The sequence below is a fragment of the Niallia sp. Sow4_A1 genome (genome assembly GCF_052116745.1).
Classification (GTDB): Bacteria; Bacillota; Bacilli; order Bacillales; family Cytobacillaceae; genus Niallia; species Niallia hominis.
The window spans coordinates 57,672-115,342 of the sequence record NZ_JBQKKM010000012.1 but is presented as its reverse complement, the minus strand read 5'-3'; the positions used below and the strand labels follow the sequence as shown (position 1 = coordinate 115,342).

Here is a 57,671-nt window from a genome sequence, read left to right as displayed (position 1 = left end):
TCCCATTACTTTTTTCATATGGAATAAAGTTATTATTACTCCTTACAGGAAGCAAGCCTTGGTTTAAATTAAACCGTTTTCAACAGAATAGTAAACAAGCATTATTGTTTGTTAGATTGGCTAAATAAACATATATCTATTATCACAGTAGTAGTTGGTACTAAAGAACAACAGGATTAGAAATATTCCAAAAATCAACTTCACAAAAAATACCGCCCTACATGTAGGACAGTATAAACTAACATTTTTGTGGCTAAAGATTGATTTTCCTTTTCTTCTTTTATCTTTCAACTGCAGTTTTACCTGAGTTTTATTTCAACTTTTCTCTTTATAAAAAAATGCTATGAGGATGTTTCTCCCCATAGCATTTTTCTTATCCTATTTTTATTTTGTTGCCTTCCACTACGATTTTTTCATTCTCGCCTAGGTTTGTAAATACCATTGGAGTAATAATAGACGGAACCTTTGACTTAATTGCATCAAAATCGATTTCCATTAATTTTTGTCCTTGCTTTACTTTATCTCCATCTTTAACAAATGCTGTGAATCCTTCCCCTTTAAGAGCAACGGTATCTAATCCAACATGAATTAAGATTTCTTTTCCACTATTGTCCGTCATGCTCAATGCATGCTTTGTAGGAAATACATTCATAATTTGTCCATCTGCCGGAGCAACTAAAACACCATTAATTGGATCTACTGCTATACCATCCCCCATCATTTTTTGTGAAAAAACAGGATCAGGAACTTCACTAATATTTAGTAATTTTCCTTCTAATGGCTGAATGTAATTATTAGTTGAACTCGTATTTTCTTCCTTATTTCTTTTAAATAGATTTTTAAACAAACTAGTACCTCCAATAAAAGATTCTTTCATTCTATTTTAACGCAATAACAAAAATTTTCCCATAAATCTGATTAAAAATATTTCCTGCGAAATTTCTCCGCAGGAAACGAAGTCTTATTTTAAATGATAAACAATGGACTCATATGGTCTTAGCGTAATACTTTCTCCAAATGAAGGAGAATTTGAATAGTTAGAAAGAAGAGTTGTACTTGTTAATCCTGTAGTATCAACATGCTTCGGCACAGTAAATACCGCTTCTTCCTCGTAAAAATTATTTATTACGAGTAGCTTTTCTTTATCTGTACTACGTAGGTAAGCAAATATTTTATCATCATCAGGAGCAAGTAACTCATAATCTCCATCTGTCACAATATCGTATTCTTTACGAAGGTTAATTAACTTTTGATAGTGATAGAAAACAGAGTCCTTATCCTTTAATGCATTTTCTGCATTCAGCTCTTTATAATTTCTCGCTGTTTCTATCCATGGTGTTCCCTCCGTAAATCCAGCATTTTTCTCTCCATTCCATTGAACAGGTGTACGAGAATTATCACGGGATTTTCTACGTAGGACTTCTAAGATTTCTGCTTCTGGCTTACCACTTGCTTTCAATATATTATACATATTTAAAGATTCCACATCACGGTATTGGTCAATAGATGTAAATTTAGGATCGGTCATCCCAAATTCTTCTCCTTGATATATATATGGAGTGCCCTGCATCATATGAATCGTGGTCGCAAGCATCTTCGCAGATTCCTTATGATATTTCCCATCATTTCCATAACGAGATACAATCCGCGGCTGATCATGGTTACACCAAAATAGGGCATTCCAGCCTCCACCTTCATGCATCCCTACTTGCCAGTTAGATAGAATTTGTTTTAAAGCATGAAAATCCATTTCCCCAATTTCCCACTTTTCTCCGTTTGGATAATCTACCTTTAAATGGTGAAAATTAAAGGTCATGCTTAATTCATTACGTTCTGGCATTGTATATTTAATACAATGCTCTAATGTTGTGGAAGACATCTCCCCAACTGTCATACTGTCATATTTTGAAAAAACAGCTTGATTCATTTCATGGATAAATTCATGCACACGTGGACCATCTGTATAAAACTTTCTTCCATCACCAGGTGCTACTGAACCATCATCATCTGGAAAATCCTGATTTTTTGAAATTAAGTTAATAACATCTAGACGGAAGCCATCTACTCCCTTTTCAAACCAGAATTTCATCATTTTGTAAACTTCATAGCGTAGCTGTTCATTCTCCCAATTTAAATCAGCTTGGCTTACATCAAAGAGATGTAAGTAATATTGATCTGTCTTTTCATCATATTGCCACGCATTCCCACCAAATTTTGACTGCCAATTTGTTGGCTCCTTTCCATCTTCTTTTCCATCTTTCCAAATATAAAAATCACGATAAGGATTATCCTTAGAAGAGGCGGCTTGTTTAAACCACTCATGCTCTGTGGAGGTATGGTTAACGACAATATCCATAATTATTTTTATCCCTTTTTGACGAGCTTCATTTAATAGCTGATCAAAGTCATCCATATTTCCATATTCATGATGAATGGCATAGTAATCACTAATATCATAGCCATTATCTTTTTGTGGGGAAGCATAAATAGGTGTTAGCCACAGGACATCTACCCCTAATTCCTTTAAATAATCTAGTCTTTTTATTATTCCTTGAATATCTCCTACTCCATTTCCAGTTGTATCTTGAAAACTCTTCGGATAAATTTGATATACTACTGCCTTTTGCCACCATGCTTGTTCCATCTATTACACCACCGATGTGAGAATTATGTCCTTTTCCTTTATCTCAAAAAACGTAATGATTTTAGGAGGCCACTGAAAAAGTGAATTACCTGGTGAATCGGTAGTTACCAAACCTTTCTAACTTAGTGTAGGTTTTTGTTTTCCGAGGCTTGCCGCTCGCTTTCCACGGGGCGAGCGCCGAGCCGCTTCGTCGCTACGCTCCTGCAGGGTCTCGGACTTTCTCGCATCTCCCGTAGGAGTCGAGCGGACGCCTCTCCAAACCAACTTATTATTCGCTTTCAAATAAATAAAACCTCATTTTATTTGGAGAACTAGACTTTTTCAGTGCCCTCGATTTTAGTATCTGTGTTTTTTTCCATTAAATTTATTAGAATAAGTTCAAATACCTTATGCTCATCTGCACACAAACCGGTCGACATCATAATGAATATCAACTTTCTTTGATTTAGTACTCTACGCAACACCATAAGAACGAATTTTTTATGTTTTCCTTCCCTTCCATCATAACATGTATATACAAGTTGTCAACTAATTTAGTAATACGTTTTCAAAACATCCTTTTATGAAAAAGATATTGTATATAAACTTGTACGTATAATAAATAAGAAGGATTATACTTGCCACATCATTTTTCACTATTTCCTTGCTAAACTCTATGTTTTCTTTTTCTTGTGCCTCTCACCCGACTTTCCCCCCCTTTATCAAAGAAAACATTGGTCTTTTAAGCCTATTTTTGATACGATATCTCTATGATTTTTATTGTACGTATAAGTTAACATCGTTAACTACAATGGAAAGCGGTGAAACAGTGGCACAAACAACAAAATACAATATGGTGAAAGAAAAAATTACGGACTGGATCACTAGCGGTAAAGTGCAGCCCGGAGAAAAAATATACTCAGAAAATGAGTTGGGGAAAATGTTTGGGGTAAGTCGACATACGATTCGTCAAGCATTAGGCGATTTAGTACATGAGGGCTGGCTGTACAGAGAACAGGGTGCTGGTACTTTTGTTTCCCATCAGCAGATTCCTTCTACACAAATGGCATTATCCCAATCTCAGCTTCCATTAAAGAAAACGAAAAATATTGGTGTCATTACAACATATATATCAGACTATATTTTCCCATCCATTATTAAAGGAATTGAATCTTATTTAACAGATCATGGATATTCACTCACTTTCGCTTGTACGGACAATGATATAAAAAAAGAAAAACAATGTCTTCAGACAATGTTAAACAGAAACATTGACGGTTTAATTATTGAACCGACTAAAACAAATGTCTTCAATCCAAACATGAAGTTTTATTTAGAGTTAGAGCAAAATAAAATCCCTTATTTAATGATTAACCAATTTTATCCACAGCTCTCTCCCCCTCATTTAGTGGTGGATGACGAATATGGTGGATTTATTTCGACAGAGCATTTAATAAAGCTTGGGCATAAAAAAATCATTGGATTATTTAAATCCGATGATTTGCAAGGAATTAATAGAATGAAAGGATTCATACAAGCATATAAAGCTTATTCGATTCCGTTCTTCCCAGAAATGCTGATTAATTATTCTACCGAAAATCAAGTTAAATTTCCCATGGAGCGATTGGCAGAGACTTTCAAAACAGATAATAGACCGACCGCTATTATTTGCTATAATGATCAACTTGCCATCCAAGTAATCCAGTATCTTCGCTCCTTACATTTATCCATTCCAGATGATATCTCCATCATTGGCTATGATGATTCATTCTTAGCCGAAGCCTCTGAGGTTAAATTAACTTCTGTATCCCACCCAAAAATGGATATGGGCTTAGATGCAGCAAAATGGATTGTCAATGCAGTGGAAGAGAAAGGAACTTTACCATTGTCCTATGTGTATAAGCCTAACTTGGTATTAAGAAATTCCACAGGACCTTATCCAAAGACATTATAGAAGTTCATTTGCTCCACATATTAGGAAAGAACATGTATACTATAAATAGATTTATACTTAGGAGTGAGCCGTTTTGAAGGATGAATTAGCTTATATAGGTAACAAAATCATAAAAAACAAGAACATCCTTGCTGAAAATACAAATACATTGCTATCTCAATTTTTACAGCAAACCTCTGATTTATCCTTACCTTATCTAAAAGAAGATATGCATAAATGGAATGCGAAACTCTTTTTCATTTTAGCTGAATCATTAAAGGATAATAAAGATACAGATGAAATACAGCAATGGTCGGAAAAAACTGCAGAAGCATTTGTAAGGAATCATATTCCTTTACAATCCGCCCTTCGCTCCCTATCCATTTATCGAAATGTTATTTGGGACGTATTTACAGAAGAATTGGAGCAGAAGTCTTTTGCACCAATTACTATGTTGGATGTAGGAAAGATTATTGATCCGATTCTCGATGAAATAAGTGCTTATATTGGGCATATTTATGAAGAACATAATACAAAGATAATGAAGCTTGCCTATAATGCATTAGAAGAACTGTCTGTACCAGTTGTTCCAATCGCGAAAGAAACAGCGATTATCCCACTTATCGGCGAAATAGATACACAACGTTCGCAATTAATTTTAGAGGTAGCATTACAAGAATCTGCCAATTTAAAAATCGAATATCTCATTTTAGATATCTCTGGCGTACCAATTGTCGATACAATGGTTGCAGATAATTTATTTAAAGTAGTTCACGCTTTGGATTTGATTGGAGTTAAATCCATTGTCTCTGGAATTAGACCTGAAATTGCTCAAACGATTATTTCTTTAGGAATCGACTTTAGCAAGATTACCACGTGTGCAAATTTACATACTGCTTTAGCTAGTATTGGGTTGAAGAGAGTAATAGAATAAGAAAAAGAGGATGTCTTAAAGTGTTATTGTAATAAATAACTCTGCTAAGACATCCTTTTTTTATGCTGTATAACGCTCTTTTTCAATTTCTTTTAATGATTTTCCTTACTTGGAAGCCAAATGTTATTATTATAAAATCTCTTTAAACATAGAAATGACTTCTTCCTTTGTAGGTTGGAATGGATTTCCTGGAGCGCATGCATCTACTAATGCAAAATTCGCTAATTTATCCAAATCAACCTCATCTACACCTAATTCTGATAATTTTGCTGGAATTCCTACTGTTTGGCAAAGCTTTATTATGGCAGCAATTACTTCCTCAGCACACTGGCTATCCGTTTTTCCTTCAATAGAAATACCAATCGCTTTAGCTATTGCAGGAAATTTATGAGGATCCCGTCTAGCATTTTCTCTTTCCACGATAGGTAAGAGCATAGCATTGCATACACCATGTGGTAAATCATATACGCCCCCTAATTGATGTGCCATTGCATGAACAAATCCTAAACCTGCATTATTAAATGCCACACCAGCTAAGAACATAACATATACCATCTGTTCACGGGCTTCTATATCATGTCCATCCTTAACTGCACGCGGTAAATAAGTGAATATCTTCTCTACTGCAGCTAAAGCGGTAGCATCGGTTACTGCATATGCTCCCGGAGTAACAATTGCTTCTATCGCATGTGTTAAAGCATCTATTCCTGTTGCAGCTGTTAATGCAGCAGGCTTATCCTCCATTAGCACAGGATCGTTCACAGATATTGTTACAAGGCAATTTTTATCCACCATCACCATTTTGACTTGTCGTTCCTCATCTGTAATGACATAGTTAATGGTGAATTCACTGGATGTTCCAGCAGTTGTGTTTATCGCTACAATTGGTACTGATTTTTTTGAAGTTTTTCCTACACCTTCGTAATCCCTAATATCTCCACCATTCGTTACATAAAGTCCAATTGCTTTTGCTGTGTCTTGAGGAGATCCTCCACCAACAGATACAATAAAATCACATTCATTTTCTTTGTATGCTTCTACTCCTTTATATACATTTGCTGTTGTCGGATTAGGTTTTACTTCTGCATAAACAACATACTCTATCTCTGTTTCGTCGAGTACTTTTTTTACTTTTGCCACAATCCCGCTTTCATTTAGGAAAGCATCGGTTACCAATAGTGCTCTTTTTACGCCTAATTCTTCTATTTGTGGTCCTACTTCCTGTAGACAGCCTCTTCCCATTAAATTCGTACTTGGAACATAGTTTTTACACTTGACTATATTTAAAGACATAGATAACCATCATGAGAAAGTAGCTTTATTTAAGGGGCTAACTTAGAGATTGTTCTTCTTTACATATTTTTCCATTTAGTTTTATCCCGCCTTCTATCGACCTTGTTTCCCCAGCATATCAAGTGTTTCTTCTACTCCTACAGCATAATCTTCAAATATACCATTTTTAATTTTTATCATGGTTGGGGTGCCAGTAATTTCAATTTCCTTCGCGGTTTCTGGCGCTTCATTGCCGTAGGCTGTATTATGTGTGGCAATAATTTGATTATCCTCATTTGCAACAACCCCCCAGGCAATATTTTTATCATTTTGGAAGTCCTCTATATTTATTCCATCATTCCAAACTTCTTTTCCGTCCACTATTTTACCTATTATTTTGTCATGCTCTTTATGGTGGGCTTCCCAGCCATACCAGCTAGATTCATTCTTTTCTTCCTGCATATCGACAATATAAATTGGAACGTCTCCACTGTTGCTAAACTCAATAACATCCTCTTCAATTTGCTTACAATATGTACAGGTTGCTTGCCAAAAATAAACGATATATTCCTCATCTTGCTGATTGAATGTAGAGGATGCTTCTATTTTCGTTAAATCCTCAATAGCATTAATACGATTACTGTTTAACAACCAGATAGCTGCAAAACAAACAATCAAGATTACCGCAATCACTATGAAAATAATCATTGGTCTATTTTTTTTCTTCATTTATAAATCTCCTTCACTACAATAAGTAATACCTATATTCTATCTAAAAAGCCACCCCAATAAATCATCAAACCAGCCACAATTTCAACATAATTGTGAACAAGTCTTCTCCATTGATGGCTTTATTTTAATTGCAACGAAAATGTGAGCAGCAAATTCACTATATTCGTATTATTCATTCCTTCTATGATAAAATCAGAATATCTTGAATAGGAGTTGAATACCGTGAAAGAAAATATAATAAATCGCTTTATATCATATGCTGTTGTTGATACACAATCGAATGAGAACAACGCAGAATGTCCTTCTACTCCAGGACAGTTAACACTAGCTAATTTATTAGTAGAAGAACTTAAAGAAATTGGGTTAGATGAAGTAACTATTGATGAAAATGGCTATGTGATGGCAACTTTGCCAGCAAATACGAATAAAAAAGTTCCAACCATTGGTTTTCTTGCTCACTTAGATACTGCTACTGATTTCACAGGAAAAAATGTACGTCCACAAAGAGTAGAAAATTATGATGGGCAAGATATTATATTAAATGAAGCTTTACATATCGCTTTATCTCCAAACGATTTCCCTGAACTAAAGAATTATGTGGGGCATACTTTACTTACGACAGATGGAACTACCTTACTTGGTGCAGACAATAAGGCTGGTATTGCTGAAATTGTCACTGCCCTTATTTACCTAAAGGAAAATCCCGACATTAAACACGGAAAAATCAGAGTTGCTTTTACCCCGGATGAAGAAATTGGCAGAGGTCCTCATAAATTTAATGTAGAAGCCTTTGATGCTGATTTTGCTTACACAGTTGACGGTGGCCCCTTAGGCGAATTGCAGTACGAAAGCTTTAATGCTGCTGGAGCCAAGATTACGATAAGTGGAACAAATGTGCATCCAGGTACAGCAAAAGGGAAAATGGTTAATAGTATAAAAATTGCAATGGAATTACAAAGTCGCTTGCCAGCAAGTGAGGCACCTGAATTTACAGAAGGATACGAGGGATTTTATCATCTACTGTCCTTTGAAGGAGATGTCGAAAAGACAAATCTCCATTATATTATCCGTGATTTTGATCGTAATTCTTTTGAAGAAAGAAAAAATGTTCTACAAGAAATTGTGGTCGAATTAAATCAAAAATATGGCGATAATACGATAAAGTTTAACTTAAAGGACCAATACTACAATATGCGCGAAAAAATAGAACCAGTAAAAGAAATTGTTGATGTTGCCTACAAAGCAATGGACAATCTCGGTATTAGCCCTATTGTCCAACCAATTCGTGGTGGAACTGACGGCTCCCAGCTCTCTTATATGGGACTACCGACCCCAAATATATTTACAGGTGGAGAAAATTTTCATGGCAAATATGAATATGTATCTGTTGACAACATGATAAAAGCGACAAATGTCATTGTAGAAATTGCTCGCTTATTTGAAGAACGAGGAGAGTAATAGAGAGAAGGCTATATGCCTTCTCTTTATAGTTTGCTAGATAATTTTTTAATAGTCACCCATTTCGCACCAGATGTTTATTTCGGATTCCGAATTAAATTTTGTACTTTTAATAGTTTAGTATATAATGATTCAGTGCCAAAATCCCTATATTCCATGGATTTAGGGTTGAAAGAAAAGATTAGAGGAGTTTTGCAATGAATACAATCAGTAAAATGCAAGAAGAAGTTACACAAAATACAGAGTTACATCACTTTATTTTAGAATCCTTTGGACTTCAATCCAAGAAAAAGAGAGTGCGCAAAAAACTGTTTAAACAAGTAATCTCTCAAGAAAAAATCCTAAAAAAAGTAGTGAAAGAATTTAAACTAGCAGGTCAAGAGCAGTCAATTCCAACTGCCAAACAGGAAGAAAGCAATATATCCTTTAATAGCCTGCCAATAACTACTTTATTAAAAATCGGAAAAGAATTTTTTAAAGAGGAAGAAAGTGTTCGTTTTTACTATAATAAAAACAAAGAACCTTTCTATAAAAATAAAGAAATGTTAGTTACTTGTATTTCCACAAATTTTGCAGATGCACCTGCTGAAATTCAAAAAGAAATCATCAATAAATTATAATTCTTTACATTTCATGATTCATTTTTTAATAGCCACTTCCTCTCATCCTCCTAAATTATGAAGTGGCTACTATTTTTTATTCCCTCTTTCCCCATGCAATAGTGCTACCGCTTTTAATTTTCTTGTTCCATATCTCACACTCTGCTATAATTTTCATGTGTATATTATTGCACTTATATTAGACTAGAAAGAGGAGGAATACATATGATTAAAGTTGCACCCTCCATTCTCTCCGCTAATTTTGCGAAGCTAGGAGAAGAAGTAAAAGACGTTGAGCTAGGTGGAGCAGATTATATCCATGTAGATGTCATGGATGGACATTTTGTACCTAATATTACGATTGGCCCACTTATTGTAGAAGCAATCCGTCCAGTTACAACTTTACCTTTAGATGTTCATTTAATGATTGAAAATCCTGATTCTTATATACCACAATTTGCAAAAGCTGGTGCGGATATCATCACAGTACATGTTGAGGCATGTCGCCACCTGCACCGTACTATTCAATTGATAAAAGAAAATGGGGTTAAATCAGGCGTAGTATTAAATCCAAGTACTCCTGTAGATACAATCAAACATATCATCGAAGATATTGACATGGTTCTATTAATGACCGTTAATCCTGGTTTCGGTGGACAAGCATTCATCCATAATGTACTTCCAAAAATTAGAGAAGTTCGTCAATTGGCTGAGCAACTAAATCCGGCACTTGATATTGAAGTGGACGGTGGTATTAATGCCGAAACGGCAGTATTAGTGAAAGAAGCAGGGGCAAATGTTCTTGTTGCTGGATCATTTATTTATAATAATCCAAATCGTGAAGAAGCAATTAAGGCTGTACGTGGATAAATAACATGAATTTATCATCGTGGGCGTTTTCCATTCCCTCGCTGATGATAAGTTGTTAATTGAATTTTTTAGTCAGTAAGACAGTTCATTAGTGGAGACTTCCGAATTAATTGATAACAATAGGCTGGGACAAAAGTAAATAGCCACTATCACAGCTTTTATAAACCAATAAAAAAACCTGAACAAGCATATGGAACTATGATTGTTCAGGTTTTTCTATAGCAGGAATCTTCTTTCCTTTTTATCTTTAGCCTTTCTCCTCAAAGTTAATCTATCACTTAATCTTGCGAACACTACCTCGCACTTGATAATTGCAATCATCAATTTTTAGATTATTCGACTATTTCTCCTTTCCATTCACTCACAAATCGTATCAAATACTAGTGTAATCCTTCCTCAATTATTATATTAGAAATACTTATTCTATTCTAAAAATAGAAATTATTAAGACTTTAATAGTATATTCTCCTTATATTTACCTATATTAAAGCTGAAATAAAAATTTTTTTGACAAATCTAGCACCTTTTCAGTATTATATTAAAATAATAGAGGAGGTTTCATGATGTCAGAACTAAATAAACAGAAAATTGTGGACAGTGTTCCCCAAAAGGGATTTTTTGGGCACCCTAAAGGATTATTCACTCTTTTCTTCACAGAATTTTGGGAGAGGTTTTCTTACTATGGAATGAGAGCCATCCTAGTTTATTATATGTATTACGAAGTTTCTAAAGGCGGATTAGGTATCTCTGAAGGAACAGCAATAGCTATTGTTTCCATTTATGGTTCCCTTGTATATATGTCGGGTATAATCGGCGGATGGTTTGCTGATAGAATTTTTGGTACGTCTATGGCCGTTTTCTATGGTGGTATTTTCATCATGCTTGGTCATATTGTTTTAGCCGTTCCAGGAAGTATTACCATGTTCTTTATTTCGATGGTCTTAATTGTTATCGGAACAGGTTTATTAAAACCCAATGTATCAAGTATTGTTGGGGAAATGTATAGTCCAGAGGATGCTCGACGTGACGCCGGATTTAGTATTTTCTACATGGGAATAAATCTTGGTGGATTCCTAGCACCGATTATTGTCGGAGAGATTGGAATGAATTATAGCTTCCATCTTGGTTTCGGACTTGCTGCAGTAGGGATGTTATTAGGTTTAATTGTATTTATGATGACTAAAAAGAAAAACCTAGGTCTTGCTGGTACAGTAGTGCCAAATCCATTATCAAAAGAGGAAAAGAAAAAAGTTTTTTCTTCCATGGGAATTGGTGCAGTTGTCCTTGCCATTATTCTTGCTATTACTATTTCTTTAGGAATATTAACATTTGATTCATTCATCACAATTATTGGAATTCTTGGTTTCTTGATTCCCGCTATCTATTTCACTGTTATGTATCGCAGTCCCAAGACAGATCGTGATGAGCGTTCCAGATTAATTGCATATATTCCGTTATTCTTAGCTGCAGTTATGTTTTGGGCTATCCAAGAACAAGGCTCCACTATTCTAGCTACCTATGCAGATAAACGAACACAATTAGAGTTTGCTGGATTAAGTCTTTCACCGACAATTTTCCAATCCATCAATCCGTTGTTCATCATCATTTTTGCTCCAATATTTGCATGGATTTGGATGAAGCTTGGTAATCGACAGCCTTCTGTTTCTAAGAAATTTTCGATTGCATTATTATTTGCAGGTTTATCCTTTATCATTATGATGTTACCTGCCTATATTGGTGGAGAAAATACACTAGTAAGTCCATTATGGTTAGTATTAAGCTATTTCCTTGTAGTTGTTGGAGAGCTATGTATATCTCCAGTAGGACTATCCGCAACTACAAAGCTTGCGCCTAAAGCCTTCTCTGCACAAACAATGAGCTTATGGTTTTTATCTAGTGCAGCTGCTCAAGCACTTAATGCACAAATCGCACCATTATTTACAAAAATATCGGAAGTTGCCTATTTCGGTATTTTAGGCGGAATAGCAATCCTCTTAAGTATTATCCTTTTCTTGTTATCACCAATGATTCAGAGCAAGATGAAGGGAATAAAATAACATATAAAGACAAGTGGGGGTTTATCCTCCACTTTTTTTTACCTCTGCTTTCCATATACAATAAACGTGGAGTGGTAATGCTATGTTAACTCTCTATTTCTACTTTATGTCCTCCTATTGAAATTCCATCTACATTTTTTGAACTTACTAGACTTCTTTGAAGTAATTTTAAGGCACGATGCTGTGTTGTCTTCACCTTGCTTTCAGACCATCCTAAATTTAATGCTGTTTCTACAATACTCATGTCTTTTAAATATCTACAATAGATTACCTTTTTTTGATCTACCGTACAGCATTTTAGTAAATGATTCAGCCAATCCAGTTGTTCTTTATGTAGTGCAATTTCCTCAGGAAGTGCCTGTTCATCTTTTATATGAATGGGAATTTCACAATCAAAGGAATAAGAATTTTTTTGCTTTCGAAAATGATCGATAGCGATATTTTTTGCAATTGTATATAACCAAGTTCTTTCACTACTTTCTCCTTTAAAGGAGCATTTTGTTTTAAGAACTCTGATAAAAACTTCCTGAACTAAATCCTCCGCCTCCTCTTTTTTTACTCCTAAATATATTAAAAAATGAATTAACTCTTGATTATATTGTCTATAGAGCTCATCAATCGAACCCATTTCTCCCACTCCCAACAAAACCAGTGAATCCATGGAAAGATAGCAAATTAAAAAATCTTCATTTAAATTAATGAGAGCAAAAATAATTTAATGCATACAAATTTGTTTCTTCATATAACTTCCTCATTAAGTTGTTACTATCTCGATAGTGTTTATCCATTAGATTTGTTACAAAATAGTTTCCAAATCAATTTTTGTAACATTAATGAAATATATTATACATCTTATCGTAATAAAAGTCCCATTTTTTTCATTAAATTTCTGCTATTTTTCTATTTCTTTTTAGCTCTCTTCCATCAAACCGTTGCGTCTACTATTATTTTGTTAGGAAAACTCAAAAGATTCATAGTCTTTTATAGGAGAAGCAAAGCATTAATGCTTTGCTTCCGACTGTTTGAAATTTTGAATGCTTATATTAGACTGAAGGAGCGTCTTTCTGATTGTTTTTACGATAGATAAGCCCTCATTTGAATCTCCGTGAATACAAATTGTATCTGCTTGAATTGGTACCTCTTCTTCTTGAACCGAGACAATCTTTTTCTCCTTGACCATATGAAGTATTTGCTTTGCTGCATAATTCGGATCATGGATAAGTGCTTGTTCCTGTGTACGTGGAGTTAAGCTACCATCTGACTGATAGGTGCGATCTGCAAATACCTCATTAGCAACATTTAAGCCATATCGTTTACCTGCCCTGATTATTTCACTATTCGCTAATCCAAAAAGGATATATTCAGGATTCACCTTATAAACAGCTTTAGCAACAGCCTCTGCTAAGTGGATATCCTTTGCTGCCATATTGTATAATGCACCATGGGGTTTTACGTGCTGCATAGCTCCCCCTTCTGATTTCACAATTGCCTCTAATGCCCCTATTTGATAAACAACAAGATCATAAATTTCACTAGGTGATATATTTATTTCTCTTCTTCCAAAGCCTAGTACATCATTAAAGCCTGGATGTGCTCCAATCGCTACTTTATTCTCAAGCGCAAGTTTTACCGTTTTTCTCATGGTCGTTGGATCTCCAGCATGAAAGCCACAGGCAATATTAACACTTGTCACAAATGGTATAATCCCTTCATCATTCCCAATACGATAAGCACCATAGCTTTCTCCTAAATCACAATTAATATCAATAGACGACATAATGGCTCGCTCCTTCCACTTTTATATTCAACATTTAATGTATTTTCCTATCTATGGTGATTCTAGATAACCGACAGTTAAACCTGCTAATTTCTCAGTTTTCTTAAGTCTACAAAAAATGCGGTAGTCCTAAAAAAGAGGGACCACCGCATTTGAATTTCCATTAGAAGATTCTTCTTTAGACTATTATTTTCAACTAGGGCTGTTTCACCTTCTAATGTTTATTACTCTCTAATCTTTTCAATCTCATCTGCAACAAATTGAACTTGTGTTCCTACAATTACTTGAATGCTTGTTTTTCCCACAATATTGATTCCTGGTACACCGGTTGCTTTAATTTTCTGTTGATCAACAGCATCCATGTCCTTTACTTCAACCCGTAAACGTGTTACACAATTATCAACAGAAGTGACATTATTGTCGCCACCAAGACCTTTATAAATTTCAGAAGCCATCACAGCAAATTTATTATCTGTAGTCACTGCAACCTGATCTAATGATTCATTCACTAACTCATCATCTTCTCTACCAGGTGTTTTAAAATTAAATTTAGTAATAAGAAAACGGAATAATGTATAGTAGATAACGGCAAATACTAGTCCTTGAACCATTAGCATATATGGATTATTTGCTAGCGGCAAACGTGAACTTAAGAAGAAATCAATAAATCCACCACTAAATCCGAAGCCTGCTGTCCAATGAAAACTTGCGGCAATAAAAAGAGAGAGACCTGTTAATGCTGCATGAACTACATAAAGGGCAGGTGCTGCAAACATAAATGCAAATTCAATTGGTTCTGTAACTCCTGTTATAAACGCTGCTACCCCTGCTGCAAGCATCAAGGAAGCCACTTGTTTTTTTCTTTTTGTTTTTGCAGTATGATACATAGCAAGCGCTGCTGCTGGAAGTCCAAACATCATCACTGGGAAGAAGCCCGCTTGATACATACCAGTTACACCTTTTACCCCATTATTAGACCAGAAATTATTAATATCGTTAATTCCTGCAATATCAAACCAGAATACAGCATTTAAGGCATGATGCAACCCTGTTGGAATAAGTAGTCGGTTAAAGAAACCATATATACCAGCACCAACTGCTCCAAGCTTACTAATTGCTTCACCAAAAGAAACAAGTCCTGAAAAAATTGCTGGCCAAACAAATAATAAAATGACGGAAATGATTAGCATCGAAACAGCACTAAGTATAGGAACAAGCCTTTTTCCGCTAAAGAAGGCAAATGCTGTTGGGAGCTGTGTCTTACTAAAACGATTATACAAAGCTGCAGCAACAGCACCTGCTAATATACCGATAAATGCATTTTCAATTTTAGAGAAAGCCAAGTTCACCTCTTCTACAGGAATCCCTTGTAACATTGCTACAGAAGCAGGAGATAGCAAAGTTTTCACAACCAAATAGGAAACTAAACCACTCATAGCGGATGCGCCATCTTTATCTTTTGATAACCCTAGCGCAACTCCTATTGCAAATAAGATTGCTATATTATCTAATATGGACGAACCAGCTTTAATAAAAAAGGATGCAATTGGGCTTTCGGCTCCCCATCCACTTGGATCAATTGCATAACCAATACCCATTAATAACGCTGCTGCTGGTAAAACAGCCACTGGCAGCATTAATGCACGCCCGAGCTTTTGTAAGTATGATTTCATTTAACTTCCCCCTAAAAATAATTAAATAAGTTAAAATAATGCCACCAACTACTGCTGTTTTATAAGATAAAATCTCTCTATTACTGTCTCTTTTTAGGCATCCCTCCTTTAAATAGTCATTCTCTAATTTTTTTGATAATACAATTGAATAGCATGCTTAATATGCCCGTCAGCTTCACCAAGATAATGAAGCGAATCCTCCTTTGTTCCACCTGTTAAAACACGAAAAATAGATACTTTCAAATTATGATCATTCTCTTTTAGTATTCTTGCAGCATCTGCCTCACTAAGATCTGTCGCATTCATCAATGTTTGTACAGCCCGATATACAAGCTTATTATTAATGAGCTTCATATCTACCATTTCATTGCGGTATACCTTCCCTACTCTCACCATTGATGCGGTTGATAGCATATTCAACACCATTTTTTGAGCTGTTCCCGCTTTTAAACGTGTCGATCCTCTAATAACTTCTGGACCTGTTATTGCTTCAATTCCATAATCACAAATAGAGGAGAGCATTGTACTTTCATTATTGCTTATCCCGATTGTCAATCCATTTCTTTCATTTCCATAATGAATGGCTGCAAGGACAAACGGGGTGGACCCACTAGCGGTCACACCAATTAATACATCTCTCGCTGAAAAATTATAATCTTCTAAGGTTGATTGTATAAGCTGTTCGTCATCTTCTGTCTCTTCTAAAGAGGTCCACATCGCCTCATAACCACCTGCTAAGATTCCTATCCAGCGATCCTCTTCAATCGAAAAAGTAGGAACAAGCTCAACAGCGTCTACTACTCCTAACCTTCCGCTAGTACCTGCACCAATCACAAAAATTCTCCCGCCAAGCTTCCATCGGTCTACAATTCCATCAACAGCTAAGGCAATCATTGGCAATGCTTCTTTTACCGCATTTGTAATTCCGCCATCTTCTTGGTTCATAAACTGAACAATTTCAAAAGAACTCCATTCATCTAATAACAGGCTTTTTTCATTACTGGTTTCTGTCGTTCTATGCTTCTTCATGATTGGGACCTCTTCATATCAATCACAAATTTATAACGATCGCCACGATAAATAGATTTAACATATTCAAAAGGCGTACCATTTTCCAAATAACTATATCGTTCCATCAATAATGCAGGTGCTCCTTCTTTAATCCCAAGAGGTATACTTTCATTTTTTTGAGACAAGGTTGACTCTATTGTCTGGGTGGCATGACTAATCTTTAATTGTAAAGTCTTTTCCACATACTCATAAATAGAACCATGCAAAGTTTCTTCCTGAAGCTCTTTAATCAAAGCTGTCGGAATATACGAGGTTTCAAGTGCCATAGGAATTTCATCTGCTATTCGCAAGCGACTAAACTCATAGACCATCTCTTCCTCTTCTATCCTTAATTTAGAAGCAACCCCTCTTGGACAAGGTATCGTCTTAAAATCTAAAATTTTTGTTTTCGGAGTTAGTCCTCTTGAACGCATATCTTCTGAAAAACTTGTCAGCCCAGAAAGCTCCTGTTCTACTTTAGGAGTAGCAACAAAAGTTCCTTTTCCTCTTTGACGAACAAGAACACCTTCTGCTACTAAATTATTTATTGCTTGACGTACCGTCATCCTGCTGATCCCGTACTTTTCCGAAAATTCCCGTTCTGAACTAATCGGATCCCCTGGTGTTAATTCTTTAATGATTTCTTTTATTTCCATCTCTAATTGATAATAAATGGGGATATGCGAATCTTTTATAATCAACTAAACACACTCCCTTTTTTTTCTTTTAAAATCGAAAGTGCTTCCTGATCAGCAATTACCGTAACATCCGGATGTTTTTTCAAAATAGATGCAGGTAGATTCTCGTTCACATCTGTTTGGAATAACTGATTTAAAATTGGAGCTTTTTTCACTCCGGAAACAAGTAACACGATTTGTCGACTTTTCATGATGGTGGATATCCCCATAGAGATGGCATGTGTTGGCACGTCTTCCATTTTAGTAAAATAGCGTGCATTTGCTTCTCTTGTAGAGTCAGCTAGTTTTACAATACCTGTAGTAGAAGAAAAAGAAGTCCCCGGCTCATTAAAACCGATATGCCCATTTTCTCCAATTCCTAAAATTTGCATATCTATTCCACCTACTGTTTCAATAAGCTTTTCATAATTTCTACCTGCCTCTTCATCGTGAACACTTTTGGCAGATGGCAAGTATGTTTGATTTTCTGGAATATTAATATGGTTAAATAATTGCTCTTTCATAAAATAGCTATAGCTTTGTGGATTGTCCTTTTCCAACCCAATATATTCATCTAAATTGAGTGTAATTACTTGCTCATAGGAAGTTTTATTTTGGGTGAAATCCTTCATTAAATATTGATACATACCTACCGGAGTACCACCAGTTGCAAGTCCTAAAACACTATTTGTCTTCGTTTGGACTTGCTCAATAATTATTTCCGCAGCTAATTTGCTCATTTCATCATAATTTTGTACTTCAATTAGTTTCATGCTGTTACTCCTCCATTTGAATAAACGATTTGTCCATTGCAAATTGTTAATGCAACTTGATTATTTTCATCTAATACGACTAAATCTGCATCCTTGCCTTTTGCAATACTTCCTTTTCTATCTAAAATTCCTATTTGCTTAGCTGGATTATAAGAAGCCATCTTTACTACATCCTGCAATGTACATCCTGTGAAATTCATCATATTATTGATAGCATCATTCATTTTTAGGGTACTTCCAGCAAGGGCACCATTTTCCAATAAAGCCTTCCCATCCTTCACAATTACCTTTTGTCCGCCTAATGAGGAAATACCATCGTCAAGCCATTTGGCACGCATACTATCTGTAATTAGAATGATATGATCAACACCCTTTTGGAAAAAAGCAAGCTTAACGATTTCTGGATGAATATGTACACCATCAACAATCATTTCTGCCACTAACTCTGAATGAAGCAAAGCTGCACCTGCAACTCCAGGATCACGATGATGGAGGCCTCTCATGCCATTAAAAAGATGTGTAACATGATTAACTCCCGCTTGAATGCTTGATAGTACTTGATCGTAAACAGCATCTGAATGCCCCATTGATGGGACAATATTTTCACCCTTTAAATAGCGAACAAGTTCGAAGTTTTCATCTTCCTCAGGTGCCATTGTAACAAGCTTGATGTGATTTTGGGCTAGTCTTTGCCATTTTTTAAAAAGGGCTACATCAGGCTTTTTAACAGACTGGATTGGCTGCGCCCCTACTCTTTTTTCTGAGATAAACGGACCTTCCAAATGAATTCCGATTATTTCTGCTTTTCCAGTTTGATTAGCAGATCCGAGATACTGAGCAATAGTAGACAGCGCCTTTTCGATACTTTCTGCATCTTGCGTCATTGTCGTTGCTAAAAAGCTTGTTGTCCCTTCCTTTGGTAAAGTATCGGCCATTCTTTCTAAGGCATTCCATGACCCATCCATCGCATCTGCATCATTTGCTCCATGGATATGGATATCAATGAATCCTGGAATTAAATTCATCCCCATAGGGAAATCTATTATTCGCATATTACTCCAGTCTTCTTCATGAAAGGATTCCATTAAACCTATCGTATCGATTTTTCCACCCTTTATTACCATATACCCTTTTGGAAAAATGCCTGATTCTGTGTAAATGCATAAGTTTTTTAAAACTAATTCCTGTTGTTCATCTGTTATCATGATTTCATTAATCCCTTCTAAAATTGATTCATCAACTATATATCTAGATGTCTAGACCAGTTATTCCGTTCCTTTATCATTATCACATATACTACTAAAAGTATGCCTAGAAATCGCTAAACTTGTCAGGAAATTTAACAAACTTTTTTTATTTTTAATAAACACACTGATCAGTAATCGCTTTCATAATGAATTATAATTTATTTCTTTTTCCCGAGTCAACCTTCATTTGTTCTTAAAAGGATAACCGCCGAAGCATAATGTTGCAAACTTCAGCTGTTATCACCTATTTTATCCTTATTATATTCATACAGCTTACCTGAACGATAGGCATTCCTAAACCTGCCTTACACTTTCCCTATAAATGATTTCAAAACCAGATACTGTTTTCAATGGGGTATCCTCTCCTCTTATTAGACTAAGCATCTTCCTAGCGGCAAGGTTTCCAGCATCTTCATAAAAAAACTTAGCAGTGGTTAAGCCAGGATGAATCATTTCTGTCATTTCGTATCCTCCAAAACCAGTAATGGATAGATCATTCGGAATAGAAATCCCCATCGAATAAACCGCTTTCATTGCACCGATTGCAAGATTATCTGTAGCACAAATAATGATACTAGGACAGAATGTATTCATTATGTCATAAACAACGGAAGACGCTTCTACATTATTTCTATTTATTTCAAAAAATCTTACATCTATATCTGCTATATCCTCCAAACTTTTTTTAAAACCTTTTTTTCGATCAATTCCTACCGCAACATTTTTTTCATTGACTCCAAGAAATGCAATTCTTTTATGTCCCTGAGATAGAATATATTTCCCCACTTCATAGGCTGCTTCATAATCATTATGAATTAAACTATGAATCTCCTTATGCTGTTGACCGACTATTAGCACAGGAATATCTACTTCCTTTATTATCGATAAGTGACGGTCCGTTATTTCCGTCGCTAATAAAATAATCCCTGCAACCTTTTGCCTTACTAATGAGTGAATATTTTCAATTTCTCGTTCTAAATCTAGATTGGAATGAGAAATAAGCATTTGATAATTCATGGTCTTTAATTCTTCATCTATTCCAATTAAGGTGCGCGAAGAAGCATATGAATCTAATCTAGGAACAATAGTCCCAATAATATTTGGTTTCTTTGCCTTTAAGCTTTGAGCAAATGCATTAGGCGAATAGCCCGTTTCTTTAATAATATGCTGTATTTTCCGTTTTGTTGCTTCACTTACAGAACCATCATTTAAATAACGAGATACCGTACTTTTCGCTACACCTGCAAGTCTTGCAATATCCCCAATTGTTGTCACCAATAAACCTCCTTATCTCTTACAAACCTTATTAATTAATCCCCTTACTTTTCCAATTAATACTATAGAGAGCCCTTTCATTTTATTACACTTATGTACTTGATTACATCTAGCTAGTTTCACTTTGGTCCCTTTTCTTTTCTACCTTTATTATACAGGATAATAATACAAACGTATTAACTACTTTTTCTATTTAGACGTATACTCTCCTGCTTGTTGATTCATAATGATTGCTAGTAGGAGTTTCTTTTAGGTTAATATGAAGGTAGGGAAACCAATGAAAAAGATATCATCTCTTCACAAAAATAAATATAACTTTGATTTATATCAAAGTGAAAACTATTTAAATCAGCCCCTTATCTCTGTCATTACACCCGTATATAATAATGAAAAAACAATCAAGCATACAATTGAATCTGTTTTAAATCAATCTATTATGCCGCAGATTGAATATATAATTGTTGACGATGGCTCTAAAGATCAGACTCGTTCTATCTTAAAAACGTTCGTTAAAGAACATCCCAATATTAAACTCGCCTTTCTTGCAAAAAACAGCGGTACCCCTGCTTATCCTAGAAATTTGGGAATCGAACTTTCAACTGCCCCCTATCTAACTTTTTTAGATGCGGATGATTGGTTTGAAAAAACTGGCTTAGAAAAGCTTTATAGTGTATTAAATGAAACAGATGATGACTATGTAGTGGGAAAAACAATTAGAGTTACTTCCAATAAAAGTGCCATTGTAGCAGAACATGAATCTTGGAAAGAAAGGAGAAGTATTCCCCCAACGAGTATCCCACATATTTTTCATCATTTAGGACCGAGAGCAAGATTAATGAAAGCCAGTATTGTTAAAGATAATCAAATTAAATTCCCTGAGATGAAATATGCGGAGGACAAGCAATTTTTCATGGAATTACTAACGAATTGCAAGAAAATCTCGACCACGAAAGCGATTATTTATTATTTAAATCGTTTAGATGAAAATAATGAGTCTTTGACTAAGCAAACAAATGTTTTAAATAAAATGCATTGTAATAGAAAAGTCATTCACTATTTTAAAAAGAAGGAGATGGATGCAGAATTAAAGAAAATGATTTTTAATCGACTTTATGAATTTGATTGCTTTAATGGTTTTATGAATCGATATCATACGCTAGGAAACGAGAACACTCAAACATTTAAGGGAAAAATAGATGAATTTTTAAAAAGAAAAGCATATATAGCAACCATGAAAAAAATATTACGTACGACTTCTTCCTTTGATTATGAAATCAGCGATCATTTTCATCATCCTTATAATGTTGTTTGTTATCAATTATTTCAGCAAAAGCGCTATAAAGATATTGAAACATTATTTAAATGGATGAACCAAGAAAAAAACAAAAAACATATTGTAAAAAAAGGTACAGCTTATTGGGCAACCCCTTTAAGTCAGCCCTATAACTATATTAAAGTTCCCATGTATGCAGAATTAGTAAATTGTGAATATACGAATGGTTTCTTCCGGTTCGATATTGGTATAGCCGGCGATTACCCGGAAGACATGGAACAGATACTTTTCCGTGACCGAAATAATATGCATAGACAGTATTTCTTTCAGATTGAACCATATGAAGGAGCTTTAAAAAGAATTATGATACCTGAAGCATTCTTTGCTTCTTTTAGGAAATCAGTCTATACCATTTATTTATCGTATCGAGATTATCATAAAGTACAGTTGCATATTCCCAATCCAAAACTTAGGCTAAAAAAACGCCAAACAGATAAGCATCATTTTTACAAAACGATTCATAATCATTTGGCGTTAAAGGTTCTTGGATAGACAAAATTAGTTTGATCCTAGTCGTCCACTCGCTTTCCATCAGGCGAGCGGGCGACTATCCAAAATTCTAATTTCCTTCTTTAAAAACGGGAAGGAAATAGTCCATTATTTTCACTTTGTTTTTTGCAATGTTGCTACAAATCGTTGAAATGCTTTCTTTCCTTTGTCATCTCTTTTAAATACACCTGCATGATGCAAAATGGTCTCAAACACTATCCCTATTTCTTTTTGTAAGATGGAGTGTACATTTTTTCTTGTCATTTGCGGATTTTTTTCTTTAACAACCTTTGCCCAATTTAGATGTTTTATAATAGCAGGCTCGTCTTTGATGTTCACTTCGAAATCTGCTTGTAAAATTTTGTCTGCAAGCATGCTCATCTCTTCTTTTAAGCGACCTGGCAAGACTGCTAAGCCCATCACTTCAATGAGACCGATATTTTCCTGTTTAATTGCATGGACTTCCTCATGTGGATGAAAGATGCCATGTGGATGCTCTTCACATGTGCGGTTATTGCGGAGCACTAAGTCTATTTCAAAGAATCCATTTCGCATTCTAGCAATCGGTGTAATCGTGTTATGGCGAGTATCTGCTGTGTATGCAATAATATCTACCGTTTCATCACTATAACCCATCCATTGTTTTAATATATAATCAGATGCCTCTACTAATTCTTGTCTATCTGTTCCTTGTAATCGAAGAACAGACATCGGCCATTTGACAATACCTGCTTGAATAGAAGGAAACCGGTCCATTGTAAACGCTGTTTCTACTTCCGCCTTTGCCATCGGAAATTCATGAAATCCTCCTTGAAAATGCTCATGGGTCAAAATCGATCCTCCAACAATTGGTAGGTCTGCATTGGAACCTATAAAATAATGAGGGTATTGTTTGACAAAGCCTAGTAATCTAGCAAATGTATGTTTAGAAATTGTCATTGGTTCATGCTTCTCGGAAAAACATATAGCATGTTCCTTGTAATACACATATGGCGAAAACTGCAGAAACCACTGTTCCTCTTCTAACGTTACAGGTATAATGCGATGATTTTGTCTTGCAGGATGATTTACTCTTCCCGCATAACCAGCATTTTCTTTACATAGCAAACATTTTGGATAGGAGCCTTGCTTTACTTTTTTGGCAGCTGCAATTTCTTTCGGATCTTTCTCTGGTTTTGATAAATTAATCGTAATCTCTAAATCCCCATAACCCGTTTGTGCCAGCCATTCTTCATTTTTGGCAATTCGATCGGTTCGGATATAATCCACCTTTTTCGAAAAATCATAAAACCAGCTCGTTGCTTGCTCTGCTCCCTTTTCTTTATAAAGCCTTTCAAATCTATTATTTATTTCAGATGGCAATGGAACAAAGCAACCCATTAATTTTGTATCCAATAAATCGCGGTAGGTAATCGTCGACTCTAGTAAGCGATTATTTTCTGCTGCCCAATCTAAAATTTCATCTAAAATAATTCGCAAATCTGTATCTGCTACTTCATTTTTTTCAGATGGAACAAAATCATCCAATTCTAGTATTTCGAGTAATTTATTTCGTACTACATCTATATCCCATTTATTTAATAACCCTGATTTTAGTCCATAATGAAGCAATTGTTCTACATGATGATAAATAGTTGTTGTCATCTACTATTGCTCCTTTCTTCTTAGTCATTCCCCATTATCTATCTTGATAGCCTTCTGGATTTTCCTGGAACCATCTCCATGCACTACCAATCATTTTTTCTAAAGAAGTATACTGTGGATTCCAGCCTAATTCTTCTTTTGCCTTTTCTGAAGAAGCAACTAATCGGGCAGGATCTCCTGCTCTTCTAGGTGCAAGCACAGTTGGGATAGGATGGCCGGTTACCTTTCTTGCTGCTTCCATTACCTCTTTCACAGTAAATCCAGTTCCGCTACCTAAATTGTATATCCCACTTGTCCCCTCTTTTTCCAATTTATCCAAAGCAAGTATATGAGCATTCGCTAAATCAGTGACATGAATATAATCTCTTATACATGTTCCGTCATGCGTATCATAATCATCGCCAAAGATGCTAATTGCTTCTCTACTTCCTAATGCCACTTGTAAAATAATCGGAATCAGATGTGTTTCAGGAAAATGATCTTCTCCTAATTTACCATCCATATGTGCTCCTGCAACATTAAAGTATCTTAGAGCAACAAAATGAATCCCATACGCCTCTTCCGTCCACTTTAACATTTTCTCAATCGCAAGCTTTGTCTCACCATATGGATTCGTCGGAGTAGTAGGATCACTTTCTTGTATCGGAAAATTCTTCGCTTCCCCATACGTTGCAGCAGTTGACGAGAATACCATTTTCTTCACACCATTTGACTGCATTGCCTTTAAAAGCGACATCGCACCATATACATTATTGTCATAGTACTTCAATGGATTGTTTACACTTTCTCCTACTAAGGAGTCGGCAGCAAAATGGACAACCGCATCAATCGAATGTTTCTTAAACACAGCATCTAGGAATTGTGCATCTCGCAAATCACCAATATAAAGTGCTGCATTTTCTAATACGGCTGCTTTATGTCCTGTTTGGAGATTATCGACAACAACTACTTCTTCCCCTCTGTCTAATAGTTCAGACACCATATGACTTCCAATATACCCAGCACCACCACATACTAGAATTGCCATTTCTTACTCCTCCTCTTATTATTAGCTTCTATTCTTCCACCATTTCTTTTGCACCATCACCAACTTGAACAACATAAAAGTCTGCCTTTAATCCTGTCTGCTCCTCGTATTTCGCCCCTACCGTTTCGATGAAGGCATCAATATATTTGTTGTTCACAATGCTGATTGTACAACCACCAAAGCCTGCACCTGTCATACGAGAACCTATGACACCTTCTTGTTCCCATGCTGCCTCCACTAAAGCATCCAATTCTTTCCCAGTAACTTCATAATCATCCCTTAAGGAGACATGGGATGCGTTCATCAATTGTCCAAATCCCGCAATATCGCCTTCTTGTAGTTTCTTTACCGCCATAATTGTTCTGGCATTTTCATATACAGCATGCTTTGCTCTTAATCGATCAATATCTTGCTTAATGAAATGAGCATTTGCATCAAATTCCTCCTTAGTTAACTCTCCAAGCGAACGAATATCTAGCTCTTCTTGCAAGTCTTTTAGTGCTCTCTCACATTCCCCTCGTCTCTCATTATATTTAGAATCAGCAAGCCCCCTGCGCTTATTGGTATTTGCAATAATTAGCGACGCATCCTCTAAATCGAGTGGACTGTAGGTATAATCAAGCGTATCGCAATCTAGTAAAATGGCATGTTTTTCTTTTCCCATTCCAATTGCGAATTGATCCATGATGCCACAGCTTACACCAATAAACTCATTCTCTGCCTGCTGACACATTTTCACTAGCGAAATTCGATCAATCGCAAAAGAGTAGAGCTCATTTATCATGATAGCTGTTACTACTTCAATAGAAGCAGAGGACGATAGGCCCGCACCATTTGGTATTGCTCCTTCATATAAAACATCAAATCCAGAATCTAGTTTATATCCATGTTGTGCAAGTATTGCAATAACTCCTTTTGGGTAATTCGCCCAATCATCTCCTTGATCGTAGACTAGATTATCTAAGGATATCTTTATCACACCTAAATTGGAAAAATTGGTAGAATAGAAGTGAATCATTCTATCATATCTTTTTCGAACAATTGCTGTTGTTCCAATGGATAAGGCACAAGGAAAGACATGCCCTCCATTATAATCTGTATGTTCTCCTATTAAATTCACACGTCCTGGTGCAAAAAAAGTACGTATTCTTGTTTCCCCTTCGTTAAAAATATCAGTAAAAGTTGTATATAGGTTATTTGCCATTTGTGTCTCTCCTTTATATATGAACGATTATTTTCCCTCTCGTTATCAATAATTTATTGAACCGTTTACATTTTTATTTTATGCTTCAAACCGTTCTCTCTCAATGGTAAAATAAGAAAGGGAAAAGGGTAATATTTTGCTATTCAGCAGAAAAATTTCTGATAAAATTAATATTAGCTCAAATTACCATTCATCTATACAGGCAAGTATCTACCTATGTTATCTCGACTTAGAAAGGGGCTTTCTCATTGCCTAAAAAAGATAATAATGTATTTGCATACAGATTTACGGAAAAAATTACAAAAGAGGTTGCCCAAATTTGGTCGATTGGATGGGAAAATCAAACATCTTATCTTTATAATTGGAAAGGAAAAAAGCGTAAAGAGGATAGCATGTATATTTTCCAATATACTATTTCTGGAATGGGAGCAATTGAAGTTGGAGGAAAAGATCATCGATTAACCGCTGGAAAAGCATTTCTGATTGATATTTCAGAGGAATACAGATATTATCTACCACAAAATAGCGAGCAATGGGAATTCATTTTTATTACTTTATATGGGGAATCGGTAAAAAAATGCTGGCATTCCTTCACAGAGAATAATCAATTCATTATCCAATTAGCTTCTGATTCTAGACCCATACAGCAGCTTCTTCACATTTATCAATTAGCAAATGAGAAGAATATAACGAATGCGTACCAAGCATCTAGTCTTGCTTATTCCTTTATAATGGAAGTGTATCAATACAAGAAGAATATGGGAGACATTCCATTGCCTGAAAGTATATTAAATGCAACATTATTTGCGCAAAATCACTATGATAAACCAATTGGTCCTGATGATATGGCTGAGGCAGCCAAACTTTCCCGCTTCCATTTTACCCGTTTATTTAAAAAAGTGCTTGGGATTACACCTATCCAATACTTAACAAATATCCGGATAATAAAAGGGGCAGAGCTATTATATCAAACCAAATATTCCATTGAGGATATTTCCGTTCAGGTAGGCTTTGCAAATGCAAACTATTTTACGAAGGTGTTTCGAAAATCAACGGGCATGACACCTGGAGAATTTCGAAAGAAGAATATTCGTCCAAGCGAAGATATTCTTCTTTAATACTTATTTTTCATCAAACATTTCCAGGCTGAACATTCCTTTTTCATAAATGAAGTTCAGTTTCTTCCCTGGTGTTAGCATATTTTCCAGAATATCTTTTGAAGCTTGGAGAGCAATAGACATTCGATTAAACTGTTCTTGCTCCTCTTCTTGCAATGTATCCGAATTTTGACATAAAATTGCTTCCAGTTGGTTTTGATAATGGAGTATTTGATTATAAATAGTCTCATACATCGTTTCCATTTCGTTATTCATTCAAACAGCTCCTTACACTTAGGATGGTTTCATCTTAGCATATTTTTGCTTTGTTTTTACACTATTTAGAGCAAAAATGTATAGCTAACCCTTATATATAGACAATCAAATTCAACCAGCCTCTAAAGGAAAGCAAATTAATTTAAAATAATACATGAAAACAGTTTCAAAATTAATATATATCCTTTAAAATATAGATAAAGAAATTTTTTTCTATATAAAATGTTTTCTATGAAATATTTTTTACACTTTTCCATATAAAGGAGTTTTTATAATGAGTTCAACATCCCTATATTTAGGTGTAGACATTGGCACAACAAGTACAAAATCTGTTCTATTTGCTGAAGCTGGCAAAGTCTTAAGCATGCATCATGTAGAATATCCACTACACAGCCCTGCACCTGCAATTGCCGAACAGGATCCTGAACAAATTTTTCAGGCTGTATTAGAAACAATGAGTACAGCTATTCAAAAAGCCAAAGTGGATGCAAAGAACCTAAAATTAGTTTCCTTCAGCTCTGCCATGCATAGCGTTATTGCATTAGGCGAAAATGGAAAACCATTAACACGCTGTATTACGTGGGCAGATAGCCGTGCTTCTACTTGGGCGAAAAAAATCAAAGAGGAGCATAATGGCTTAGACATATATCGCAGAACGGGAACACCAATTCACCCTATGTCTCCTTTAGCCAAATTAACATGGCTAAGAAATGATCAACCAGACATTTTTACAAAAGCAACTAAATTTATTGGCATAAAGGAATATATATTCTATCGCTTATTTGATGAGTTTGTTATCGATTATTCTATTGCTTCTGCGACTGGAATGTTTAATCTTGAACAGTTAAATTGGGATCAGGAAGCTTTAGAAGTTGCTGGTGTAACTCCTGAGCAGTTGGCGAAGCCAGTTCCTACTACTCATTATTTAACAGGGCTTAAGGATAAATATGCTAAAGAGATTGGAATTCCTGCAGAAACTCCATTTGTTGTTGGGGCAAGTGATGGTGTTCTTTCTAATCTGGGAGTAAATGCTATTGACCCTGGTGTAGTTGCAGTGACAATTGGTACAAGCGGAGCGATTCGGACTGTAACCGATAAACCAGTCACAGATCCTAAAGGAAGAATCTTTTGCTATTGCTTAACAGAAGATCACTGGGTAGTTGGCGGACCTGTTAATAATGGTGGAATGACTTTCCGTTGGGTTCGTGATGAATTGGCCTCTTCGGAAGTTGAAACGGCAAAAAGACTTGGAATTGATCCATATGAAGTTTTAACAAAGATTGCTTCCCGGGTCACACCTGGTGCGGATGGTTTATTATTCCATCCATATCTAGCTGGAGAAAGAGCGCCTTTGTGGAATTCCAATGCAAGAGGATCTTTCTTTGGACTCGGATTACATCATAAAAAAGAACATATGGTAAGAGCTGTATTAGAGGGAGTTATCTTAAATCTTTATACGGTTATGCTTGCCCTTCAAGAAGTTATTGGAGCACCAAAGCAAATTCAAGCAACAGGTGGATTTGCCCGTTCTGAACTATGGAGACAAATGATGGCAGATATTTTTGATCAAGAAGTAGTCGTTCCAGAAAGCTTTGAAAGCTCTTGTCTTGGTGCTATCGTTTTAGGCATGTATGCATTAGGGGAAATTGACGACTTTTCCATTATGAAACAATTAGTCGGTAGTACACATTCCCATCAGCCAATTCAAGAAAATGTTGACATTTATCAAGATTTAACAGCTATTTATATCCGTATATCTCGAGCATTAGAGCAAGAATATGATGCAATCGCATCGTTTCAAAATAAATGGGTGAAATAACCTTTGAAAAAGATGTCTACAGTTAGTAAGTAGCTAAAGGAACTGGGAGAAAAGATTACATTGTAGTCTTTTCTCTTACAATATTATTTGTACACCAAATGACATGGCAAAACGCTCGGACCTCCAATCATTTTGCCGTTTTTTTACATGCTACTCACCTAAAAAAAGGCACAATATCCTTATGAGGTTCCATGTGCTAGTTCGTTTATGTGTCTTTCTCTTCTACTCCCATATTTTATTCATTAATAATACGGGTATAATTCAATCTATTGTTGAAAATTAAAGATCTTCAATTAATAGTTTCATTGCTAATCCACTAAACTCCGATAGTTATGAGTCCCTTCTTTTTAATTGAACTACCCGTCAACTTCTAGATTAATCCTTCTTAAACTTAATTACGATATAAATAAAAAAGCCTTATCCCTTATATATCAAGGTTTTAGACATTAACTAGCATACATCATTTAAACGAATTACTTTTCTCGATTAAACCAGTCATTTTATTGCTGGCAATATCTTTCCCATTCACCCAATTATTAAAATTAAAATCCAAAGCTTCCTTCCCTTGAGCTATAGAAGTAATAATTCTCGATTTATTAAAGGAATAGGAAAAGGTATGAAGTGTTCCAAATAGGTTTTCATAATCTGTAAAAAATACAGGGGAGCGTTTATTTGCGAAAATTTTAAACATCTCGTCTTGTGTTAGTTTATCTCCATAAAATGATTGTAAATAATTATTTCTTTTGATCGAACCATCAATAGATAATCTATTTTTTTCTTGGAGTTCCTGCGTTTGAAAATGATTAACACATGATAAAAGGGAATCATCATTTCTGATACAAATTTTTTCCGGGGTTGCTTCAATAACCGCAATGTTGCCTTTTTTATCACCCAAGGAAAAATTATAACACGCTGAATGCGGTAATTCTTTTAGCAGAGCAAATGCATCATCGACTGTGGAGCAAGTATCCAATGCCATCCTGATTGCTGTCCAAGGTGAAATACCTTTTGTATATCCATTATAACTTACAAAGTTTAGTCCCATTACTAATCCTTCCTGATTAGCTCCATCGTGTCTCCCTAAAATTTGGAGATTATATCCTGCTGTGGCAAGTGCTGTCTTTGATTGGACTAAACTAAAAATACCATCATAAAAATCGGGGGAAAAATCATAGTTCCTAACATAATATTGATCTGTAAGTATAGCCGTGCACCCCATCGCATCTATCTTTGGAACATCATAACCACTAAACATGGATGCAGCTCTAATAGATGAAATTCCCAATCCTTGTGCTAGTCCTTCCAACTCTTCTAGTAGATGGGGAGTATAGGATGAAAATATGGAGCGCATATTTTTATAGTCAATGTCATGCTCGAAAATCTTATTCCACATCGGAACAAGAGAACTATCCAGTATGTGCTGTCCTGTTTTCATCCCAATATTAAAAGAACTATCTTCTCTAATTTGAACTATCTTCACCTCAAATTTCTTCATAACTAGTACCTCCAACTTTTAGTTCTGGTTTATTTTCATATGAATCTCACCTCCATGATACTTGCAATTAAAGATAATTTCCTGTCAATGGCTGCTCTTTTTAGTCTGTTCTAGTTGTCCATTTTTTCAAAAAAGTCCTTCAGCAAAACATACTTGCTAAAGGACTTTTCGTTTTATTTAGATTCTACACTATGGCCGCCAAATTCATTTCGTAAAGACGCAACAACTTTACCTGAAAATGTATCTTCATCTAATGAACGATAGCGCATCATTAAAGATAATGCTGTAACTGGCATAGCCGTTTGTAAATCTAATGCTGTTTCCAGTGTCCATTTTCCTTCACCAGAAGAATGCATTACACCTTTAATACCTTCAAGCTTTGGATCTTTAGAAAAAGCATTTTGCGTTAATTCCATTAACCAAGAACGAATGACAGAACCGTTATTCCAAACCTTTGCCACACCTTCGTTATCAAAATCATACTCACTTTTTTCCAGTAGCTCAAAACCTTCTGCAATGGATTGCATCATGCCATACTCAATTCCATTATGAACCATTTTCAGAAAATGGCCGCTTCCAGATACACCAGCATACGTATAGCCATTTTCCACACATAAATCCTTAAACAATTCTTCAACCTTATCAAATATTTCTTTATTGCCGCCAATCATCATACAAGCGCCATTTCGAGCCCCGTCTACACCGCCACTTGTACCAACATCTAAATAGAAAACGCCAAGTTCTTCTAAATCAAGCCCTCTTCTTTTCGAGTCTTTATAATGAGAATTACCACCATCAATAATAATATCCCCTGTTTCCACATACTTCTTTACTTCGCACAACACATTTTCTGTCACTTCTCCGGCAGGAACCATTAGCCAAATTACTCTTGGTGTAGGCAGATTTTTCACTAAATCCTCAATTGTATTTACTCCTGTTACATTTTTATGAGAAATTTCTTTTACAGCGCTTTCATTTATATCAAAAGCTGTTACACTATACTTATGATCCACCATATTTAAAGCTAAGTTATATCCCATTTTTCCTAAACCAATAAGACCGATGTTCATTCGTTATTCTCTCCTTTTGAAAAAATATTTCTCTATATAAATAATTATACGAAATTTTTTTCGAAAATAATACCCCTTTACGAATATTTTTCGAAAAAAAATGTTATAATAAGAAAAATTTTTTCAAGAGACTAATTGTGTTATACTACAACTATATTAATTTGGAAAGGATAGAAGTCTATGGCGCAAAATTGTCTTGGGAAAATTCGTTCCTATTACGCTAGACTAAGTGAAAAAGAAAAAAAAATCGCTGATTACATTCTTGAGAATCCTGAAAAAATCATTCATTCCACCATCAATGAATTAGCAGAAGATTTAGGCGTTGCGGACGCAACGGTTTTTCGGTTCTGTAAGCGGATTGGTTTTAAAGGCTATCAAGCAATGAAAATAGCTTTAGCTTCTGAAGTAATTGAACCAATTCAGCAAATTCATGAGGAAATTAGCGAAAATGATAGTGTCAAAACCGTTACTGAAAAAGTATTTAAATCCAATGTACGAACACTTGAAAATACATTGGAAATACTAAACGGCCATTCTATTCAAAAAGCAGTTGAATTATTATTACATGCAAAACGAGTAGAGTTTTATGGTACAGGTGGTTCAGCTGTTATTGCAATGGATGCTTTCCATAAATTTGTACGAACTGGAATTAAAGCGTTTTCATTCGTAGACTCTCATTTTCAGCTAATGTCTTCTTCTCAACTATCAGAACAGGACGTCGCTGTCATTATTTCACACTCTGGTACTAACAAAGATACTATTAGCATAATGAAAACAGCTAAAAGTAATGGTGCTAAAACCATTGGAATTACTGGGTATCCCAGATCACCAATCGGTCAGAATTCAGATGTAGCTCTATTCACAAGCTCTGAGGAAACGGAATACCGTTCGGAAGCTTTATCTTCAAGAATTGGTCAGCTTAGTTTAATTGATGCATTATATGTAAATGTGATGATTTTAAATAAAAATATTGCAAATCAATCATTAGAAAGAATCAGAAATGCTATATCGGATACAAGAATATAAGGGAACGAACGATTCTTACTACTTCCGTGTTTTAACAAAGCCAAAAAGGGAGTTAGTTATGGTTAATCCATAATTAGCTCCCTTCATCTATTCAAACTATTATAATATCTCCATATTAATAAAAGGAGTATCAAATTCAAGCTTTCCTTTAATTCTTTTTAAATTCAGTTTTTCTCCCTTCAAAAAGGAATCCAAATCAATGATTAAAGGCATTCGATCACTACCAATCGCAAACCATGCTTTTTTTTCATGAGGGAGATATGCTGCGGTGTGAAGCGTTCCAGACCAAGCATTATACTTATTTGAAAACACTTCTTTATCCCTATCATTCAATATGCGAAAAGCTTCATATACATTGGAGTAACTGCCTTGTTGTCCTTCTATTTTCTGCTTTCTTCTTATGGAGTCATCCATTTGATGTTGGTTTTCTTCCTTTAAGATTTCGAAATGATTGGTACTTATATTTGATTTTCTTGCAATAACTGACCTTGGAGTTGCTTCTACCACGTATGCTTCTCCACAATTGTCTAATAATACATAGCTAAAAGAAGTTCGATGAGGAATTTCCTTTAATAAAGCAATTGCTTCTTCCACATTTGCACATGTTTCTAAGATTATTCGACCAATCATATTACATATAAAACCATCCCCAGAACCAACTCGATTAATAAAATTATAGCCCATCACTAGACCTTTTTCATTCATGCCATCGATTCTTCCAGTTATTTGCATAGATGGACCAATAATAGCATAACCCGTATCAGTTGGCTGATATATCATGTAACGCCCTTCGTATGAACCAGGATGACTATCATAGTTTCTAATTAAGTAATTCGATCCTGCTAAGATCGAACAGCCACTTCTTGCATATTCGACGTAATGGCCACCAAATTCCCTTAATGCATCTTTGAGTTTCCAGTGGAGAGCGTCTGCTAGGCCATTGATTTCTGCTAGCATTCCCGGAATAAACTTATTAAGAAGCTGGATGGATTCTTTTTCATTTATGGTAAAATAACGTTTCCGCTTTGATGTCCAATGCTTTATTCGATTAGGCAAAATAGGAGATTCCTTCAATAATTGTCCTTGCACATATCCAAAATCATAATGATTTCCACGAAATTGAATGAAATCACTATATACTTGTTTCATCAACATTTCCCCTTTAATTGCTTCCATATGGAGAATATAACTATACTATATTTTTAGAGAATAACAAGTAAATTGCTTTTGGTAAATGTTTTTTCAAAATTGAGATATCTATTTGCTTAAAATAAAAGAATATTCTAAATTTAAACTAAAAACATTTCCTGTTAATTAACATAAAGAGGGTACTCATCGCTCGCCCAATAGAAAGCATAGTGTTTTCATGTTGCGGATTAACACATACTTTTATTGAAACCTTCTTTAAAATAAAAACACGAAAAATTATACATGTTTTGTATAACTGTTCGTGTTTATCACTAGCGGGAATACTTATATCCCAGCTTCTTCCACTATAGGGATTCTATTAAACAATTAAATCTAATATTAACACTCCTGCAAATGCGACGAATGATAATACCGTTTCTAGAACTGTCCAAGTTTTAAATGTTTCTTCTACTGTTAACCCAAGGTATTCTTTTACCATCCAGAATCCAGCGTCATTTACATGAGAGAACATTAGAGAACCTGCACCTGTTGCGATAACTAACAGCTCCACATTTACTCCTGACATTCCAGCAATAATTGGGGAAACAATTCCTGCAGCTGTCGTTAAAGCAACTGTTGCTGAACCTGTAGCTATTCGAATTAATCCAGCAATTATGAAAGCTAATACTAGTGGTGATAAAGATAAGCTTTCCGACATTGTTCCAATCGTACTCCCTACTCCACTATCAATCAACACCTGTTTGAACGCTCCACCTGCTCCAATGATTAATAAAATGGAACCAACTGGTAAAAAACAGTCTTCTGTAAATTTTTTAATACTATCTTTATTCATTCCTTGACGTATACCAAGGAAATAGAAGGCAAAGAATACAGCAATTAATAGTGCTAATAATGGACTACCTAGAAAGGCAAGTACATTTCTTACTCCTTCTGAAAAGATCGTCAAATAAGGTGCAGCTGTTCCAATTATCATTAAAATAACAGGTAATAAAATAGATAAAAATGATACGCCAGTACTTGGCAATTTATCTTCTGCTATTGGTTCTGCAGTGATAAGAGAAGATTCTCCCTTTGGAAAAACACGCTTATTAATCCACTTCGCAAATAATGGTCCACCAATGATTCCAGCAGGTAACGCAATAATCAGTGAATATAATAATACAGTTCCTAAATTAGCATCAAAAATTCCGATTGCCGCAATCGCACCAGGGTGTGGCGGAACAAGGCCATGGACGATTGACAATCCAGCAATACCAGGCAATGCTATCAATAGAATATTCTTCTTTGTTGCTTTTTGAATAGATATAACTAATGGCAATAATATTAAAATACCAACCTCAAAAAATACGGGAATTCCGATAATAAAGCCAGAGAAAAACATTGCCCATGGTAATTTCTTTTCCCCAAAAACGTTTACAAAAAAGTTAGCAATTTTTAATCCTGCTCCAGATTCTGAAAGCATTTTCCCCAAAATAGTCCCTAATGCTAATATTCCTACTAAGTGACCTAACACGCCGCCTACACCAGTTTCATAAGCGCTTACAATCTTATCAAAAGATAATCCTGAAAAAATGGCTAGAAATAAACTTGCTACTGTTAAACTGATAAAAGCATGCCACTTTAATAGTGAAACTCCTAAAATAACAATAACTATGGAAAGTAATGCAATAATTAATAAATAGGCATCCATCTTTGTACCCCTTTTCCCTTACGTTTGAAAGTGTTTTCATTTGATGTTTTTATTATACGAAAAATTTTTTCTTTTATCAACCCATTATTAAAGAAAATTTTTTATTCTTAATATTTCTGAAAAATTGAGTTTAATCCTTGTCATTATTCCCAGCTTTGCATTAGGAAAAATTCCCCCAAAAAATTTCTTTAAATGTAAAACCAATCTGCCTTCTATTACGTCTATATAATGGAGATCAACTTATAGATTACAAGCAAGGAGCTAAATCATCATGAAAAGCCTTAGATGGAGAAAATATTTAATATCCTTTTTTTGCCTCAGCCTTTTATTTTTTGGATTTAAAATTTTTGAAAGTGAAAAAAAGAAAGCTGCTGAACCGCCAGCCAAAAAACCAGAGGTAAAAATACAATATGATAAAAACTATAAAACTATTGAAATAAATTCATATGTAAAGGACAAAAAGCACGGTGGGTACTGGACTAGTTATCCTATCCTTCCAGATAAAACGATAACTTCCTCATTACAGCAATATATTGCAAATAAGATTATCGAATATGATCAGCATATTCAAAAAGCCAATGTCCCAAAAACACAAGAAACTTCCTTACATATTTCTTACTCAATCACCCATTACAGCAAGCAGACCATCTCTATTCTTTTTGAAACCTATGAATATATAACAGGGACTAACGGAATTTCGAAAACAGAAAGCTTAACATTTGATTTACAAACACATAAACAGCTAACACTAAAAGATCTTTTCCAAGAAAACAGCCATTATTTATTTAGCCTTTCAAAAATTAGTTATTGTGAACTAATGAAGGATAACGTTCTTGCAGCTGACGAAGGATTATTAAAACTAGGAACAGCTCCTAAAGAAGAAAACTTTCAAAATTTTGCGGTTCTAAATGATTTCATTCTTTTCTATTTCCCTGAAAATCAGGTCGCTACAATAGAGCAAGGAGTTCAAGAACTAGCTATCAAAAAAGAAATCTTACAAGATAAATTGTTGCCAATCTATCAAGATAATGAAAAAAATAATAATCAACTTACCGAAACAACTCCTAATAAAATGGCTACAGAATTACCAGATGTAGCGAAAATTGATCCGTCAAAAAAAGTCATCGCCTTAACTTTTGATGATGGACCAAGTAATAAACCAACAAAAAAAATCTTGAACGCATTAAAGAAAAATAACGGTCACGCAACGTTTTTTGTTCTTGGCGAGCGGGTTCAATATTACCCTGCTATCATTCAGCAGACTATCAAAGAAGGACATGAAATCGGAAACCATTCTTGGGATCACCCTCTTCTAACTAAAATGACAATGAAAAAGGCTTTAAAAGAGTTCCAAGATACAGATACCTTACTAAAAGAAATAACAGGATTGGAAACAACAATTATTCGTCCTCCATATGGAGCAATGCAAAAGGAAATTAAAAAAGAACTTGACAAAGAAATCGTTCTTTGGACCATTGATCCAGAAGACTGGAAACAGCCAACAAAAAAGAAAATTGTGGAAAAGGTCATGAAAGAAGCAAAGGATGAAAGTATTATTCTCCTCCATGATATTTACGATATAAGTGCTGATGCTGCCGTAGAAATTATTGAGAAGCTAACAAAGGAAGGATATCAACTAGTGACTATTTCTCAATTACGTGAAATTCAAGAGGAGCGAGAAAACAATTGAGATGAGGAGATTATTTGTTTATGGGACAATGAAAATTACTTCCCTTATTAATATTTAAGTAACCGTTATTTTAATAACGCAAAAACCTATTTAATGATGGACAACCAACTAACTAAGATGATTTACATATTATAAAAGCAAAAAATGAAGGAGGTTCACTTATGCAACCAACAGTCATTACTGGGCTTAACGGAGTGATTTATCAAAACTTTCCTCAGCCAACATATGGAGCTTGGAATCAACAGATGTTAGGAAATGGAGATAGTTATTACTACATGATAGGTGGCCAAATGTTCAAGATCGCTCCCAGACCACAAGGAACCCAAGCATATTATCCTTATCTAGGTCCAAATGTTCCTTTAAATACTTTAAATAGAAGACGGTGGTTTTGATTTTTTGTTATAACTTCCTCCCTATTATCTAGGCTAGAAGTTACTTTTACTCTCTGCTTGCCCTGTTTCTTAATACTTTGATAGTCAATCTAGTTTAACTTAAATTGGATTGACCACCAATTGTATTACTATTAAATATAGCAATGTGCATTTATACTAGGAGAGATTACATTTAAACAATTTTATCCAAATAACAATTATATTAGAGAGGTTGTTTCCCATGAACATAATCAATCTATACGTCGATGATTTAAGAGACTGTCCAATCGGCTATACAATTGCAAGAAATATGGAAGAAGCTATAGATTATCTTAAAAATTATAAAATTCATATCCTCTCTCTTGATCATGACTTAGGAGAAGATTCAGATGGCCATCTATTGCCTACTGGGTATGATTTGTGAAATACATGTGTGAAAACGGGTTGCGTGCTGATAAAATCTACCTGCATACTGATAATGGAGTGGGAAGAGAAAATATGTTTCATACTCTTAAAGCAGCTCAAAAAAGAGGTTTTATAGATGAAGATATTGGGATTTATCATTACTCTATTACTCCAAATAAATATTCTGGATAATGCTAAAAAACTATTCAGTTAACACAATCCGCCTCCAGTTTTAAACCAAGGAGGTCTTTTTATTTTTATGACCAAGAAAACGAACTTGTTCCATCTGAATAGAAAATAGAAAAAGCTCAAATCCCGTAATAAAAAAGGATTTGAGCCTCCTGTAATGAATGACCTGTACTGGGTTCGAACCAGTGACCCCTTGCCTGTCAAAGGCGAGTCTTGTATTCTTGTTCATTATTTAGAGTTACCGATAGTTACTGCAAATCCTTATGTATCAAGGGGTTTGCGGTTTTTTGTTTTCTTCAGTAATTATAAATTATTTCTGTTTATTTTAAGTTTGTTGCCATATGGATGCCACGGTGGAGGCCATTAGAAAACATTTTATCAGAGTATATTTTTTACATAAAATGGAATCTACAAGCCCCCATTTCTGCTGAAAAGATTCAAAAAAACCCTTTAACAAATAGAAACACCATTAGATAAGAAACGGAAAAAAGGAGTATTTAGAGAGCAAAATAGTTTCTTGGGAACAGACAAAAATGTGCAGCTTATGGAGCTATAAAAAACGATCATAAAAAATGGTCAATTAAAACCAAACTATCATCACAAATAGGAACACAAAATCAATTTATTACTGGCTCATTATTAAAAGCTGATAACCTAGGCTGTTGAATTTTCAATTGAAGTCCTACCATTATTCAAAAACAAGACTCTTCTTTGCCAATTTTGAACATGGCAGCGAAGAAAGATTATACCTATTTCCAAATTGGATCAAAATTAAATTTCTTTTCCTATTCAAAAATGCTTAATTGAACCAGCCTACATAATTTTATCATATAGCATATTGTACACAGTAATAAATCTCTAATTTAAATGCTTGAAAAAGGGCTATACCCAAGAAAAAACTTTTAGAACAACATCTTATTGTTTATCGTTAGCAGCGCTTCGATTTCAACACTAGCTTTTTTGCACATTCTTGAAATTCCTCTTCTGAAATTTCTCCAAGTAAACTTTTACGAACAAGTTCTTCATATTCTTTCTTAACTATATAACCTTCTATTTCTAAACTTGCTTTTGCATTATTCATTGCCTTTTTTATTTGTTCCTCTGTATATTTAGAGTTTGTCATATTGATTACTCCAATCTAAAATAATCTGACAGCTGACTGGTGGCTTTATTTTTTATTTATTTTTCCTACTTCCTTTAACCTATTCTACGAATTCCATTATATTCATCTGCTTCTATGCTGATTTATCTATTTAGACAAAAATAAAACAAAACACTAGAAGAGGAATATTTATTCAGAAAAAAAAGATCATAAAAAATTAAAAATAAACTATTATTTTTTCCGCTCCCAAAGTATCTTCCCTTAGTGATTCATACCGCTCTCGTTCCCTATTAATATTTTTAAGCATATTGATTAATTGGTCTCCATTAATTAGCTCGATTTCTTTATTGGCTGCATAATCAATTGCATATTTGGAATACTCACTTGTCGTAACAAAATATCCCTTCTTTGCATTCATATCTATAATCGCACTATGCAGTTTCTGTATCTCCGTTCTAGATACCTTTTTGGAGGTGTATCTTTTACATTCTACTAAAAGAATATCTTTGCCATCCTTTAAAATAATATCTTTTCCGCCATCATTTGTTTTTGGAGTTAGCTTTCCTTTGTAACCGATTAGTTCAAACATTTCTTTAATAAATCGTTCAAATTCAAATGCATCCATGTTTTTTATTTCATCTAGCTTTGCTTTATCTTGCATTTGTTGTATTTGTCGTTTTTTATATTCTTCTAATTCTCTTTTACGTTCTTGCATTCTCCATTCTTGATATTTCTTTTCCTTTACTTTTGCAAGGTGATATAAAAAATAAAGAAACGCAGCAAATAGTAGAATACATGCCCATTCTTTTATACCTAAAGAACTTATCATTGTTTTCATATCATTTATAACTTGAACAGTGAATTGAATGATAAACATGAATAATAAATAAATGCCAAAAATCACAATTACAATATTCGGTAAAATCCCCTTTTTCCTTCTTTTATATTTCCTGCGCTTAGCCAATTCATTCACTCCTTCTTGCTTCTATTTATAAGATAACCAAGAAGGAGAAATATCATATATAAATTTAAAATCATACCAGTAAAATATTTTTAACTCCTATTGAAGAATCAACTGAAGGTATTATTTTTCCCCCTCAAACATTGATAGAAAAATTAAACTGTCTGAAAATAAAAGAAAAGCCCAAATCCCTCTGTACAAAAAGATTTGAGCCTTATTTATTTCATACTATTCCTTAGTAAAAATTCTTAGAGAGTAAGGTTTAATCATTAAAGTTCTCATAATTCAGTAAGAAATTGAAAAAAATCTTAACCAATTTTTGATCAAAAAATACTCTTTTTTACATAAAGAACGGATCAACGTACCATTATTACTCAAAACAATAATTTACCTCATCTATAATTTATTTAGATAAAGGCTCTAACATTCCAAACTTACAATCTGAACAAAAATGTTCTTTTGCTGCACAAGTAAAACAAATTCTTCTTCCACACTTAGTACATACATACCAACCATAATCAGAGGTGTCTCGGTATCCACAACCTGCGTGACAACTCATCCAATTGCTCATATTGCCACCGCTCTTCTCAGCTTAATAAATCCTTCACTCTACTGAATAATATATTTTCATCTTAATCAGGTAAGTAAAAAACAAAATATCCCGACTGAAGTTTGGAACAAGAAACACGCCCTTCCGTTTCCCCAATTTCTAATCTTGCATGCTTTCTTCCAGCTGTCTCCATGCTGCTAATTCTTCTAGTTGTTCCTTTGAGAATCTTGGTTTGATTCTCTTCAAAGTGAGGTCAAAGTGGTGAATCATGATGTATAACCATGTTAATTCATGTTGTTTAATGATGCTAGGTGCACCTAAATCTGCTAATCTTCTTGATCGTCTATAGCGTATTTCCATATCTAGCCACGATTTTTTCTCTTTGGGATCATCTTCATTGAAAATTATTCTTGTTAAGTATATGTCCTTCTGAATTTGATTCATTAGTTCATTTTGCTCACTAGTAGGTGCCTGATGTTCAATGAGTTTTATTAATGTCTTTGTGTTTCTCTTCAAATTCGAAATATAGTGGTCTTTTTCATTTTTTATAGATGCTGTATTACAACCTCTAGTGAAAAAAAGTAAATGGCTTAACTCTATGAGCTCTGCTTTATTTTTTAGTTTCCCTTCATACTCTTGAGGCAGATTGCTCCATCCTACTTCTATTCCTTTTAATCCTCCAGCTATTGCAGCGATGGTATCACTGTCCCCGCCAAGATTCGTTGCTTCTACAACAACATCTCTATAGGTTTTACAAGTTAACAGCCAATATAGAACCCATTTCATCGTATGGACAACATATCCATCAGCTGGACAATTAGGTTTTTCATACAATTCCTTTTCATAAATGGTATTTCTTGCTTCCTGTTCTATAACTTCCTTTAAGTCTTCTCCATGTAAAAGTCTGTATGCAATTCGATTGTAAATAATACAAGTATGAGCCGCTTCATCATCAAAATGAGTCATCTTTGATTGAAGGTATGTGATTTCTTCCATTTTTTTCAGATCTGTATATGCTAATGCAATAGGGAGACATCTCATAAGACTGCCATTACCGGCACTTTTTTCATCAAGCGCAAAATGAGCCTCTTTTGCCGCTTCTGCCCAGTCTTCTTTATATTTGTAAAAAGCAATTTGAATAGTTATCCCAACATCCTTAGGGTTTGTGTTAAACCAGTCTAAAAAATATCGGCCAATAGCTTCAATGGGATTTTTAGAGTTTTCAATTATTCCTTTTGCTACGGCAATGGTCATCGCCGTGTCATCTGTGGTTTCTCCTGGTTCAAGGTCCCAAACTCCACCACCAATTATATCTGTCACTCTTCCGTGAACTCTTATAATTTCATCTGGCGACATAAATTCAGTAGTTCCACCTAATGCATCGCCAACAGCGAGTCCAATTAATCCACCTTTTATTCTATTTAACAAATTGCTTCCCCCTTACATATTGGTTTCATGAACATATTTTACCCATCATATCAACACCAAATGTTGCTGTACTAACCGCCTTTATCCATTAATTGCAGACTTGTTTTCTTTAGAACTTCCATAAACGTATTAATACTCAGATCCGTACTATCACTGACCACAACACGAGGAGGCTGCCCCCCACAAGCTCCCTCGCTTTTTTCATAAAATTTTTGCAGTACACTGAAATTATTTGTGCGTTTTTTGATGTAAATAATTTTAAAATTTCTTCGTAAATCTTGTTCAAAACCCATTTATCCTTTAAGTTGTTCTTTCACTTTATAGCAAATATTCGATATATCTCCCAACACCTCAAGACCAAAATATCCTCCATTTCCGTTTTTGTACCATTAATTAGGACAAATTTAGCCTCATTTTCTAGGTAGTTCGGTAATTGATTAAAAGGAGATACTTGTAAAGAAGTTCCTACAGCTAATACTAAATCTGCATCACTCACTGCTTTTTGAGCCATCTCAAAATCATGAACTTGATCACCAAAAAATACGACATTTGGTCTTAATACAGTCTCGCAGCTACATGTCGGGATTCGTTTTTCCTTTAGAAGCTGGCTCAACTCATAGGATTTATCACAACTTGGACATGAACATGTAAATATATTTCCATGCATTTCAATAACATGTATGTTTCCAGCTTTTTGAGATAACCCGTCTACATTTTGCGTAATAATTGTTATATCTTTACCCATGTCTTTTTCAAGCCACGAGAAAAATCGATGTCCCTGATTAGGCTCTATTGCTTGTATTGTCGCAACTAATGCTTCATGGTTTAGAAATGGGGTGACATGCTGTAAGGAGGATTGAAGTAATGTATAAAAGCTTCCCCAAAATGCGTAAGGATCATTTAAAAATGTTTCTTCATTTAAATCTTGCAGAATCGCAGGATTTTTCTTCCAAAGTCCAAGAGAAGGGGATCGATAGTCAGGAATTCCACTATTGGTGCTTAAACCTGCACCAGCTAAAACAGTTATCTTTTTTGCATCCCTTATCATGGTTGCAAGTTTCTCTATTTGTTTCAAATTAGTCGGTGGAGAATATGTTTTTCGGATACTATCATTGATTAATGACCTTGCTGCATATCGCATTCCCCTTCTTAACTCTATTTCAGCTTTTTTAGAAAGCGGTGCATATGGTTTTCCATTTTCATCATAAGCATTCTTTTTCCAATAGAAAGAATCTAATGAGGGAAGCCCTTCAACAGAATCTATCAATTTACTAAAAAAGATTCCTGATTGACTGGAAGAAGCCATAGCATTTGTAGCTCCATATCGGTAAACAATGTCCCATGTTTCCTGAAAAGAATAGCCTTTTGTAACCTTGGAGTTTCGGTGATATACATAGAACCCTATTCCAGCTAAGAGGTTTCGATAGCCAGGTACATGAATGGTACCAACAATTTCAAAAGTATGATTAGAGTGTGCGAGATGACCGAGGTTGACGATTTTATCTTTTGGATCTTCCTCATTAGATTCCTGATCGATATACTCACAGAGAATGAAATTTCCAAATTCATTTTTGAAATTCAAATCTAAAATTTTTATCTTGCCTTCCATTAAATGAATTTCATCACCTTCAGCCATAGTTTTTTGATAAAAATCATCCAGAACCTTTAATATCTTTTTACCCAAAGTATCCTCTCCTTTTCATGAACTTTCTATAATTTAACTACTATTAATGATAAAACTGAGATCAACGTACATTATTGATCTCCAATTGATTTTATCTTTAAAAAAACGGATACTACTTGTTTTTGAGATCGCTCAATAATTTATCAAATATACGCTTACTGATTGCCTGATAACTGATACCCTGTGTAGAAGGGTTAAAGGAGGAAATGTGTCTTTTAATATCACTAGTTGCCAAACCAATCTCTTTATCCAATAAAAGCCTCACTGGTAATTCAACGTTAAATCTTGGATCTCCTGAATAACGATAATCTCCAGTTACTTCATACACCCCCTGCAATTGTTGAACACTCCCTAATACATAAACAAGCATTTTTGAATGTATTGGAATGAAATATTTACTAAATACACGGTTATTAGCATTAAATGTGATTCGTTCATCTCTTAATCTGTCATTTCTCCATTGATCCCACACAAATTTAATACCATATTCACTTGATATCATCGTTTTTCCCCTCTCTTTATTTTCAATTTTTATAATAGTATTATAAATTTTAGATAAACATACCGTGTTGATGAAGGAGTCAGTGGTGCCCTGATCTTTATAAAACATTTTTAAATTAATTCAACTAATTCATATACATCATCCAAGCGATTATATTTAATTCCTTTTCCTTCCTCAGCCAAGAACTTTCGTAGCTCCCTTAAATCTCGAGTAAATTGCATATCACTCATACTAAACTTTTCAAGAATCCTTTTCTTTTTTATTTTTGTTTTATTGTAGAATAAACGAAGAATATACAGAATCCGCTGCTGGGGAGAAAATGAGCTATAATTGATTTGGTAGAAAGTATCATAGAATAATTGATAAAATTCCGGATTCATATATTCTTTTTCTAAGTATATGACTTTATATCGCTCTAACAATTTCTTACATTCACTCCATTCAATCACAACCTCTGATTTTTCAATAAGGCTGCCATTTTCATCCTCTGTTTCTAACCAAAAATGATCTAAAGCCTTTACGTAATCAATTTTTAAAACCATTCTCTTACTTTCTTTTTTAAATATCGCGATGACAACAGCATTTTCAAACATTCTGTTCACCTCATTTTTATTTTTAGGGGGAATAAGTTTTATATCCCTGCTCTAAAAAGAACAGGGATTATTTAATTGTTAAATGAAAGTTAAATTCTTATAGGAAAGAATCATATTTTCATAAAAATTTTCAGGAAAATCATCTTTATGAATCGTTTTTGTATAAACGGTATTATTATAATTTGATTGAACTTTTACTAAGTAAAAATTTGGATGTGAATTTGAAATAACTTCACATTTTAAATAAACTATTTTTTCACGATACACCCTTTTAATGACAAACTTAAACCCAACATAAATCTCCCTTTTTTCCACATTAAAATAATTTTTTAAACAATTAAACATACTCTTCCCCCTTTAAAATTTAACTTTTAAATTTTTAAAAAAATTACGACAAAAAAACCCGCAGGCACACTTAGGGTGTGTCTACGGGTTTCGTCTACTATTAAATTAATTTACTCTTACATTTTACCTTAATTTGGATAAATTATCAAGGATTAATTTGTTATTATATCCATTTTTTTCTTATTTATCTAATAAATTAAATGTTTGCCTCGTGAAACCCAAAATGAAGTGTCCCTTGATCAAATTAAAAACGCACTTTAAGTGGCATAGAATTCTTATTACCTCTATTTAAATGGAAATTTCCCCATTTAACAGTACTCATTTAAAGCAATTAATATAAAGATCCATTTTTATTCTTTTTTATAATAAACACCAAAAGCCTCATTAATATTTTTCTTAACAAATTTCCATGTTATTTCATTGTTATGCTTTGCAAGGTTCTCCAAATAAACAAAGGCTTCATTAGGATAATTATAAAGGTTTGCTAGATTTCTTCTTGGTTGAAGTCCAAGTTTTCGATCAAATTCTATTTGCTTTACGATGCCTTTATGATCCCCCTCTGATTTTTTCCCAAAACGCAGGAGAAGAAAAGGGTGTTTGTGATTAAATAATTTGGCAAAGCTGTTCATTTTACCATCAGGGCTCTCGTGGTATCCCACACCACCCGTAATATTTTTCATTCGATAAGCAGAATGAGTCATTTCGTTTACAATAAATTGATCAATTTTCCCGGCTAATTCTGCATATTGACCAAAACTTTCATATCCATTTTCTATAGCTTGCATGAAACCCTCTTCTTCAATCTCTATAGAAGCTTCCTCTTCCTCTATCTCTATTTCCAATTCCTCATTCCAAATTCCATCCGTTTCCCACATATCCCTAACCTGACTAGTATGGGATAGATCAAATGCTTTTAGAACATTATGTAGCATGATTTCAATATCATAATAACTGTTCAACTTCCCTCCTCTTATCCCCAAAAATTGGTGCAAAAGAAGAACTTTTCGATAAACACCATTATGCTCCCATTCATAGCAAGTATAACCCTCATCCCTTTTATCGAGAATCTTAGAAAAGTGGCCATTAAGGAAATGATTTTCAATGAATATTTCTAATGCAGCACTAGAAGCTTTTCCATTTGTGATGAGCCATCCATTTGGACATAGTTTGTTAGAAATAATAGTAAAAAGCTCTGTTAAATAAGGCTCATATTCCTTCACTTTTTGACTCAGCATTTGAACTGTTCTTTTATCATATGCTTTAATCTTGGAAGAATGAAGCGGAATAAATTCTCCTACAAAAATAGGATCCCTCTCAACAGCTGTTAAATATCTTACTAGTTTCTCCTCAGCATTTTTACAACCTTGATTAAATTCGGACCAAGTTACCAATCTCTTATTCTTTAAAGATTCCATTAAAATTGTTAGTTTCCGATAAAAATTGCCGATATTCGGTTCATTCCGTTGATTGGTGGTATAGGAAGTAGCATATTGCTCCCAAGTATTGCCGGCATTACGCTTTTCATTAATGGTTGTTTCGTTATGTAAAAACAATTTAGGGTTTAAGCCCAAAAAAGCAAAAGCTAACGGTTCGTCTTGCTTGTTTGTACTAGCAAACGGAACCGGTGGAATTAAGCAATTTTTGCCTTCATACATCATTTCTGTATGAAATCTCTCTTCCACTCTAGTAATTTGTAACGTCTCATTAAATCGCTTACTTAAGTTGTGAAGTTTCTCCTGATTATCTGACACTAAATGTCCAGGTTCCTGCCCAATTAAAATAGAAATTAACTTTAAAAAATCCTGTTTCAAACAAATTCCTCCCATTGATTAAATTCAAGCAGTCGTTTTCTGACGCGTTCTATAAAGATTTCTTCGGATTAACCAGTAATTTACAGGGTTGATTGTTTTACACTTAACACTCTAGAACTTAGTTTATAATCAAGGATTCACCACATTGGGTGCGCCACTTTGGTGACTAACACACCGTATGGTTCGGCCCCTTTTTCTAAACATATCTTGAATATGGGATCAGACCCTTCCCATGGACATTTGTCCATACGGAGGGTCTGATTTCATAGCTTTTAGTAATTATAAATTATTTCTTCTTATTTTAAGTTTGTTGCCATATGGATGCCACGGTGGAGGCCATAATTTTTATTAAGAAACTTCATAAATCATCTTTATTTTAAACATAAATTCACTATTTCCCAGTTAGATTTCAAAGATAAGATACTAAAAAATCCATCTATAAAAATGTCATAAAATCTATTGTAATCTTTATAAAATCATCAACTCTAATTACCATATCTCTTCTTTCAATTTTTCCACAAGATTTAACATGTACTGCAGCTTAATCTGTTCATTCTCCTTGACCTTAAAATATCTGTCCAGCTAAGTGTAGACTATCCATCTAACTAGAGCTTGCCTTAATAATTGTCCGTCCATAATTAGCTCCATTAAAACATAATCTGCAGGAATTTATAAATTTATGTATCTTTGAAATTAACACAGACATAGGTAAAATAGATTAGGAGTCCTTTTTATGTATCCCTCATAAAAAGAGTTATAATTGTTTACGAATTCAAATTATTATTTGGATCTCCATCTGGATTAGTTCTAATCCAACCTCCACCCTCTTCTGTAGTTAATTGAGTGTTAGGGTTACCATCTCCATCAACATATATCTCTCTTCCGTCAGAGAGAGTTCTCCAATGTGGTTCCACATGATTTATTCCAGGATTTTCATTTGATTGATTTATATCAGCTTGTGCCTCCAAATTGGAATCTGATCCATTAGAATCTATTTCTGGACTTCCTGCATCTGCTAAACTATGATTATCTCCTGTAGGATCACCAATATCTACTCCATCAACTATATCAACCACTCCAACTGCTAATGCACCAACAGCTACAGTCTTTGCAATATTTACTGTACCATTTTTAATTTTTTCATCATCATTATATTTAAATCCATCATAGATGTCTTTTCCATTTTTGTATGTATTCTTGGCAGTGCAATAAACACCTTTAGCAGTACGTGAAACAGAATTTCCTATATCTCCTAATCCATTTTCAATTTTATCATCGTCCTTCTGAATAATACCAGCAGCTGTATTCCATGCTCCATCAGCAACTTGTCCTAATGTATCACCAGCAAATTCAGAAGCCTGCTTAACTCCCTCACCTACTTCTTTAATGAATTTGCTTCCCGTTACTTCACCTACCACATTTACAGCTCCCCCTACTACAAATCCAGTAGCTTTTCCTGTAAATTTCCCTAACTCTCTTAAAAAACCCACTTTAAACACCCCAGTCTACTATTCTATAATTTTCCATCCATATACTCCATTATAATGGAAAATGAAAGAACATACTACTTTATACCTAAAACATACACCAAGTAAATAAAATCAATTTTTATTAAATGATCGGTCTGACAAAAAAATCGTGACGCGTTAGTCTACCTACTATATCCCTATTCTATAAAAGCAGGAATTAAAAATATGGAAATCCGACCTCATATTCTCAATATATAGAAAAGGATTCCTTAGCGCTGTGGCCGCTTGAAAGGGATGAAACACTTTTCGCTTGATAAATTGGGACACTCTTTTCCAGTTAGATACGTGGATTTTACATGAAGGAGCGTACAGGATAGCCTTAGTCAATTAGGAAAAATCCTTGTGTGGCTTCGTTTTATAAGAGAATCATGTTCGTAGAGGCCCCATGTCAAATGATATTGGTTTTAATCTAACTTCCAGTAAGGTGTGTCACTTAAATGAGCAGAAACTGTGTCATTTTCTGGTTCTTACGCACTTTTGGTGAAAACGTATATGTCTGGATAGGAAGGAATTTTAATGTTTTTTCAGAAAAACATTTTCCCTATAAAGTTAATAATACTCTTTGTGTTAATAGCTTGCTGCTCGTACGTCCATACATCATTCTTTTAATGGTTTTGAGTCGTTTAACATGCCCTTCCGTTATTCCATTACTAAACGAGAGGGAACATGCAGCTGTAATTGCTTTTATGTCTTTCTCTACGTAGCTCATAAATGTTTGGATAGCTGAAAAGGTATTTTATATTTTATAAGCCAATTTATTAAGCCTTCAGCCTTCGTTGACATAATTTCCCTCCTCATAAGCAATAGGTCCTATGTCAATATATTAGCATATTTTGGATATTATAAGAAATTACATTAGTAGTATCCATAGTTGTTCTAATGGTTTAATAAATGAATTTATTGATGAAAGTCGGATAGAAAAGACAATAATATTAACAAAATGTTCTATATATTACTATATAGAAGCTTTTCAACCATCTTTCCAAGATACAAAAACACCAACAAACATTGTATATCAACGTTTGTTGATGTTTTACTGTTTTTTAAATTAACTTGTTTTCACCAAGAATATCGGTGTTGGGATAGAAATTACATAAAAATTCGATTAATGTAAAACATTTTCGAAAAATAACATCCTATCTTATTAACTTTTTGGACCTATAATATCTCCCTTAAGTCCTCAGCAGTCCGTTCACAACTGTCAATCAACCGCCCGCATTTCTATTATTTTATTTGTGTCGAAAACTTCCCAGATTGGAAGTTCTTGTTCAACTTCTTGTTTTGGGTAGAGTATAATGCATTGGTTGATAGAACGATAGGGACGGTTCTCGCGCCTCCAAGAAAGTGTGAGAACCTTCGTGCTTCTTTTACCTTAACTTCTGCAGCATCTCATCCTGCATCCTTACTATATGTGTTCGCAAGCTGTTTTTTGATTCAATCGTGTCAACGAGCGTGGATGAAAGTATTTCCATCGTTTCATATAGCTTTTTGTACTCTTCCTTCGACATTGCCTGAAGATTATGGTGAAGATCTGTTAGTGGAATCAACAAGTCTCTAAAATCATCCACCTGAGCTTTAAGCTTTTCTTGTTGACCACTCGCTAGCTGTAGTTGCTTTTGATGCTCTGAGATCAATTCTTTATGGAAACTTGAAAACTGGTTGATCACATCAGAAGTTCTTTGAACAATAACTTTATTTTCTTCGATTTGATGTTTCACAACTTTTGCTAATGAGCCTTCAAGCTCGCGCAATACATTCCGATGATGCTGATCCATTGAGCCTCGAGTTTTGACAGCTTCCTCTTTTGATTCCTTTAAGAAGCGTTGCATATGGTCATGCTGATTTTTTCCTTGGGTCTTCAATTCCTGTAATGATTTTGCTGTTTCAGTTTTCGTCAATTCTACAACTTCATTCAGTTTTACAACCTGTTGTTTTGTATAGTCATCTAGCTTCGCTTGTGAGCCTTCTACCGTTTCATTCAGTTTTTCAACAATCGTTGTAACCGCTGTGTATTGGTTTTCCATTCTCTTAGCGACACCCGCTTGCATTTCTTCAAAGCGGTCTTTTAACGCTGACGAAAGATCCTCAAGTTTTTGGCTTTGTTCAATGGTGCTGTTTGTCATCTGCTGTTGTGCATGAATCGTTGAATCATGTGCGCTTGTCATATAGTTGTCCATTTTTTCATGGAAAGAAGATGTATTGTTCTTAAGCACTTCAATCACTTCTTCAATCTTTTTCACCTGCTCACCCGACTGGTTCATGATTTCTTCTTGGACTGTAACAGCCGATTCCTTCATCATCGTGATCACATCCTGCAATCCTTCCTTATATGAAGAAAGGTTTTCGAAGAATGATCCTTGCAACTCTTGTCCATCATCCTTTATCGTTTGGGCCAATTGCTGAAGTGATTGCAGCTGTTCAGTTGAACTCCCTTTAATTTCTTCTAAAATAGTAGACATATGTTCACTGATTTTCTCCTGTTGCTCGTTAGCTGAATCCTTAAAGTTCACTAATAATGCATCAGATTTCTCTAACTGTCTATCAAGCTGTTCCTTCAATAGCGATTGAGAGGACTCTTCCAAGTTTTTCATTTCTTCTAGAACTAATGTGATTTGCTTTGTAAAAGCATCTTGCTGCGAATTCGCATTTTCTTGAATGGTTTTCACAAAAACTTCGGTCGCTCTTTCTGACTGCTGCTCCAACGCTTTCAATTCTTCAACAACACCCTGGCTCATGCTTTCCAAGCTTGAATTGATAGATTGATAGATTTCAGTTTGTTGATCCACTGTTCCACCAATCGTATTGATTTTCTCTGTGACGGACTCTTGGTATGCTTTAGCATCCTTAGCGTTTTGATTCATTTGATCAAGGATATTTTTAGAAACTCCCTGAAGTCCTTCTCCCTGTTCAATGATGGATCTATACAGTTTTTCCACCCCATCATTTAATGAGCTCTTTACTTCCTTTTCCGCTTCTAAAAGAATTTCAAGCTTCTGTTGGACAATTACCAGGGAACTAGCTAATGTTTGACGATTTTTCTCTAACAATTCAGTCTGAAGTGTAGAACTGCTCACCACTGCTTCTCGCAGCTCTTTCATTTGCTCAGCCATTGTCGTCGCATCCTGACTCATTTGACTGATAACATCCTCGGTGTTCTTGTTTTGATTTTGCTGAAATGAATGAATTCCCTTGATCAGTTCTACGATGACTACATAAAGAAGGATGGAAACAACTAGTCCACCAGCAACGGTGAGTACATGTAGTTCCCCATCCTTCCATGAATACATCATAAAGATGATCAAAACCGATAAAGGAATCAATATCGCTGATTTTGATTTATTCATTTTGTACTTTCTCCTTTAGTGTTCACGTCAATAAACTCTTCTGGGTACTGGTCCACATAGGAGAATAATAAACGACCGAACCTAGACTTCTGATCAATGCTCTTTTTAAATGAATCTACATTGACTTTTTTACTTGAGATAAAATAAAGATAAAACTCTGAGAGCTGCATAAGGACCATGGCACGCTCTTCCACCCCAAGCTGTTCCATTGCCTGAATGAGCACACCAAACCCTTGCTTCGTGCCAGGAATGGTCTTTTCTAATTGCCCGAATTTCACAGATAATTTTTCAATGAGCTGTTCATTAAAACTTTCCATCTCAATCAAGGGGTAAAACAGCGAATCGATTTTATCCTGTCTGTTCATTTCGACACCCCGACTCCTTCATTTAACAACTGGCAAATCGGCGTTAATGCTTTCTCTATTTGTAGAAAAAATGCTTGTTTTGTGTCATAATCTTGATTCTTAAAATAAGCCAACATTCGCTTATTCAACTTATATATCCTTTTTACTGTTGGTATCACATTTGTCTGAAAACAAGCACTCACCTTTATGATTTTTTTCATTAAAAGAATATCCTCTGGAGAGTGCTCTAACCACCATTCATTACACATCTCATGAATTACTTCACTAATTAAATGGTTAAGTTTTTCCTCGTTTTGGCCTTGCTCTGCCCAGTTATTTAGCTGCATACGAAGAAACACTGGAAAATCGATTTTTCTTTTATCAGCACCATCAACATTCTCCTTCTCTGCTCCTTCATTAACGTTCATATACAAATAGAGGTCATAGAATGATAGAGAAGAGAAAAAATGCACATGACTTTCGGATGGAAGAGTTGAAAGTCTTTCTTTCTGCCTCACTAGTGTCTCTTGATCGGTTCCAATGAGGATGACTTGCTTTCTTTCAGGCTCCATGAGCTGATTAAACTCTTGTCGCTCCAACCTCTCACCGATTAAGTAAATCACTCGCTTCTCATTTCCTGGTGTTTGTGCTTTTTCGTCAAAGTTAAATCTCCAAGTATAATAAAAGAGTGCTTTAAGTGGAACGCCTATTTTTACCCTGCCACTTCTAAGCTTCATAAACGCTAAAAAGCTTTCTTCCGTCACCGGCCCTGAATCAAGGTGAATCGTAAAGGTGTGATGGTAGTTTACATCAATGTCCCCCGTAAATTCATTTAACCAATCCATTAATGAGAAAGGAGCAGGAAATGTATTTTCCCAATGGGGATTTATATAGCTTGATAGAAATTGAATTTGAAGTTGCTTTTTACCAATGACATGAACGAGTGCTCTCATTTTTAATTCACCAGTCAAGTCAGCCAGCACCTCTTCCTCTACCGTAGATGGTTCGGCCGATGCAGCAATATATTTTCGAATGAAAATCTGAGGTTTCCCTCCGCTCTCATTCTCAGCATCTACTAGATTACTAGACTGCTCTTCATGCTTGGATGGAGAATCTTCCTCAAGGTCTTCATCCTCAAGATATTCCCCTTGATCAAGTCCAAAGTCCTCCTCATCCAAATAATCCCTATGATCTAACCCAATTCCCTCGTCATCTAAATAGCTAGCCTGATCTAACCCAAAATCGTCATCATCTAGGTAACTAGCTAGATCTAACCCAAAATCCCCCTCGTCTAGATCTAACAAAACAGTTCTTTCATCTTGCTCTACTAAAGAAGTTAATCCTCGCTGAGCCGATTCCTCTTTTTCCACAGCCGGAAGTGGTTCCAGCTGTGACAGATAGTGCCAAACAGATAGATCCTGCTCTTCTTTTGACAAAAGAGCAGCTTGCTTCATTTGAGCATCTATCCATGAATAGATGTTCTTCATGAAACGACGACTCCAAGATATTCCTCGCACACATCCACTTGTTTTGTTAGTTGTGCTTTTTGTTCTAAAAGTACCTCTATATTTTCCTTATAAGTCGATTCCACCTGAGTTAGCTGTTGTTCTAACTCCTCAAACTGTCCTTTATAGTAGGACTGCAGCCCTGCGCTCACCGCATGCTCGATTTGAAGGCTTTCCGCTGTTAGCCAGTTGTCCAATAAGGCCATTTGCTCATTGATAAATACAGAAATCTTCTCTTCAGCAATCGCTTTGTACGAATCTGCGATTGCTTGTTGAATTGCTTTCTCCTGATTTGACTGAAGCTCAACAAGTTTTCGTTCTTTTTCGGCTTTCAATGCTTCCAGCTGTTGCTTTTGCTGCTCTTGAAGCTTCGCCTCTTGAACACTCTTTGCTTGCTGTGCAATTTTTTGATTTAACTCTCTCTTTTTTTGCATAAACGTTTGTTCAATTTCATATTTTTGCTTATAAAATTGACTTCGATTTGCCCCATCCTCAACAAGGATTGTTTTTCCTTCATTATGGTCGATCGCCGCACCAATTTTTTCACCAATTCCTTCAAAGGACAGTAGCTTCAGTGCCTTAACAGCCTTTTCCTTCATCAATTGCTCGCCTGTTTTCTGAGCAATCTCTTTGCCTGCTTCTTTCGCCATAACCTTTGCCACTTCTATGGAGGCAGCTTTCGCACTTTCCTTAATCACTTGCTTTGAACCTTCTTTTGCCGCTAGTTTGCCTGCTTCTATCGCCGCTTTCGTCCCAGCCTTCGCTTGACCTGCCACTGGAACAAACATCACTGCTACATCCGCAAGTTTCCCTATGTTTGTTAACATCTCTTGATAATAGTTAGCATCAGAGCGCTCTCGTTCCACGAATTGTGCCACATATGGAACATCAAGCTTGCCCTTTAACGTCTGGAGCTCATCTTGTAGTTCTTGAAGCTGATGCTCATGAAGCGCTGAATCCACATCAACAGCAGGTATTTCTACTAACTGCTGATATTTTTGTTGCAAGCTCTCGACCTCTCCTGCTAGCTTTAAAAATTGCTCTTGTTGATATTGCTCTAACTCCTCTAAGTTTGGCTTCGGAATGTGGATATCGGTTGTTACCTTTTCAATTTCTGCGATTTGAAGTTGAAGGTCATGCTTACTTTGTTCCTTCATTTCAGCTAAGGTTTGATCAATAAATTCCTTTCGATTTGAAAGAATCTCATCTTGGATCAAAAGCGCTAATTGTTCAGCTGCTCCCTTTGAATTAATATTTACCAGTTCTTTTAACATCAACTGCTTTAGCTGAATTTTTTGAGACTCTAATTGACTGCGTTTATTACTGCGAATGTCGTGCCATTTCTCCATCGTTTTTAATCGATCATTTTCGATTAAACGCTCAATTTTCTCCTGATCAGCAAGGATTTTTGCTCGCTCTTCTTCTAAGCCCACTTCTCCCTTATTGATACTGGTATTGATAAAATGAAGCTCTGTCACAAGATGGTCCTTGACCTTTTCGATCAGTCCTCTCATCCGTTGCTCTGCTGCTGTTTGTTTTAAGCTTTGAGCATTTTGCGCAATCGATTGGAAAATCACATTTCGTAGTTCTTCCATTCCATAGCCTTCTTTTGCAGAGACTGAATAGACTGTAACAGGGATGGATAAAGCTGTAGCCAATTCGTCCTCAAGTCTTAAAATTACATCTGATAAATCTTCGCCTTCGTCTTGTTGTAGAAGACGATCAATTTTATTTAAGACAAAATAAAGGTTTGGCTGAAGTTGACTAATATGTTTTAGATATAATAAATCCTCTTTGGAAACACCTGCCGTTGATAGTACATAAACGGCTGCTTCTGCATCTAAAATGGCGTTTTCTGACATTCTTATATGGCTCTCATGAATCGTATTTCTTCCTGGAGTATCCACCAACACAATGTCTTCTGGTAAGCTTCCCGTCGAAACGGAGACTTTAAACTTTTCAATTGATTCAATTCCGTTGTTACCTTGGATATATTTTTTGATCTCAGCAAGGTCAAGTGTCTCTTGAGTCCCACTTACCTTTTCTGCCACTGCCAACTCTTCAGCCGATTTTCTTACTTCTGTTACAATTGCAGTCGTTTCCGTCACCTTTGTTGGTAAAAGTCCAGGCCTTTCGATTAACTCATTGATTAAATACGATTTTCCTGCACTAAATTTCCCAAGAAATGCAATATACAATTCATTGCGCTCCAAATGCTTATTTATCGATACGAGTTCCTCTTTTTGGTCAGTCGTGAGTGTTAGCGTCTCTAATATTTGCTTCGCCTTTTCAATCATTTCTGTCATCCCCCTCTTATCCAATCGTTGCTAGGCTACGCCCTTCTTTCAATTGCTGAAGATCGTTCTTTTTCTCTTCCATCCTTTGTTGAATTGACTTTAACTGATTCTCAATCTCCTGCTGCTCTTGTTTACTTTTGTTCATCAGTTCTTTTTGGTTTCCAAGCTCGGCTGTTAAATTTTTAATAATCGAATCTTGCTCTTCATAATAATGATCGACGATTCTTGAAACAACCGCCTCCACATTCAATGTGTCAATGAGCTCATGGTATTGCTGCTTTACGCCAATGGTCACTTCTACAATCGCACGAATGATTTCCTTATTCATTCGTTGAACTTCTTCTTTTTGGTTATCTAGGATCTTTTTCATGATTTGATTTCGAATGCTTTGGAAATCGCTTCGGAGCTTGTCCTCTTTTCCTTCAAGCTTATCAAGCTGCTGCTTCATCAATTGACTAGACCCTTTTGCTTCTGATTTTCGACCTTCAATTTGTGATAGTTTCGTTTCGTAATCTTTTTCCAGACGTGCTAAATCACTTTCCCATTTTTCCACTCGAGGGTTTTTCACCGTGATTTTCTTCATTTTCTCAGGAACACCTAGCCAGGTTAACAGCTTACCTGCTCCTTTTCGCTCACGTTCCACCTCTTCATTCAAATAATACGTCTCACCTTGAAGTCTTGTATTAATTTCTGCTCTTCGAGTCTCATAGCGTTCATAAAATTGATCCAATTCTTCCTCAACCATTTCATTA

Annotated in this window: 49 protein-coding genes and 1 pseudogene (1 of these 50 only partly in view); 14 read left to right on the top strand and 36 right to left on the bottom strand. The window is 35.1% G+C overall.

Annotation, left to right across the window (positions count from 1 at the left end; all coding sequences use genetic code 11):
- Nucleotides 1-373: 373 nt before the first annotated feature.
- Together ACTQ5K_RS09150 and treC are read right to left on the bottom strand one after the other, a co-directional pair.
- Entirely contained in the window at nucleotides 374-847 is a 474-nt protein-coding gene (locus ACTQ5K_RS09150) for a PTS sugar transporter subunit IIA (RefSeq protein WP_031536846.1), read from the bottom strand.
- A gap of 114 nt (nucleotides 848-961) precedes the next feature.
- Nucleotides 962-2,644 carry an alpha,alpha-phosphotrehalase gene (gene treC / locus ACTQ5K_RS09145; protein ID WP_031536845.1) on the bottom strand — a complete coding sequence of 561 codons (1,683 nt, stop codon included), beginning with the start codon at nucleotides 2,642-2,644 and terminating at the stop codon, nucleotides 962-964.
- Nucleotides 2,645-3,452: 808 nt separating this feature from the next.
- On the opposite strand from treC, the gene ACTQ5K_RS09140 reads away from it, so the two are divergent.
- Nucleotides 3,453-4,577, top strand: coding sequence for a GntR family transcriptional regulator (locus tag ACTQ5K_RS09140; RefSeq protein ID WP_031536844.1), 1,125 nt, complete (start codon nucleotides 3,453-3,455; stop codon nucleotides 4,575-4,577).
- Nucleotides 4,578-4,650: 73 nt separating this feature from the next.
- Complete coding sequence (locus ACTQ5K_RS09135; RefSeq protein ID WP_031536843.1) at nucleotides 4,651-5,490, top strand: STAS domain-containing protein; 840 nt, start codon at nucleotides 4,651-4,653, stop codon at nucleotides 5,488-5,490.
- 129 nt (nucleotides 5,491-5,619) lie between these two features.
- On the opposite strand, the gene ACTQ5K_RS09130 is transcribed toward ACTQ5K_RS09135, so the two are convergent.
- Both ACTQ5K_RS09130 and ACTQ5K_RS09125 read right to left on the bottom strand, forming a co-directional pair.
- Nucleotides 5,620-6,783, bottom strand: a complete 1,164-nt coding sequence (locus ACTQ5K_RS09130; protein WP_031536842.1) for an iron-containing alcohol dehydrogenase — start codon at nucleotides 6,781-6,783, stop codon at nucleotides 5,620-5,622.
- Nucleotides 6,784-6,876: 93 nt separating this feature from the next.
- Complete coding sequence (locus ACTQ5K_RS09125) at nucleotides 6,877-7,491, bottom strand: hypothetical protein (RefSeq protein ID WP_031536841.1); 615 nt, start codon at nucleotides 7,489-7,491, stop codon at nucleotides 6,877-6,879.
- Between the two features lie 225 nt (nucleotides 7,492-7,716).
- Here ACTQ5K_RS09125 and pepT point away from each other — a divergent pair, with 225 nt between their 5' ends.
- The 4 genes from pepT (at nucleotide 7,717) to ACTQ5K_RS09105 (ending at nucleotide 12,478) form a co-directional block, all read left to right on the top strand.
- Nucleotides 7,717-8,952: a peptidase T gene (pepT, locus tag ACTQ5K_RS09120; protein ID WP_031536840.1), complete on the top strand. Its 1,236-nt coding sequence runs from the start codon at nucleotides 7,717-7,719 to the stop codon at nucleotides 8,950-8,952.
- Between the two features lie 197 nt (nucleotides 8,953-9,149).
- Nucleotides 9,150-9,572 (top strand): hypothetical protein, encoded by a 423-nt coding sequence (locus tag ACTQ5K_RS09115; RefSeq protein WP_031536838.1) that lies wholly within the window; start codon nucleotides 9,150-9,152, stop codon nucleotides 9,570-9,572.
- Nucleotides 9,573-9,776: 204 nt separating this feature from the next.
- Nucleotides 9,777-10,421 carry a ribulose-phosphate 3-epimerase gene (gene rpe / locus ACTQ5K_RS09110; RefSeq protein WP_031536837.1) on the top strand — a complete coding sequence of 215 codons (645 nt, stop codon included), beginning with the start codon at nucleotides 9,777-9,779 and terminating at the stop codon, nucleotides 10,419-10,421.
- A 563-nt stretch (nucleotides 10,422-10,984) separates the two neighbouring features.
- Entirely contained in the window at nucleotides 10,985-12,478 is a 1,494-nt protein-coding gene (locus tag ACTQ5K_RS09105; RefSeq protein WP_031536836.1) for a peptide MFS transporter, read from the top strand.
- An 85-nt stretch (nucleotides 12,479-12,563) separates the two neighbouring features.
- Here ACTQ5K_RS09105 and ACTQ5K_RS09100 read toward each other — a convergent pair whose 3' ends face one another.
- From ACTQ5K_RS09100 to ACTQ5K_RS09065, 8 genes are all read right to left on the bottom strand, one after another.
- A complete protein-coding gene (locus tag ACTQ5K_RS09100) occupies nucleotides 12,564-13,106 on the bottom strand; it encodes an RNA polymerase sigma factor (protein WP_031536835.1) in 543 nt (180 codons plus the stop codon).
- A gap of 372 nt (nucleotides 13,107-13,478) precedes the next feature.
- Nucleotides 13,479-14,255 (bottom strand): LamB/YcsF family protein, encoded by a 777-nt coding sequence (locus ACTQ5K_RS09095; protein ID WP_031536834.1) that lies wholly within the window; start codon nucleotides 14,253-14,255, stop codon nucleotides 13,479-13,481.
- 224 nt (nucleotides 14,256-14,479) lie between these two features.
- Complete coding sequence (gene nagE, locus ACTQ5K_RS09090) at nucleotides 14,480-15,928, bottom strand: N-acetylglucosamine-specific PTS transporter subunit IIBC (RefSeq protein ID WP_031536832.1); 1,449 nt, start codon at nucleotides 15,926-15,928, stop codon at nucleotides 14,480-14,482.
- A 123-nt stretch (nucleotides 15,929-16,051) separates the two neighbouring features.
- Nucleotides 16,052-16,957 (bottom strand): N-acetylmuramic acid 6-phosphate etherase, encoded by a 906-nt coding sequence (gene murQ / locus ACTQ5K_RS09085; protein ID WP_031536831.1) that lies wholly within the window; start codon nucleotides 16,955-16,957, stop codon nucleotides 16,052-16,054.
- Nucleotides 16,954-17,679 (bottom strand): GntR family transcriptional regulator, encoded by a 726-nt coding sequence (locus ACTQ5K_RS09080; protein WP_031536830.1) that lies wholly within the window; start codon nucleotides 17,677-17,679, stop codon nucleotides 16,954-16,956. The genes murQ and ACTQ5K_RS09080 overlap by 4 nt, the downstream gene beginning before the upstream one ends.
- Complete coding sequence (gene nagB, locus ACTQ5K_RS09075) at nucleotides 17,676-18,428, bottom strand: glucosamine-6-phosphate deaminase (RefSeq protein ID WP_031536829.1); 753 nt, start codon at nucleotides 18,426-18,428, stop codon at nucleotides 17,676-17,678. The genes ACTQ5K_RS09080 and nagB overlap by 4 nt, the downstream gene beginning before the upstream one ends.
- Nucleotides 18,425-19,633, bottom strand: coding sequence for an N-acetylglucosamine-6-phosphate deacetylase (gene nagA / locus ACTQ5K_RS09070; protein ID WP_031536828.1), 1,209 nt, complete (start codon nucleotides 19,631-19,633; stop codon nucleotides 18,425-18,427). Before nagA ends, nagB begins: the two co-directional genes overlap by 4 nt.
- A 336-nt stretch (nucleotides 19,634-19,969) precedes the next feature.
- The gene (locus tag ACTQ5K_RS09065; RefSeq protein WP_031536827.1) at nucleotides 19,970-20,950 is read right to left on the bottom strand and encodes a LacI family DNA-binding transcriptional regulator; all 981 of its coding nucleotides are present in this window, start codon (nucleotides 20,948-20,950) and stop codon (nucleotides 19,970-19,972) included.
- 277 nt (nucleotides 20,951-21,227) lie between these two features.
- On the opposite strand from ACTQ5K_RS09065, the gene ACTQ5K_RS09060 reads away from it, so the two are divergent.
- The gene (locus ACTQ5K_RS09060) at nucleotides 21,228-22,775 is read left to right on the top strand and encodes a glycosyltransferase family 2 protein (protein WP_031536825.1); all 1,548 of its coding nucleotides are present in this window, start codon (nucleotides 21,228-21,230) and stop codon (nucleotides 22,773-22,775) included.
- Between the two features lie 111 nt (nucleotides 22,776-22,886).
- Here ACTQ5K_RS09060 and galT read toward each other — a convergent pair whose 3' ends face one another.
- The 3 genes from galT to ACTQ5K_RS09045 are packed head-to-tail and all read right to left on the bottom strand — an operon-like array spanning nucleotide 22,887 to nucleotide 26,647.
- Nucleotides 22,887-24,416: a UDP-glucose--hexose-1-phosphate uridylyltransferase gene (gene galT, locus ACTQ5K_RS09055; protein WP_031536824.1), complete on the bottom strand. Its 1,530-nt coding sequence runs from the start codon at nucleotides 24,414-24,416 to the stop codon at nucleotides 22,887-22,889.
- A 34-nt stretch (nucleotides 24,417-24,450) separates the two neighbouring features.
- A complete protein-coding gene (galE, locus tag ACTQ5K_RS09050) occupies nucleotides 24,451-25,443 on the bottom strand; it encodes a UDP-glucose 4-epimerase GalE (RefSeq protein ID WP_031536823.1) in 993 nt (330 codons plus the stop codon).
- Between the two features lie 28 nt (nucleotides 25,444-25,471).
- The gene (locus tag ACTQ5K_RS09045) at nucleotides 25,472-26,647 is read right to left on the bottom strand and encodes a galactokinase (RefSeq protein ID WP_031536822.1); all 1,176 of its coding nucleotides are present in this window, start codon (nucleotides 26,645-26,647) and stop codon (nucleotides 25,472-25,474) included.
- 248 nt (nucleotides 26,648-26,895) lie between these two features.
- Between ACTQ5K_RS09045 and ACTQ5K_RS09040 the strand changes: the two genes are divergently transcribed.
- Nucleotides 26,896-27,765, top strand: coding sequence for an AraC family transcriptional regulator (locus tag ACTQ5K_RS09040; protein ID WP_031536821.1), 870 nt, complete (start codon nucleotides 26,896-26,898; stop codon nucleotides 27,763-27,765).
- A 3-nt stretch (nucleotides 27,766-27,768) separates the two neighbouring features.
- On the opposite strand, the gene ACTQ5K_RS09035 is transcribed toward ACTQ5K_RS09040, so the two are convergent.
- Nucleotides 27,769-28,020 (bottom strand): hypothetical protein, encoded by a 252-nt coding sequence (locus tag ACTQ5K_RS09035; RefSeq protein ID WP_031536820.1) that lies wholly within the window; start codon nucleotides 28,018-28,020, stop codon nucleotides 27,769-27,771.
- A gap of 274 nt (nucleotides 28,021-28,294) precedes the next feature.
- Here ACTQ5K_RS09035 and gntK point away from each other — a divergent pair, with 274 nt between their 5' ends.
- Nucleotides 28,295-29,839 carry a gluconokinase gene (gene gntK / locus ACTQ5K_RS09030; protein ID WP_031536819.1) on the top strand — a complete coding sequence of 515 codons (1,545 nt, stop codon included), beginning with the start codon at nucleotides 28,295-28,297 and terminating at the stop codon, nucleotides 29,837-29,839.
- Between the two features lie 460 nt (nucleotides 29,840-30,299).
- Here the strand turns inward: gntK and ACTQ5K_RS09025 are convergent, their stop codons facing one another.
- On the bottom strand, nucleotides 30,300-31,334 hold the full coding sequence (locus ACTQ5K_RS09025; RefSeq protein ID WP_031536818.1) for a C45 family autoproteolytic acyltransferase/hydolase: 1,035 nt from the start codon (nucleotides 31,332-31,334) through the stop codon (nucleotides 30,300-30,302).
- Between the two features lie 173 nt (nucleotides 31,335-31,507).
- A complete protein-coding gene (gene gnd / locus ACTQ5K_RS09020; protein WP_031536817.1) occupies nucleotides 31,508-32,404 on the bottom strand; it encodes a phosphogluconate dehydrogenase (NAD(+)-dependent, decarboxylating) in 897 nt (298 codons plus the stop codon).
- A gap of 180 nt (nucleotides 32,405-32,584) precedes the next feature.
- On the opposite strand from gnd, the gene ACTQ5K_RS09015 reads away from it, so the two are divergent.
- Complete coding sequence (locus ACTQ5K_RS09015; RefSeq protein ID WP_235252281.1) at nucleotides 32,585-33,430, top strand: MurR/RpiR family transcriptional regulator; 846 nt, start codon at nucleotides 32,585-32,587, stop codon at nucleotides 33,428-33,430.
- A gap of 99 nt (nucleotides 33,431-33,529) precedes the next feature.
- Here the strand turns inward: ACTQ5K_RS09015 and ACTQ5K_RS09010 are convergent, their stop codons facing one another.
- Both ACTQ5K_RS09010 and ACTQ5K_RS09005 read right to left on the bottom strand, forming a co-directional pair.
- Complete coding sequence (locus ACTQ5K_RS09010) at nucleotides 33,530-34,579, bottom strand: C45 family autoproteolytic acyltransferase/hydolase (RefSeq protein WP_251629386.1); 1,050 nt, start codon at nucleotides 34,577-34,579, stop codon at nucleotides 33,530-33,532.
- Nucleotides 34,580-34,937: 358 nt separating this feature from the next.
- Nucleotides 34,938-36,269 (bottom strand): GntT/GntP/DsdX family permease, encoded by a 1,332-nt coding sequence (locus ACTQ5K_RS09005; protein ID WP_251629385.1) that lies wholly within the window; start codon nucleotides 36,267-36,269, stop codon nucleotides 34,938-34,940.
- Nucleotides 36,270-36,540: 271 nt separating this feature from the next.
- On the opposite strand from ACTQ5K_RS09005, the gene ACTQ5K_RS09000 reads away from it, so the two are divergent.
- The 4 genes from ACTQ5K_RS09000 to ACTQ5K_RS08985 all read left to right on the top strand — a co-directional run bounded on the left by ACTQ5K_RS09000 (nucleotide 36,541) and on the right by ACTQ5K_RS08985 (nucleotide 38,927).
- Nucleotides 36,541-37,959, top strand: a complete 1,419-nt coding sequence (locus tag ACTQ5K_RS09000; RefSeq protein ID WP_251629384.1) for a polysaccharide deacetylase family protein — start codon at nucleotides 36,541-36,543, stop codon at nucleotides 37,957-37,959.
- 161 nt (nucleotides 37,960-38,120) lie between these two features.
- Nucleotides 38,121-38,351 carry a hypothetical protein gene (locus ACTQ5K_RS08995; protein WP_251629383.1) on the top strand — a complete coding sequence of 77 codons (231 nt, stop codon included), beginning with the start codon at nucleotides 38,121-38,123 and terminating at the stop codon, nucleotides 38,349-38,351.
- Nucleotides 38,352-38,571: 220 nt separating this feature from the next.
- The gene (locus tag ACTQ5K_RS08990) at nucleotides 38,572-38,754 is read left to right on the top strand and encodes a cyclic-phosphate processing receiver domain-containing protein (RefSeq protein ID WP_311298479.1); all 183 of its coding nucleotides are present in this window, start codon (nucleotides 38,572-38,574) and stop codon (nucleotides 38,752-38,754) included.
- Between the two features lie 20 nt (nucleotides 38,755-38,774).
- The gene (locus tag ACTQ5K_RS08985) at nucleotides 38,775-38,927 is read left to right on the top strand and encodes a hypothetical protein (protein WP_441131179.1); all 153 of its coding nucleotides are present in this window, start codon (nucleotides 38,775-38,777) and stop codon (nucleotides 38,925-38,927) included.
- A 925-nt stretch (nucleotides 38,928-39,852) separates the two neighbouring features.
- Here the strand turns inward: ACTQ5K_RS08985 and ACTQ5K_RS08980 are convergent.
- The 16 genes and pseudogenes from ACTQ5K_RS08980 to ACTQ5K_RS08905 form a co-directional block, all read right to left on the bottom strand.
- Nucleotides 39,853-40,047, bottom strand: a complete 195-nt coding sequence (locus ACTQ5K_RS08980; protein WP_251629382.1) for an antitoxin VbhA family protein — start codon at nucleotides 40,045-40,047, stop codon at nucleotides 39,853-39,855.
- Between the two features lie 196 nt (nucleotides 40,048-40,243).
- On the bottom strand, nucleotides 40,244-40,990 hold the full coding sequence (locus tag ACTQ5K_RS08975) for a restriction endonuclease (protein WP_251629381.1): 747 nt from the start codon (nucleotides 40,988-40,990) through the stop codon (nucleotides 40,244-40,246).
- A 706-nt stretch (nucleotides 40,991-41,696) separates the two neighbouring features.
- Complete coding sequence (locus ACTQ5K_RS08970; protein WP_251629379.1) at nucleotides 41,697-42,965, bottom strand: ADP-ribosylglycohydrolase family protein; 1,269 nt, start codon at nucleotides 42,963-42,965, stop codon at nucleotides 41,697-41,699.
- Between the two features lie 71 nt (nucleotides 42,966-43,036).
- The gene (locus tag ACTQ5K_RS08965) at nucleotides 43,037-43,258 is read right to left on the bottom strand and encodes a hypothetical protein (RefSeq protein ID WP_251629377.1); all 222 of its coding nucleotides are present in this window, start codon (nucleotides 43,256-43,258) and stop codon (nucleotides 43,037-43,039) included.
- A 20-nt stretch (nucleotides 43,259-43,278) separates the two neighbouring features.
- Nucleotides 43,279-44,649 carry an SIR2 family NAD-dependent protein deacylase gene (locus tag ACTQ5K_RS08960; RefSeq protein WP_251629375.1) on the bottom strand — a complete coding sequence of 457 codons (1,371 nt, stop codon included), beginning with the start codon at nucleotides 44,647-44,649 and terminating at the stop codon, nucleotides 43,279-43,281.
- Nucleotides 44,650-44,761: 112 nt separating this feature from the next.
- Nucleotides 44,762-45,151, bottom strand: a complete 390-nt coding sequence (locus ACTQ5K_RS08955; protein WP_441131177.1) for a hypothetical protein — start codon at nucleotides 45,149-45,151, stop codon at nucleotides 44,762-44,764.
- Between the two features lie 110 nt (nucleotides 45,152-45,261).
- On the bottom strand, nucleotides 45,262-45,744 hold the full coding sequence (locus ACTQ5K_RS08950) for a hypothetical protein (RefSeq protein ID WP_251629372.1): 483 nt from the start codon (nucleotides 45,742-45,744) through the stop codon (nucleotides 45,262-45,264).
- A 78-nt stretch (nucleotides 45,745-45,822) separates the two neighbouring features.
- On the bottom strand, nucleotides 45,823-46,089 hold the full coding sequence (locus ACTQ5K_RS08945; protein WP_251629370.1) for a hypothetical protein: 267 nt from the start codon (nucleotides 46,087-46,089) through the stop codon (nucleotides 45,823-45,825).
- Nucleotides 46,090-46,439: 350 nt separating this feature from the next.
- On the bottom strand, nucleotides 46,440-47,900 hold the full coding sequence (locus ACTQ5K_RS08940; RefSeq protein ID WP_251629368.1) for a hypothetical protein: 1,461 nt from the start codon (nucleotides 47,898-47,900) through the stop codon (nucleotides 46,440-46,442).
- A gap of 764 nt (nucleotides 47,901-48,664) precedes the next feature.
- A complete protein-coding gene (locus tag ACTQ5K_RS08935; protein ID WP_251629366.1) occupies nucleotides 48,665-49,390 on the bottom strand; it encodes a hypothetical protein in 726 nt (241 codons plus the stop codon).
- A 580-nt stretch (nucleotides 49,391-49,970) separates the two neighbouring features.
- Nucleotides 49,971-50,194, bottom strand: a pseudogene (locus tag ACTQ5K_RS08930) (transposase); the annotation flags it as partial.
- 602 nt (nucleotides 50,195-50,796) lie between these two features.
- Nucleotides 50,797-52,773 (bottom strand): hypothetical protein, encoded by a 1,977-nt coding sequence (locus tag ACTQ5K_RS08925; protein WP_251630019.1) that lies wholly within the window; start codon nucleotides 52,771-52,773, stop codon nucleotides 50,797-50,799.
- Complete coding sequence (locus tag ACTQ5K_RS08920) at nucleotides 52,770-53,138, bottom strand: hypothetical protein (RefSeq protein WP_251630017.1); 369 nt, start codon at nucleotides 53,136-53,138, stop codon at nucleotides 52,770-52,772. The genes ACTQ5K_RS08925 and ACTQ5K_RS08920 overlap by 4 nt, the downstream gene beginning before the upstream one ends.
- Nucleotides 53,135-54,604, bottom strand: coding sequence for a hypothetical protein (locus tag ACTQ5K_RS08915; protein ID WP_251630014.1), 1,470 nt, complete (start codon nucleotides 54,602-54,604; stop codon nucleotides 53,135-53,137). The genes ACTQ5K_RS08920 and ACTQ5K_RS08915 overlap by 4 nt, the downstream gene beginning before the upstream one ends.
- Complete coding sequence (locus tag ACTQ5K_RS08910) at nucleotides 54,601-56,919, bottom strand: dynamin family protein (RefSeq protein ID WP_251630012.1); 2,319 nt, start codon at nucleotides 56,917-56,919, stop codon at nucleotides 54,601-54,603. Before ACTQ5K_RS08910 ends, ACTQ5K_RS08915 begins: the two co-directional genes overlap by 4 nt.
- A gap of 16 nt (nucleotides 56,920-56,935) precedes the next feature.
- A protein-coding gene (locus ACTQ5K_RS08905; RefSeq protein WP_251630011.1) for a dynamin family protein crosses the window boundary here: on the bottom strand, nucleotides 56,936-57,671 show its end. The gene runs 1,553 nt beyond the window's last position; only the last 736 of its 2,289 coding nucleotides appear in the window; its start codon lies beyond the right edge, outside the window — the gene reads right to left on this strand; it ends in the stop codon at nucleotides 56,936-56,938.

Coding starts and splice junctions, on each gene's coding strand:
- ACTQ5K_RS08990 (WP_311298479.1), top strand. CDS start 38,572: ATGAACATAATCAATCTATACGTCGATGATTTAAGAGACTGTCCAATC.
- ACTQ5K_RS08910 (WP_251630012.1), bottom strand. CDS start 56,919: ATGATTGAAAAGGCGAAGCAAATATTAGAGACGCTAACACTCACGACT.
- ACTQ5K_RS08950 (WP_251629372.1), bottom strand. CDS start 45,744: ATGTTTGAAAATGCTGTTGTCATCGCGATATTTAAAAAAGAAAGTAAG.
- ACTQ5K_RS08920 (WP_251630017.1), bottom strand. CDS start 53,138: ATGAACAGACAGGATAAAATCGATTCGCTGTTTTACCCCTTGATTGAG.
- rpe (WP_031536837.1), top strand. CDS start 9,777: ATGATTAAAGTTGCACCCTCCATTCTCTCCGCTAATTTTGCGAAGCTA.
- ACTQ5K_RS09095 (WP_031536834.1), bottom strand. CDS start 14,255: ATGTCGTCTATTGATATTAATTGTGATTTAGGAGAAAGCTATGGTGCT.
- ACTQ5K_RS09100 (WP_031536835.1), bottom strand. CDS start 13,106: ATGGGTTCGATTGATGAGCTCTATAGACAATATAATCAAGAGTTAATT.
- ACTQ5K_RS09130 (WP_031536842.1), bottom strand. CDS start 6,783: ATGTCTTTAAATATAGTCAAGTGTAAAAACTATGTTCCAAGTACGAAT.
- ACTQ5K_RS09115 (WP_031536838.1), top strand. CDS start 9,150: ATGAATACAATCAGTAAAATGCAAGAAGAAGTTACACAAAATACAGAG.
- ACTQ5K_RS09060 (WP_031536825.1), top strand. CDS start 21,228: ATGAAAAAGATATCATCTCTTCACAAAAATAAATATAACTTTGATTTA.
- ACTQ5K_RS08945 (WP_251629370.1), bottom strand. CDS start 46,089: ATGTTTAATTGTTTAAAAAATTATTTTAATGTGGAAAAAAGGGAGATT.
- ACTQ5K_RS08925 (WP_251630019.1), bottom strand. CDS start 52,773: ATGAATAAATCAAAATCAGCGATATTGATTCCTTTATCGGTTTTGATC.
- ACTQ5K_RS08980 (WP_251629382.1), bottom strand. CDS start 40,047: ATGACAAACTCTAAATATACAGAGGAACAAATAAAAAAGGCAATGAAT.
- treC (WP_031536845.1), bottom strand. CDS start 2,644: ATGGAACAAGCATGGTGGCAAAAGGCAGTAGTATATCAAATTTATCCG.
- galE (WP_031536823.1), bottom strand. CDS start 25,443: ATGGCAATTCTAGTATGTGGTGGTGCTGGGTATATTGGAAGTCATATG.
- ACTQ5K_RS09000 (WP_251629384.1), top strand. CDS start 36,541: ATGAAAAGCCTTAGATGGAGAAAATATTTAATATCCTTTTTTTGCCTC.
- ACTQ5K_RS09005 (WP_251629385.1), bottom strand. CDS start 36,269: ATGGATGCCTATTTATTAATTATTGCATTACTTTCCATAGTTATTGTT.
- nagB (WP_031536829.1), bottom strand. CDS start 18,428: ATGAAACTAATTGAAGTACAAAATTATGATGAAATGAGCAAATTAGCT.
- ACTQ5K_RS09045 (WP_031536822.1), bottom strand. CDS start 26,647: ATGGCAAATAACCTATATACAACTTTTACTGATATTTTTAACGAAGGG.
- ACTQ5K_RS09010 (WP_251629386.1), bottom strand. CDS start 34,579: ATGAAACAAGTATATAGTGATTTCATTCAATTTCGTGGAAATCATTAT.
- gnd (WP_031536817.1), bottom strand. CDS start 32,404: ATGAACATCGGTCTTATTGGTTTAGGAAAAATGGGATATAACTTAGCT.
- ACTQ5K_RS08965 (WP_251629377.1), bottom strand. CDS start 43,258: ATGGGTTTTGAACAAGATTTACGAAGAAATTTTAAAATTATTTACATC.
- nagE (WP_031536832.1), bottom strand. CDS start 15,928: ATGAAATCATACTTACAAAAGCTCGGGCGTGCATTAATGCTGCCAGTG.
- gntK (WP_031536819.1), top strand. CDS start 28,295: ATGAGTTCAACATCCCTATATTTAGGTGTAGACATTGGCACAACAAGT.
- nagA (WP_031536828.1), bottom strand. CDS start 19,633: ATGATAACAGATGAACAACAGGAATTAGTTTTAAAAAACTTATGCATT.
- ACTQ5K_RS08955 (WP_441131177.1), bottom strand. CDS start 45,151: ATGATATCAAGTGAATATGGTATTAAATTTGTGTGGGATCAATGGAGA.
- ACTQ5K_RS08995 (WP_251629383.1), top strand. CDS start 38,121: ATGCAACCAACAGTCATTACTGGGCTTAACGGAGTGATTTATCAAAAC.
- ACTQ5K_RS09025 (WP_031536818.1), bottom strand. CDS start 31,334: ATGAAGAAATTTGAGGTGAAGATAGTTCAAATTAGAGAAGATAGTTCT.
- ACTQ5K_RS08915 (WP_251630014.1), bottom strand. CDS start 54,604: ATGAAGAACATCTATTCATGGATAGATGCTCAAATGAAGCAAGCTGCT.
- murQ (WP_031536831.1), bottom strand. CDS start 16,957: ATGAAGAAGCATAGAACGACAGAAACCAGTAATGAAAAAAGCCTGTTA.
- ACTQ5K_RS09125 (WP_031536841.1), bottom strand. CDS start 7,491: ATGAAGAAAAAAAATAGACCAATGATTATTTTCATAGTGATTGCGGTA.
- ACTQ5K_RS09035 (WP_031536820.1), bottom strand. CDS start 28,020: ATGAATAACGAAATGGAAACGATGTATGAGACTATTTATAATCAAATA.
- ACTQ5K_RS09105 (WP_031536836.1), top strand. CDS start 10,985: ATGTCAGAACTAAATAAACAGAAAATTGTGGACAGTGTTCCCCAAAAG.
- galT (WP_031536824.1), bottom strand. CDS start 24,416: ATGACAACAACTATTTATCATCATGTAGAACAATTGCTTCATTATGGA.
- ACTQ5K_RS09015 (WP_235252281.1), top strand. CDS start 32,585: ATGGCGCAAAATTGTCTTGGGAAAATTCGTTCCTATTACGCTAGACTA.